39 protein-coding genes (1 of these 39 cut by a window edge) are annotated in these 42,750 nt (G+C 35.1%); 16 read left to right on the top strand and 23 right to left on the bottom strand.

The window, feature by feature from the left end:
* A partial coding sequence (locus tag H8R24_RS06205; protein ID WP_225876777.1) for a transposase occupies positions 1-990 on the top strand: 990 nt, incomplete at its 5' end.
* Between the two features lie 545 nt (positions 991-1,535).
* Here the strand turns inward: H8R24_RS06205 and H8R24_RS06200 are convergent.
* From H8R24_RS06200 to H8R24_RS06160, 9 genes are all read right to left on the bottom strand, one after another.
* Positions 1,536-2,060, bottom strand: a complete 525-nt coding sequence (locus tag H8R24_RS06200) for a helix-turn-helix domain-containing protein (protein WP_187017690.1) — start codon at positions 2,058-2,060, stop codon at positions 1,536-1,538.
* A gap of 113 nt (positions 2,061-2,173) precedes the next feature.
* A complete protein-coding gene (locus H8R24_RS06195; protein ID WP_187017689.1) occupies positions 2,174-3,370 on the bottom strand; it encodes a DUF4861 family protein in 1,197 nt (398 codons plus the stop codon).
* 176 nt (positions 3,371-3,546) lie between these two features.
* Positions 3,547-3,684: a hypothetical protein gene (locus H8R24_RS06190; RefSeq protein WP_187017688.1), complete on the bottom strand. Its 138-nt coding sequence runs from the start codon at positions 3,682-3,684 to the stop codon at positions 3,547-3,549.
* A 50-nt stretch (positions 3,685-3,734) separates the two neighbouring features.
* Positions 3,735-3,998, bottom strand: coding sequence for a hypothetical protein (locus tag H8R24_RS06185; RefSeq protein WP_187017687.1), 264 nt, complete (start codon positions 3,996-3,998; stop codon positions 3,735-3,737).
* Between the two features lie 76 nt (positions 3,999-4,074).
* Entirely contained in the window at positions 4,075-4,344 is a 270-nt protein-coding gene (locus tag H8R24_RS06180; RefSeq protein WP_187017686.1) for a hypothetical protein, read from the bottom strand.
* Positions 4,345-4,614: 270 nt separating this feature from the next.
* Entirely contained in the window at positions 4,615-5,025 is a 411-nt protein-coding gene (locus tag H8R24_RS06175) for a BrxA/BrxB family bacilliredoxin (RefSeq protein ID WP_187017685.1), read from the bottom strand.
* Positions 5,026-5,136: 111 nt separating this feature from the next.
* Complete coding sequence (locus H8R24_RS06170) at positions 5,137-6,285, bottom strand: lycopene cyclase family protein (RefSeq protein WP_187017684.1); 1,149 nt, start codon at positions 6,283-6,285, stop codon at positions 5,137-5,139.
* 35 nt (positions 6,286-6,320) lie between these two features.
* Positions 6,321-6,785, bottom strand: a complete 465-nt coding sequence (locus H8R24_RS06165; protein ID WP_187017683.1) for a thioredoxin family protein — start codon at positions 6,783-6,785, stop codon at positions 6,321-6,323.
* 1,937 nt (positions 6,786-8,722) lie between these two features.
* Complete coding sequence (locus H8R24_RS06160; RefSeq protein WP_187017682.1) at positions 8,723-10,975, bottom strand: TonB-dependent receptor; 2,253 nt, start codon at positions 10,973-10,975, stop codon at positions 8,723-8,725.
* Positions 10,976-11,079: 104 nt separating this feature from the next.
* Between H8R24_RS06160 and H8R24_RS06155 the strand changes: the two genes are divergently transcribed.
* From H8R24_RS06155 to H8R24_RS06145, 3 genes are all read left to right on the top strand, one after another.
* Complete coding sequence (locus tag H8R24_RS06155; RefSeq protein WP_187017681.1) at positions 11,080-12,951, top strand: Nramp family divalent metal transporter; 1,872 nt, start codon at positions 11,080-11,082, stop codon at positions 12,949-12,951.
* Between the two features lie 97 nt (positions 12,952-13,048).
* Positions 13,049-13,702, top strand: a complete 654-nt coding sequence (locus tag H8R24_RS06150; protein ID WP_187017680.1) for a metal-dependent transcriptional regulator — start codon at positions 13,049-13,051, stop codon at positions 13,700-13,702.
* Positions 13,703-13,756: 54 nt separating this feature from the next.
* Complete coding sequence (locus H8R24_RS06145) at positions 13,757-14,422, top strand: hypothetical protein (RefSeq protein WP_187017679.1); 666 nt, start codon at positions 13,757-13,759, stop codon at positions 14,420-14,422.
* A gap of 84 nt (positions 14,423-14,506) precedes the next feature.
* On the opposite strand, the gene H8R24_RS06140 is transcribed toward H8R24_RS06145, so the two are convergent.
* The 3 genes from H8R24_RS06140 to H8R24_RS06130 are packed head-to-tail and all read right to left on the bottom strand — an operon-like array spanning position 14,507 to position 16,979.
* On the bottom strand, positions 14,507-14,632 hold the full coding sequence (locus tag H8R24_RS06140; RefSeq protein ID WP_222617370.1) for a FeoB-associated Cys-rich membrane protein: 126 nt from the start codon (positions 14,630-14,632) through the stop codon (positions 14,507-14,509).
* Between the two features lie 6 nt (positions 14,633-14,638).
* A complete protein-coding gene (gene feoB, locus H8R24_RS06135) occupies positions 14,639-16,738 on the bottom strand; it encodes a ferrous iron transport protein B (protein WP_187017678.1) in 2,100 nt (699 codons plus the stop codon).
* Between the two features lies 1 nt (position 16,739).
* Positions 16,740-16,979, bottom strand: coding sequence for a FeoA family protein (locus H8R24_RS06130; protein WP_187017677.1), 240 nt, complete (start codon positions 16,977-16,979; stop codon positions 16,740-16,742).
* 544 nt (positions 16,980-17,523) lie between these two features.
* On the opposite strand from H8R24_RS06130, the gene H8R24_RS06125 reads away from it, so the two are divergent.
* From H8R24_RS06125 to H8R24_RS06085, 9 genes are all read left to right on the top strand, one after another.
* On the top strand, positions 17,524-17,811 hold the full coding sequence (locus tag H8R24_RS06125) for a hypothetical protein (protein ID WP_187017676.1): 288 nt from the start codon (positions 17,524-17,526) through the stop codon (positions 17,809-17,811).
* Positions 17,812-17,845: 34 nt separating this feature from the next.
* Positions 17,846-18,019, top strand: coding sequence for a hypothetical protein (locus H8R24_RS06120; RefSeq protein ID WP_187017675.1), 174 nt, complete (start codon positions 17,846-17,848; stop codon positions 18,017-18,019).
* A complete protein-coding gene (locus H8R24_RS06115; protein ID WP_187017674.1) occupies positions 18,016-18,684 on the top strand; it encodes a hypothetical protein in 669 nt (222 codons plus the stop codon). The genes H8R24_RS06120 and H8R24_RS06115 overlap by 4 nt, the downstream gene beginning before the upstream one ends.
* Before the next feature lie 679 nt (positions 18,685-19,363).
* Positions 19,364-20,050 carry a phage baseplate assembly protein V gene (locus H8R24_RS06110; RefSeq protein ID WP_222617369.1) on the top strand — a complete coding sequence of 229 codons (687 nt, stop codon included), beginning with the start codon at positions 19,364-19,366 and terminating at the stop codon, positions 20,048-20,050.
* 124 nt (positions 20,051-20,174) lie between these two features.
* A complete protein-coding gene (locus H8R24_RS06105; RefSeq protein WP_187017673.1) occupies positions 20,175-21,293 on the top strand; it encodes a hypothetical protein in 1,119 nt (372 codons plus the stop codon).
* Between the two features lie 19 nt (positions 21,294-21,312).
* Entirely contained in the window at positions 21,313-21,807 is a 495-nt protein-coding gene (locus tag H8R24_RS06100) for a DUF4280 domain-containing protein (RefSeq protein WP_187017672.1), read from the top strand.
* Positions 21,808-21,819: 12 nt separating this feature from the next.
* Positions 21,820-24,783 (top strand): hypothetical protein, encoded by a 2,964-nt coding sequence (locus tag H8R24_RS06095; RefSeq protein ID WP_187017671.1) that lies wholly within the window; start codon positions 21,820-21,822, stop codon positions 24,781-24,783.
* 6 nt (positions 24,784-24,789) lie between these two features.
* Positions 24,790-25,746 (top strand): hypothetical protein, encoded by a 957-nt coding sequence (locus tag H8R24_RS06090; RefSeq protein WP_187017670.1) that lies wholly within the window; start codon positions 24,790-24,792, stop codon positions 25,744-25,746.
* Positions 25,747-25,752: 6 nt separating this feature from the next.
* Entirely contained in the window at positions 25,753-26,619 is an 867-nt protein-coding gene (locus tag H8R24_RS06085; RefSeq protein ID WP_222621507.1) for a hypothetical protein, read from the top strand.
* 94 nt (positions 26,620-26,713) lie between these two features.
* Here the strand turns inward: H8R24_RS06085 and H8R24_RS06080 are convergent, their stop codons facing one another.
* From H8R24_RS06080 to H8R24_RS06070, 3 genes are all read right to left on the bottom strand, one after another.
* On the bottom strand, positions 26,714-27,301 hold the full coding sequence (locus H8R24_RS06080) for a DUF6134 family protein (protein WP_187017668.1): 588 nt from the start codon (positions 27,299-27,301) through the stop codon (positions 26,714-26,716).
* A gap of 80 nt (positions 27,302-27,381) precedes the next feature.
* A complete protein-coding gene (locus H8R24_RS06075) occupies positions 27,382-27,855 on the bottom strand; it encodes a hypothetical protein (RefSeq protein ID WP_187017667.1) in 474 nt (157 codons plus the stop codon).
* 82 nt (positions 27,856-27,937) lie between these two features.
* Complete coding sequence (locus H8R24_RS06070; protein ID WP_187017666.1) at positions 27,938-28,603, bottom strand: SCO family protein; 666 nt, start codon at positions 28,601-28,603, stop codon at positions 27,938-27,940.
* Between the two features lie 139 nt (positions 28,604-28,742).
* Here H8R24_RS06070 and H8R24_RS06065 point away from each other — a divergent pair, with 139 nt between their 5' ends.
* Together H8R24_RS06065 and H8R24_RS06060 are read left to right on the top strand one after the other, a co-directional pair.
* Positions 28,743-30,806, top strand: a complete 2,064-nt coding sequence (locus H8R24_RS06065; protein ID WP_187017665.1) for a M13 family metallopeptidase — start codon at positions 28,743-28,745, stop codon at positions 30,804-30,806.
* Between the two features lie 176 nt (positions 30,807-30,982).
* Entirely contained in the window at positions 30,983-33,046 is a 2,064-nt protein-coding gene (locus tag H8R24_RS06060; protein ID WP_187017664.1) for a M13 family metallopeptidase, read from the top strand.
* 84 nt (positions 33,047-33,130) lie between these two features.
* Here H8R24_RS06060 and H8R24_RS06055 read toward each other — a convergent pair whose 3' ends face one another.
* The 5 genes from H8R24_RS06055 to H8R24_RS06035 form a co-directional block, all read right to left on the bottom strand.
* Positions 33,131-34,075 (bottom strand): DMT family transporter, encoded by a 945-nt coding sequence (locus H8R24_RS06055; protein ID WP_225876776.1) that lies wholly within the window; start codon positions 34,073-34,075, stop codon positions 33,131-33,133.
* A 1-nt stretch (position 34,076) separates the two neighbouring features.
* A complete protein-coding gene (locus H8R24_RS06050) occupies positions 34,077-34,901 on the bottom strand; it encodes an SDR family oxidoreductase (RefSeq protein ID WP_187017663.1) in 825 nt (274 codons plus the stop codon).
* A 155-nt stretch (positions 34,902-35,056) separates the two neighbouring features.
* Entirely contained in the window at positions 35,057-37,474 is a 2,418-nt protein-coding gene (locus H8R24_RS06045) for a M28 family peptidase (protein WP_317172568.1), read from the bottom strand.
* A 25-nt stretch (positions 37,475-37,499) separates the two neighbouring features.
* On the bottom strand, positions 37,500-37,847 hold the full coding sequence (locus H8R24_RS06040) for a hypothetical protein (protein WP_187017662.1): 348 nt from the start codon (positions 37,845-37,847) through the stop codon (positions 37,500-37,502).
* A gap of 3 nt (positions 37,848-37,850) precedes the next feature.
* Complete coding sequence (locus H8R24_RS06035) at positions 37,851-39,374, bottom strand: carbon-nitrogen hydrolase family protein (RefSeq protein ID WP_187017661.1); 1,524 nt, start codon at positions 39,372-39,374, stop codon at positions 37,851-37,853.
* A 189-nt stretch (positions 39,375-39,563) separates the two neighbouring features.
* Between H8R24_RS06035 and H8R24_RS06030 the strand changes: the two genes are divergently transcribed.
* Entirely contained in the window at positions 39,564-39,896 is a 333-nt protein-coding gene (locus tag H8R24_RS06030; RefSeq protein WP_187017660.1) for a single-stranded DNA-binding protein, read from the top strand.
* A 76-nt stretch (positions 39,897-39,972) separates the two neighbouring features.
* Here H8R24_RS06030 and H8R24_RS06025 read toward each other — a convergent pair whose 3' ends face one another.
* The 3 genes from H8R24_RS06025 to H8R24_RS06015 all read right to left on the bottom strand — a co-directional run.
* On the bottom strand, positions 39,973-40,602 hold the full coding sequence (locus tag H8R24_RS06025; protein ID WP_187017659.1) for a chloramphenicol acetyltransferase: 630 nt from the start codon (positions 40,600-40,602) through the stop codon (positions 39,973-39,975).
* Positions 40,603-40,719: 117 nt separating this feature from the next.
* A complete protein-coding gene (locus tag H8R24_RS06020; RefSeq protein ID WP_187017658.1) occupies positions 40,720-41,973 on the bottom strand; it encodes an OmpA family protein in 1,254 nt (417 codons plus the stop codon).
* Between the two features lie 220 nt (positions 41,974-42,193).
* A protein-coding gene (locus H8R24_RS06015; RefSeq protein WP_187017657.1) for an HAD family hydrolase crosses the window boundary here: on the bottom strand, positions 42,194-42,750 show its 3' portion. Its footprint extends 130 nt past the window's final position; the window shows 557 of its 687 coding nt (coding positions 131-687); its start codon lies off the right edge, out of view — the gene reads right to left on this strand; the stop codon is at positions 42,194-42,196.

The following is a 42,750-nucleotide window of genomic DNA, read 5'->3' as shown; positions in this document are numbered from 1 at the left end:
AGTATTCAGATAACTAAAATTCAAGAAAAAATAGAGCGTTTAAAAACTAATAAAATCGGTTATGAAGTTCTGCAAGAAAAACTAAAAGCTAGTGGACAGCCCCAAATAAGCACCACTGATCAAGACGCGCGAGCCCTTTTGGTACAAGGAGTAGTAGTCGAGATAAGTTACAATATCCAAGCAGCAGTTGATAATAAGCACAATTTGGTCGTAGCCACTCATACCATAAATCGTAACGATCTTAACGCTTTAGGAGCTATCGCTTTGGAAGCAAAAGAAAATTTGGGCGTAGAGACTTTCACCGTTTTGGTAGATAAAGGCTATCATAATGGAAGGGAAATTGCCCAATGCATAAACCATAACATCACCACCATTGTAGCTCATCCTACGCCAGGAACAAGTAAAGAAAGCGTCACACAACCAGATTATTTGGTAGCCAAATTCATCTACAATAAAGCCGATGACACTTACACATGTCCCCAAGGAGAAATTTTAAAAACGACGGGAAGATGGCATAAAAAAAGTGGTCGAACAGAACAAAGCGGATATCAATTTAAGAAATACCGAACACCATCTTGCAAAGAATGTCCCGTAAAACATCTTTGTACTGCAAGACCTGCAGGAAGGGAAATAGACCGTAGCGAGTATGCTAGTGCCGTTGAAGAAAATAATAAACGTTATCGGGAAAACCCACAATTGTACCGCACACGGCAAGAAATCAACGAACATATATTTGGAACCATCAAGAGACAATGGGGTTATAATCACACCAATTTGACGGGCCTGGAAAAAGTAAATGGGGAGCATAGTTTAATTATGCTTGTCTACAACATCAAACGCACGATAAATATTCTAGGTGTACCCGATTTAATTGCCAAAATCAAGAACTGGAACACACCCTACAAAGCAAAAACTTGTATTGTCTTTATTACGAACTATTTTAGGCTTTACAAAGACATTATTAAAAATGAGCTACAATTTGCCACCTAAAAAAGAGCTTGTAGTAGAACGATTGTAGTGATGTTTATGAGGATGATTTTAAGTCAAAATAGCGACTAAATGAGGTTTTTTCACAGCCTGACGTTCTAAAACTTTTAAATTTTTCATGATAACTTAATATTAAGGAAGTAACACCCTCATTCTATTTTGTCGGTAATTAATTAAAAACGTTACGATTTTGCGGTATAAAACTTGTTTTTTTGTGAATCGTGCTTGTAAAACTAGAATGTAAAATCAATATAACCCTTTTGCTCCTAATCACATATCATCTAGTACAGTTAAAATTAATAGCAGCAAACTATCGTAATAATTGTAAAGAAAAGTAATGTGGTCCTTTAGTCTCTTCTAGCCCAGATAGTAGTGAAAATCCTTTTTAGCCGCGCTTTTTAGCGGGTAAAAAGATTGTAGCGAATAGCTGGATGAAGCTCCAAAATAAATTAAGGTTTTATAAATTTAAAGATATTGAATAAGTGCTTGTTTTGATATAGCTACATAGTAATAGTCTACTGGCTATCGTGTAAAATATAATTTTCGTACTATAAAGTTGCTACGGACAAGAGTAAACATGGTGTTAAAGTTGTTGCTATAGCTTGTGGTATACCCAGAATAATGAAGGCCATTAGTAAGTCAAGGATGTAGCCACTACCAAATTTTATTATGCGATCTGTGCCAGATAGATTTTGCGTTTTATAGGTAATGAACATAGGGATGAAAAAACTTAAAAGAAAAGCACCTATTTTACTGTTTATGTTGGATTCAGTATCTAAAACCAAATAATTTGTAATGCAAACCAAAATTATATTTAGCACTACTAAGAAAATATTATTTATTGCTGATTCATGTTTCTTTACTTTGAGAGTTGAATATTGTGATTGGAAGTCTTCAATATGAATTTCTATAGCATTACAAACTAAATTCAAAGTTTTACCTCTGGGTTCGTTTTCGTTATTTTCTATTCTTTGAATTGTTCTTAAGTTTACTTTAGATAATTCGGCTAGATCCTCTTGAGACAATCCTCTTGATTTTCTTGTTTCAAATATTTTCTTTGCTATATGATTCATAAGTTTTTTTGTTCAAAATTATCTGTTTTAAAAGCTATTTGATAACGTCTTTCTTGCGGCTTTTTTACGACAATAACTAATTGTATCGTTGTGCGTGCTGTATTCACAAAGAATTAATTGAGTTTATTGTGGTTGGTTTTTGTAGATACTACTTTTTTAAGAACAATTATACAGGGATTTTTAATGCAATTGGCTTTGTTAGCAATGTACTCCTCCCAGTTTTTGGGTGAATGGATGCTTCCAAATTGGTCCCATGCTGCGGCTGTGTAGTAGGTAACTGCATTGCCGAGTTTTGGTTGCATGGTACTCACAAGCTGCTTGTTTTTTATTTTTATCGCTACAATATCCTTGGGTTGTGCCATAAAACCAGTCCCTAGATTTCCTTTGCCATCGCCTAGTGATTCCCAGCTGAAGGAATACCCAAGGTCTTTTTTAATGGTGGTTTGCGAATCATCGCGTTGCACAAAATTGATGGCGTGCAAATACCCTAGAGTCGAAACATCTTGATTGTAACGGCTTTCTATTTTATTGAAATATTGGCCGGCATCTAGTGTTATTCGTTTAGTTTCGACGATGGTTTTATCAAATTCCCAAGCTGTAAATTGCAATTCAAAAACGACTCGTATGGGGCCGTTGGCGATAATTTTATAATTGGAATAAGGTTTTGGGAAATAAATACTATCGTTTTTAAGAAGTCCGGTTCCGCCGCAACCTTGATTTTTGCCTGAGTTATAATGGTCTGCACCATAACCGGTGTCTTTGTGATAGCTTTGACCTGGGGCGTACCATTTGTCTGTTAGAAAATCTGGCAGGCGTTTGCACCAAACATCCATTGCGATGCCGGTTCCTTGTTTATTGGCTCTTTCTTGACCATAAAAACGATAGCCTATTAAGTCGTTTTCCCAAGTAAAATCGTCCATACCTTCTATGATGGAGAGGTGTTTGGCGTATACTCTTGCAGGGCTTTTAGGGTTTTCTGTGATGGGTGTTAATTCGAATTTCTTTTTCTCGTGGGCGGTTAAATTAGTTTGAAATACAATTTCGTCCAGAATTCCATCAGCGTTATAGTCGATGGATTGTGAGGGAAGAATGGTGTTGCTTTTTATTTCCTTTACTTGAATGAATTGGAGTTCCGTATGCGGGAAAGCCTTTTTTATAAGTGTGGCTGTAAGGGTTATTGTTTCGTTGTTTCGCTGTACAGAAACGGGATTTTGAACAACGATAATAACCGACTTTTTAGGAGCTGGTGTTTGTGCTTTTGCAAATTGAAAAGCGACGCAAAGCAGCAATGGTAGTATCGTGTTTTTCATGTTGTTTGTTGTATCGCGATTAAATTATAAAAACTAAAACTCAGAATAAAACTGACTTAAGGCCTTGGCTTTTTATGGTTTCTTATTGTCTTGGGATTTTAGTCGTTTGTTTAAATAATCGGCATTGCATACACTCCAAGGAATCACTACAATAAGAAGCTTAAAGCTTGTTATCTCTATTTTCCGTGAAGGAAATAGCCAATGGCAATAAAGAGTAGTGGCAGCACGATTAAGACAATAAGAATTGCTGTGTAAATATGTAATAGTGTTTTTAATTCTGTATCTGTTTTGGATGCGTATAGTTTTGCTAACATGAGTTTTCGTTTTTGATTTGGTACACAGGTAAATTTTATCGCATTCCTTTTTATTTATTTAACCTTTTGTTGTGAATGATTTCTAAGGATTTGATAGCGCCCACAGGAGATATTTTCACATTTTTATTTCCTTTTTCTACATAAAAATAATTAGAACTGTTTGAGCCAATTAAATATATTTCTTTGGTTTCGTTATCCCCAAAGGTCATTGCATAATCGTAGGTCAATTCATTGTTAGCAATCTTTTTTGCAAGTTTACCACCACTTCCTAAACCTATTCCTATAAAAAAGCTTAACAAACCAAAAGCAAACATCCCTACAAAGACCTTGCTGTAATGTGTTTTTACTTCATCTTCAGTAATGTCTGATAAAGGTTTTTTGGAGCGAAGCTTAGCTTTGACCCCAATTTTTATTGAAGTTTTTAGAAATATATATACTCGTTAAAAAAAGCAAAGAAATAAAGATAAAGAAGCCTATAAGGATAATTGGATTTGAAGTCAAGTCAGCAATTGGACTGATTAAAATATCCATGATGTTTGAATATTTCAAAATATTTATTCCGATTTGGTAATAGTAAATGCTCTCTTTCATTATTCCAAGAACTACTAGGTATATATATCCAAATGGAAGAATTTTTTGTATGATTTCGTTGTATTTCATTTTTTTAAACCGTGTTTTTGTCTTGCATGTAGCGGACTTAGATCATTCAAATAGATACAATTTTTCTGATTAGTAAGGTTCTGTACTAATCCATAAAACAGTTAAAGTTCAAGAGGACGAACTTATTAACTGTGTTTATTAACGGCGAAAAGCAGTGGGATAAATATGTAATAATAGCTCCAAATAAAAAAACCGCAGCTTCACAAGTATAAAATGTGAAGCTGCGGTTAAAATTGTTGCGTGTTTAACGCGATACTTTGCGGCTAAATATTAGCAGTATTCGTTGAATGCGTCTTGTAAGTTCTCAGCGATCATTTCGGCTGGACGACCTTCAATATGGTGACGCTCTAACATATGAACCAATTCTCCGTTTTTGAACAACGCCATACATGGTGATGATGGAGGAAAAGGGAACATATGTTGTCTTGCTGCATCTACTGCATCTTTGTCAACACCTGCAAAAACCGTGATTAAATGATCTGGTTTTTTTGCTCCGTCCAAACTCATTTTTGCTCCTGGACGAGCGTTTCTTGCTGCACAACCACAAACTGAATTCACAACTACTAGTGTAGTTCCTTCAGCTTTTATTGCGTTATCTACTGCCTCAGCACTATGTAAATCTTGAAAACCTGCTACTGTTAATTCAGCTTGCATTGGTTTTACCATTTCTTCTGGATACATATCGTTATATTTTAAATATTAGTTTTGAATGTACAAAGTTACGAAGTTTAAAAAGAACTCCATTATTTGCTCTATAAAGTTTTGTTATTGTTTGATAGTCGCCTTAATTCATTATAATAAATACCGTATCGATCGTATTAATGACCAGATAAAAGGCATTTTAGGACATTTTAAAATTACTTTGACATCTTCGTAAAAGGTGGTTTCTTCATCCAGAAATTTAAAAATCAAAGCGGGACTTCCATTTTTGAACATCGAAGAAAATATCCCTGATCCCTTTTTGTTTTTTCGATCTAAAATATCTAGTAAAAGCAAATCGTACAACCAGAATTTGGTACGTTTATGAAATTTAGTTAAATCATTTTCCTTTTGTAAAAAAGCGATTAATGCTGTTGATTTTTTATCTGATCCTTTAAAGGTGTATCCCGTACTGGCTTTGGTCCATCCACCGGCAGTTCCTATGTTAAGAACGCGTTGGGTATTTTTTTTCCAAAAAGGATAGCAGGTCATCGGGATGCTTCCTTGCTCTTTTTCGGTGATTTCGTAATCAGTGATACCGAGTTTTTCTATGTAATTTTGAATCTCATTTTCGTACTCGCTTTTCGCTAACAAATCATGAGAAAACAAGGTGTATTCCAGCAACGCTTCGGTGGTAGATGTGGGTAGAACATACATAAAACGAGTATTGCCTTTTTGTTCCACAGAGAAATCCATAAAAGTCGCTTGCTCTGGATTGAAAACTGCTTCTTTACTCTTTATAAACCAACCTATAAAGTGCTGTTGTAAAACGGGATATTGGTTTTGGTCCTCTGCTTCGCCTTTTCGATAAATACTGTTGAATAATTTGTCGCCGGTAAAACTTTGGGTTTCGGTGGCAACATATACGTGCGTTTTTAATTCGTTGATATCGGTCACTTTCTCGTTGAGGAAGTGAATGTTTTTTTGTTTCGAAATCAAATCAAATGCTTGGCTGTAAAAATCAGAAGCTTTGATACAATTGTAAGTGTAGGGTGTTAAGTCCAAATCCCGACGAAAATCAATATTAGCAAACAAAGCTAAATCCCATTTTTTAGTTACCGATTGTTCCCAAGTCGAAGGTCCGTCATGCCAGAAACACCAAGTACGATCGTTCTTTTTTTTACTGTCATAATCGATTAATAAAATAGATTTATCGGCAAATTTACCAGATGTTATCATTTTATAAACAGTCATCAATGCTGCTAAACCCGAGCCTGTAAAAATGTAATCGTAGTTTTTCATAAAGGGTGGTCGAAATTTATTCCAAAAATAGGGAATTATTTTTCCTTTTGAAGAATTGAAAGCATTACATTAGTTCGAATAACCGAATGTTGCTGAAAAACAATCGAAGCATCGGTTCCTAAAATTGTTAGCGTAGGATAAACCACTTGATCTTTAATTGTGGCCAAAACTGTAGCCAATTCATGAATCCCAGTATTGGTTCCCGTGGGTTTAAAACTGAAAGTATGATTGTTGAAAGTAATTGCTTCCTTAGTCTCGGCATCAAAAGAAACGAAGTAAAAATTAGTATTCAATTCTGCTATGACTTCTTTGTTTTTAAAACTGCTATTTTCCATTATTTTGCAGTATTTGCACCATGAAGTGTGGATAAAAACCACAATAGGCTTTGGGTTTTGCTTTGATAATTGTTCGGCTTCTTGAAAGGAATAGGCTCTAAGTTGGGCAAAACCGGAAGGAATGGCAAACAAACATAAGCACCAGATCAAAATAATTTTTTTCATAACTAATCTTTTTATTGAAACATATTAAGTGTTGTAGTGCCTAGGGTTCTTGTTATTCGTTAAACCTAATGCAATTATTTTTTTTCACCACATAGATACATAGCCTTTTTTATCTTTAAAGTGTTAGATAGTTATTTCATTATTCACATAAAAATTGACTAGCACTATGTTTTTCTTCTATATTAATGAAATGCCTTTCACTTTAATTTAGATCTATGTTTCTATGTGGTTTTAAATTAAGTGCAATACAACTTAACTTATATCACTTGTATGTCACAAAACTCACTCAATTCGCATCATAAATAAACTTAAAATATTTTTTTACCACATAGAGACATAGCCTCCTTTATCTTTAAAGTGTTAGATAGTTATTTCATTATTCACATAGAAATTGACTAGCACTATGTTTTTCCTCTATTTAATGAAATGCCTTTCACTTCAATTTAGATCTATGTTTCTATATGGTTTTAAATTAAGTGCAATACAACTTAACTTATATCACTTGTATGGTAAAATTAACTATTCAATTAAACTTAAAACAGTTTTTTTTTACCACATAGAGACATAGCCTCTTTTATCTTTAAAGTGTTAGATAGTTTCACATAGAAATTGACTATAACTATGTTTTTTCTCCATTTAATGAAATGTCTTTCACTTCAATTTAGATCTATGTTTCTATGTGGTTTTAAATTAAGTGCAATACAACTTAACTTATATGTCTTATATGGTAAAATTAACTATTCAATTAAACTTAAAACAGTTTTTTTTCACCGCATAGAAACATAGCTTTTTTTGTCTTTAAAGTGTTAGATAGTTATTTCATTATTCACATGGAAATTGACTAGAACTATGTTTTTTCTCCATTTAATGAAATGTTTTTCACTTCAATTTAGATCTATGTTTCTATGTGGTTTTAAATTAAGTGTAATGCAACTAAACTTAGATCACTTGGATGTCGCAAAACTTATTCAATCTACATCATAAATAAACTTAAAACAGTTTTTTTTCACCGCATAGAAACATAGCTTTTTTTGTCTTTAAAGTGTTAGATAGTTATTTCATTAGTCACATAGAAATTGACTAGCACTATGTTTTTCTTCTATATTAATGAAATGCCTTTCACTTCAATTTAGATCTATGTTTCTATGTGGTTTTAAATTAAGTACTATACAACTAAACTTATATCACTTGTATGTCACAAAACTCACTCAATTCACATCATAAATAAACTTAAAATGTTTTTTTTACCACATAGAGACATAGCCTTTTTTATCTTTAAAGCGTTAGATAGTTATTTCATTATTCACATAAAAATTGACTAGCACTATGTTTTTCTTCTATATTAATGAAATGCCTTTCACTTCAAATTATATCTATGTTTCTATGTGGTTTTAAATTAAGTGCAATACAACTTAACTTATATGTCTTATATGGTAAAATTAACTATACAATTAAACTTAAAACAGTTTTTTTTCACCGCATAGAAACATAGCTTTTTTTTGTCTTTAAAGTGTTAGATAGTTATTTCATTATTCACATAGAAATTGACTAGCACTATGTTTTTCCTCTATTTAATGAAATGCCTTTCACTTCAATTTAGATCTATGTTTCTATATGGTTTTAAATTAAGTGCAATACAACTTAAATTATATGTCTTATATGGTAAAATTAACTATTCGCTTAAACTTAAAACAGTTTTTTTTCACCGCATAGAAACATAGCTTTTTTTGTCTTTAAAGTGTTAGATAGTTATTTCATTATTCACATAGAAATTGACTAGCACTATGTTTTTCCTCTATTTAATCAAATAACTTTCACTTCAATCTAGATCTATGTTTCTATGTGGTTTGAATTAAGTGTAATACAACTAAATTTATAGCACTTGTATGTCATAAAACTCACTCAATCCAAATTATAAAATTATATATTGTAAAAAATTACTTCAACGTATAACGTAATCCAATGAAAGTACGAATTCCTTGATTAGGCCCATACACATAACCGGGGTCAAAAGTTAGTGCATACGGATTATCAGGAGTTGCTTGTACATTGCCACTACCGTCAAATTGTACGTTTTTATCAAATGGATCGTTAGCTCTGGCAATGATAAACGGGTTTCCTTTGTTTGGTGTCCAATTTAACAAGTTCTTCACACCGCCATAGATTTCGATATTCTTGAATTTATTGAATGTAAATTGAATGTTTTGAATGCTCCAAGTTGGGGAGTATTCACTACGCGGATCTAAATCTCCCAAAAGTGGCAATCGCATCGGTCCATAAATATTTCCGGTGTAATCAACATCTAGAAATAATTTATTGATTCGGTACGAAATTGCCCAAGTAGCCGAGAATTTTTCGGTCAAAATTTGTTGTGTTGTAACCTCATTTTCTGTTTTGGATACATCCATATAAGTTGCCCCTAGAATCATCTTCAAACCATTGTTGAAAACAAAATCAAGATTGGTACTAATCCCTTTTGTAACAGCATGACCATCTAAGTTTTTGTAGATAATTTGGTTGGGATTGGTATCATAATCCGGGATAATCGAGTTACTAAATCGCGTGTACCAAGCCGTAGTTTCAAGACCGATGAAGTTTCCGTTGCTCGTGTATATTTTTTTGAGGTAGTTCAAGTTCACATTAAAAGAACGTTCTGGTTTCAATTCTTCGAGTACTATGACATCTCTAGATCCAGTTAAAGCGGCGTGCTCTTCGGTAAAAAGATTCACAATTCTAAAACCTGTTCCGGTGTTGAAACGGACGATGTTATTTTCGTTTACTTTCCATTTGTAAGCAAATCTAGGTGTAAAAATATGGCCGTGATTGTCATTGTAATCGTAACGCGCTCCCAGCAATATTTTGTGTTTGTCATTAAAAGCGATTTCGTCTTGAACAAATAAACTCGGAATCCAATTGACATCTTCGTTTACTGTTGCGGTGGTGTTGTCATCGTAATATTGATAACGCATCGCAGTTCCAAAAAGCAAATCGTGCTTATTGATTTTTTTGTCCCAAGTCAGTTGTCCAAAACCAATGCGTTGTTTGGCAAGGAAAGGAACATCTCCATAAACTGAATTTTGATCATGATCTGTATATGAAAAACTGAAACGCATTTTCTCCACCGTAGGCAATTCATAGGCACCTAGCAATTCCCAACGTTTAGTGTAAATACTTTCTCCGTATACTTCATTGCCACCACGATATCCTTTGTTCCATTGCAACTCACCTCCCCAACGGTCTTCATAGAAAAAACGTCCTGCAAGGGATAATAGTTTATTGCTTTTTCGATTGAAATTCCATTTTTGAAAAACCGAAACACGATCTTGTAAAGTCAAATCAGTGAAATTATCATTATTGTTGTCAACAGGATTGCTATAATTAAAGTAATTCACACCCGTTAAAACCGAGGCTGCTTTTCCCACATTCTCTTTAAAGCCTAAGTCTACATTAAGTTCACCCCAATCCGTAATAAAAGAATCTACCGAAAACACGGGCGCATTGGTTGGATTTTTGGTTATAATATTGATCAAGCCTCCCACAGCCTCGCTACCGTAAAGTGAAGAAGCAGGACCTTTTACGATTTCGATGCGTTCCAAAAGTGAATTCGGAATCCCAGACAAACCATAAACGGTAGATAAACCACTAACAATGGGCATTCCATCAATCAACACCAAAGTATAAGGGCCTTCAAGTCCGTTGATATGGATATCTCCCGTATTGCAAATATTACAATTCAGTTGCGGGCGAACACCATTTACATTCTGCAATGCCTCAAAAACATTGGCAGTAGGATTTTTTTTGAAAAAGGTAGGTTTGTATACTTCCACTGGCACAGCACTTTCTAAACGACTAACAGGCTTTAAAGTTCCTGTAATCACTACTTCATCCAGCGTATTATTTTCTCTTAGTTTAAAATCAAGAACGGTTTCTGTGCTATCAATTAATGTGAAATTTCTTTTCTCTGTTCGAAAACCAGTGTATGAAACTGCAATTTCATAATCCCCAGCTATTAAATCTTTTATAAAATAATTTCCATTGGTATCAGTTACTATAGATTTTGATGCTTTTTTTATTAAAATGTTCGCTTGTGGAAGCGGCATACCATCAGCGGTAATTGTTCCTTTTAAGCTTGTTTGCGCAAAGGAAAAGCTTGTCAACAATAGGAAACAAGCTAATTTAAAGGTTTTCAAAATATATTTTTTAGGTTGTAGTTAATTTTAAATTTAGACAAATCTAAAAATTATATTTGATATAACAAAAAAACATAATTATATTTGTCTCAAATAGTTATCAAATGGGTAAGTCGTTAGAAGAGGTAAACCAGTCGGTTTCCACTCAGAATAAGAAGTCGGTTTTTCGTAAAATATTAGCCTTTTTTGGCCCTGCATACTTAATAAGTGTAGGATATATGGACCCTGGAAACTGGGCGACAGACCTTGCTGGGGGTAGCCAATTTGGGTATTCTTTACTTTGGGTTTTATTAATGAGTAACATCATGGCGTTGCTTTTACAAAGTTTAAGTGCACGACTAGGAATTGTAACCCAGCGCGATTTAGCGCAAGCCTCTCGAGAGACCTATTCTCCTTTTATCAATTACATTTTGTATTTCTTAGCCGAAATTGCTATTGCTGCCTGTGATTTAGCAGAGGTTTTGGGTATGGCAATAGGTATTAATTTGTTGTTTGATATTCCGTTGATTGAAGGGGTGATGATTACGGTTCTAGATACCTTTCTATTGCTGTTTTTAATCAATAAAGGGATACGAAAAATGGAAGCCTTTATCATTGCTTTGGTTCTGGTAATTGGAGTTTCGTTTGTATTCGAAATGTTCTTTGCTCAACCTGAGTTAGATAAAGTAATGTTAGGATTAATTCCTACCATGCCTAATGAAACTGCGTTATACATCGCCATTGGTATCATTGGTGCTACCGTGATGCCACACAATTTGTACCTGCATTCCTCTTTGGTGCAAACCAGAAAATTTGATAGAACTACCGCCGGAATCAAACAGGCTTTGAAGTATAATTTTATCGATTCGACTATTGCCTTAAACCTTGCTTTTTTTGTGAACGCCGCCATTTTAATTTTGGCTGCAGCCACGTTTTATAAGGTCGGGATGCATAATGTCGCCGAAATTCAAGATGCTCATAAATTTTTACAACCTTTACTGGGTACAAAATGGGCACCTATATTGTTTGCAGTAGCCTTAATTGCTGCAGGACAAAGTTCGACAATAACAGGAACATTAGCAGGACAAATAATTATGGAAGGCTATTTGAATTTAAGAATCCAACCTTGGGTGCGCCGCATCATTACACGATTAATTGCGATCGTTCCAGCCGTTATTGTGATTACAATTTTTGGCGAAGGCGTAACCGGAAAATTATTAATTTTTAGTCAGGTAATCTTAAGTTTGCAGTTGGGATTTGCCATTATTCCGTTGATTCATTTTGTAAGCGATAAATCAAAAATGAAAGGATTCCACATAGGTAAATGGACACAAATTGCCTCTTGGATTGTGGCTAGTATCATTGTCATTCTGAACGGAAAATTAGTACTTGACGAAATCACAGGCTGGCTTGAAGCGTCAGAGAATCCTATCGTGCTATGGCTTACCGTGGTTCCATTGGCGTTCAGCTTCCTTATTTTGCTGCTGTATATTGTAATCAAACCTTTTATATCGAAATCTAAAGCCGACTTCCAGAACCACTCTCCGCACAATCTGAAGCTGCGTTTTTCAAAATCAGAAAGTTATACCAAGAAAAATATTGCCGTTTCAGTTGATTTTTCTACTGCCGATGAAGTGGCATTAAATAGTGCTTTTGAACTAGGAGGTGAAGCTGCTAATTATACCTTAATTCATATTGTAGAAACCGTGGGAGCCCTCATGTACGGAGAAAACATAGACGATCATGAAACCTTGGTTGACGAAAAACTATTAGAAGAATACAAAGAAATACTCACCGCCAAAGGGTTCAAAGTAACCACTCAGCTTGGCTTTGGAAAACCCAATAAAGTCATTCCAACCATTATAAACGATGGTAATTTTGATATTCTAGTCATGGGAACGCACGGGCATACGGGTTTCAAGGATTTGATTTTTGGAACTACCGTAGATAAATTGAGACATAAAATTTCAATTCCGTTATTAATTATCAAAGAATAGTATTAGGAGCTATTTCCTGCTTTCCGCTATATCTTGCTCTTTTTAAAGAAAAAAGAGCAAGGATGCCGCTGCAATCAGGGCTAAAACAACAAGAACAATGACACTATCCGAAGAAAATTATCTAAAAGCCATATACCATCTCACCGTAGTTTCGAATGCCGATGTGAGCACCAACGCCATTGCCGAAATGATGGAGACCAAAGCCTCATCTGTTACGGACATGCTAAAAAAACTAGCCGAAAAAGACTTGGTTAATTATAAAAAATACCAAGGCGTTTCCTTGACCGAACCGGGCAAACTCGCCGCCAAGATGATCGTACGTAAACACCGTCTATGGGAAGTTTTTTTAGTTGAAAAACTCGATTTTTCTTGGGATGAGGTGCATGACATTGCTGAGCAACTAGAACACATCAAATCAGAGAAATTGATTAATAAACTAGATGACTTCTTAGGCAATCCTACCGAAGATCCTCATGGTGATCCCATCCCAAACGATCAAGGGGAAATTTTTAAAATCGAAAAACAGCTGCTTTCGGAACTTTTAGTACACCAAAAAGGTATTTGCGTAGGCGTAAAAGACACCTCATCAGAGTTTTTAAAGTACTTGGACAAACAAGAAATTGCTTTGGGGTCAAAGATCGAAATTATTGCTAAAGAAACTTTTGACCAATCGGTTAGAATCAACGTTGATGGGAAATCGCTGTCTATTTCCAATAAAATCGCTTCTAATTTATTTGTGAAGATAAATTAGGAAATATCGTCGTATTTTTGTACCTTATAAGTATAAAATAAACAAATAAAAACCATGAAATACAAAATCGCATTTATCGCCTTATTCTCTATTAGTTTTGGGTATTCTCAAAACATAACACCAGTTGCAATAACTCAAGAAATGAGTAAAGGGGCACAGCCGGGTATTACTGTTTTTATAGCAAACGTATCTGAAGATAACGTTGAGGATGCTGTGAAGGATGTAATGAAGCCTTTTAAAGGAAAGAAAACGAAGATCAAAAGATCTGATGAGTTTTTCTTAGATGATGCTACAATTGGTGAAATAAGCTCTAATACGGTGGACATACACCAGATTATCTCAAAAGCAGACAATGGGTACAACTACACCGCTTTTTTTAACTTAGGTGGTTTGTTTCTTGACAATGCTTATGACGCTAGAAAATTTGATTATGCGGCAAACATTGTAAGAGATGTGGCTGTAAAAGCAACTGCTAATGGAATGGAAGAGATTCTAAAATCAGAAAACAAAGTGTTAGACGAACTGGAGAAAGACAAGAAAAACCTAGCTAAGGATTCTGAAAAATTAGAAAAGAACATTAAAAAAGCAAAAGATTTAATTAAAGACAGCGAGCAAGATATTCAAGACAACATCAAGTTGATGGAGAACAAAGCAGTTGAAATCGAGCAACAACGTCAAAAAATCATCAATTTGCAAAATGTAAAATCAGGTTTGAACTAAACTTGTTTTTTTGCAACAGCATAAAAAAAACGCAAAGTAGTATTGAACTGCTTTGCGTTTTTTGTGGGTTATAATTGGCTGTTTTTAATGGCAACCACAATCATCGGTTCCACAGCTTTTATCTGTTTTCTTTTTCTTAAAAAAATACTTTTTAATTAAAAACCCCACTGCTACGGCTAGAATTACAAAGGCTATAATTTCTTGTACCATGATTCTTTATTTTAAAATTTGATAGGCTAATAAAGCCAATAGGTAAGCAAAACCGCTCATGAAAATCAATTGTCCTACAGGCCATTTCCAAGAGTTGGTTTCTTTTTTAGTTATCGCCAGCGTACTCGCGCACTGCAAGGCAAAGGCATAAAACAGTAACAATGAAACTCCTGAGGCAAAATTAAATATTTTATTTCCCGTTTCAGGATTGATTTCGGCGGCCATTTTATTTTTAATAGTATCTTCATTATCCGTTCCGCCCACACTGTAAATAGTGGCAAGTGTACCCACAAATACTTCTCTTGCGGCAAATGAACTGATGATAGCAATTCCTATTTTCCAGTCGTAACCCAACGGCGAAATAGCAGGTTCAATGGCTTTACCCATGATTCCAATATACGAGTTCTCCAATTTATAGGAGGCAATCTTGTTTTCAAGTTCTAGAGCAGGTAAGGCTTTGTTTTCAGCTTTTGACTGGATGATTTGGTCGGCATTTTTAAAGTTTTTACCAGGACCATAAGAAGCCAAGAACCATAAAATAATTGAAATAGCCAAGATTATTTTTCCAGCTCCAAAAACAAACGCTTTGGTTTTCTCGACCACATTAATCGCTACATTTTTAAACATAGGCAATTTGTAATTGGGCATTTCGACCACAAAAAAGGTTTTACCCTTGATTTTCATTACTTTGTTTAAAACATAAGCTGAGAATATCGCCATTCCGAAACCTAATAAATAGAGTAACATCAAGGTTAATCCTTGTAAATTAAAGATTCCAAGAACATATTGATCCGGAATTACAAGCGCAATAATAATAGCGTAAACAGGCAACCTTGCAGAGCAAGTCGTAAAAGGTGTTACTAATATTGTGATTAAGCGTTCTTTCCAGTTCTCGATATTACGTGTGGCCATAATTGCCGGAATAGCACAAGCTGTTCCAGAGATTAAAGGCACCACACTTTTACCGGACAAACCAAATTTTCGCATGATTTTATCCATTAAAAAAACCACACGGCTCATATAGCCACTTTCTTCTAGAATGGAGATAAAAAGGAACAAAAAGGCAATTTGCGGAATAAAAATTAAGATTCCTCCAATGCCAGGAATGATTCCTTGCGAAATCAAATTTGTCAATACGCCTGAAGGTAAGTTTTCGTTAGCCCAACTGCTTAGAGATGCAAAACTGCTGTCAATAAAGTCCATAGGGATTTTGGACCATTCGAAAATAGACTGAAAAATGATAAATAAAATAGCAAAAAATATGACATAACCCCAAACTTTGTGTGTCAAGACACGGTCCAGTTTTGAGCGAAAATCTTTGGCTACTGTAGCATCTACTTTCAAACCTACTTTTAAAGTGTCGTTGATAAACTGATACCTTTTGATGGTTTCTTTTTGCTGTAAGCGTTTTAAGTCAGAATGGGATTTAGTAAACGAGCTGTGAATTTCTTTTCGTTCTAAGTTCAAGAAGTTTACGTCTTGGGTGATAACTAACCATAATTTATACAACAATTGTCCCGGGAAAGCTTTGCGTAAGCTGTCAAAATAATCAGGATCAATTACTGAAGCATTTAGGCAAGGCTCGCTTGAAATGGTTTTGTACGTAACAATTAGTTTTTTTAAGGCATCTATACCAAAACCTTTGCGCGAACTTACTAAAGCAATTTTAGTTTTGAGGTGTTCTTCCAGATACGGAATATCCAGCGAGATCCCTTTGTGTTCCATTCTGTCGGCCATGTTAATGACTAGGATGGTAGGGATTTCAAGGTCTTTTATTTGTGTAAAAAGTAATAAATTACGTTTTAGATTTTCAACATCAGTTACTACAAGGGCAACATCAGGGTATAATTTATCATTTTTGTTCAATAGCAGTTCAATCACTACATTCTCATCAATGGAACTGGCGTTCAAGCTATAGGTTCCCGGTAAATCTAGGATGTTTGCCTTAACATTGTTGGGTAATTTACAAAACCCAATTTTTTTCTCCACCGTAATTCCAGGATAGTTTCCTACTTGTTGGTTCAATCCGGTCAATTGATTAAAAACCGACGTTTTACCTACATTAGGATTCCCTATTAAAGCAACATTAATATTTTGATTAATCATTTTAAAGTTGGATTTTGATCAATTCAACTTCAATTTCGGCAGCAGTTTCAACACGAATGGCTAAATGGGAGCCATTAATATCCAAATACAAGGGATCGCCAAAGGGAGCTATTTGTAACAACTCCACCGTATTGCCCGGCAAACAACCCATTTCAAGTAGTTTTAACGGAATAACATCAATATCAAAATCTTTGATAATGGCTTTCTCTCCTTTTTTAAGTGAATGTATCGTGGTACGCAAGGCTTATTTAGATTGAATTAAGATTGCAAAAATACGGATTATAAAATAAAAACGAATGATATTTATCATTTTTGTAGCATTTATAGACAAATGCACCTGATGTGAATGTTCTTGATATTTGCGGGTGTGGATTGTGATAGAAAATGAATTTAAGCGCTTACGCAAAAAGAGTTGGCGTGGTTTTGATGGTGCAACTATTTGTGGTTATGGTGAGGGATTTTTTTGTTGTATTTAATTGGTAGGCACGGATTCATGTCGCAATGGGATGCTGCTTCTTCTGTCGTTTTATTGTATTATGAAACAAAATGGTATAAAACAATGTCTTATTTTGATTTTATGACATAGAGTTGTCAAGTATTAAAGTGTTGTTTAGTAATGGATTGGATTTTTTACATTATGACTAGCAGTTGTGTATTTGTTATTTTTTTTACCTATTGAAGTAGAATATTTTGAATAATAGTTAAAAAGGTATATTATTGCCAATGATTTTAACAAAATAATGAATTAACCATTTTTAAAACCACAAATCAAAACCAAACCTATTATGAAAAAATTAGTATTAGCTGCCAGTGTTGTATTCCTTATGTTTTCATGTCAAAGTGATGAAACGAATTTAGATGCGACACCTGCTGCTCAGGCCATTTCTGCTAAAAGATCTTGTGCAACGCAAGATATGCTAGAAATACAATTAAAAAACGACCCCACTTTAGCTAAAAAACTACAAGACATGGAGTTAAAGAATGCTAGCGCAATGGCAACAGGTAAAATAATTAATGGTGTGCTAGAAATCCCAGTTGTTTTATCTTTTTTATGCGATAGGATTAGAGCCTAAGTTAGAAGCTATAGACAATTTATATCCATTAGATATGGTAGTACATATTGATAATTTAACATCATACAAATTTTATAAAGCTGTACAAGGAGAAAATTTAGAATTTCATCAAAAAGAGAGAACTCCACAGGATAGAGAACATGCTCCTTTTGATAAAACTGATATTTTAGACAAATTAGAAAATTTTGGATTAAAAATAAAAAAATGAAAACTTACCTATTGATATTCTTCGCTATATTATCTTCATCTTGTAGCAAAACAGACAGCATAAATCATTATCTAAACAAACCAATAACAGAGTTAGAATTAGTTGAAAATGGGTTTTATAAATACTCATATACATACACATATGAAAATGATGAAAATCAAAAAGATAGCCTCAACGGTAAAGTATATAAATATGTATTATACTCAAATGTAAAACCACAGAGACAGGATGATGGGAAACTATATCCAATTCCTTTATTTTCAAACAAAAACAATAGTAAAGAAAATACAGAATATCTAGTAAACGAGTTAGATAATAGAATAATATCTTATCTTTTTATAAATGACACTTTAGAATACAAAAGTATCTTTGTTTATTCTGTGAACAAAAACAAAAAGCATATTGCTAACTTCACATCAAAAGAAAATATTATAAACTACTACAACAGTTTAAAAATCCAAATTAAGCCTCTCATCGACGGAAAAAAGAGTACTAAAGAACATATTACTCTTTTTTTGATTGACAATTATAAAACTCGTATTTATTTTGAAAGGTATCCAGGGGTTGCATATGATATGATTACAAACTATGGCAAGAACAGTACTCCATATATGGATACTATGGCAGGTTGGTATAATGGTTATACTTATGAATTGTCTGAATAAATAAAAAAAATAATATTTATACTATTGATAGTATTTATGGTTTCTTGTTCCAAAGAGGACAAAATAAATCACTACTTAAATAAGAAAGTTGCAGAGAAAGAGTTAGTTGAGAATGGTGTAAGGAGTGTTTTCAGTTCAGGTAATAATTCCTATTATAAATAGAAATTATTATGAAAGCAATTTACAAACTAATTTTATGTATCATCTTAATTTTAACTATTTCAACAATAGGTATAACTTATTGGTATATTTCAAACCATCTATTATCAAATTTATCAGAAGTTAGCTTACCATCAATTATTAATATTTTAATTCAAATTGGTTTGGTTGGCGCACTAATTCCTACTATTTCATTTTTTCTTATCTATAGTGCAGTCAAAATGATAAGTAATAAATTGATACTAACTTTTTTAATAATATCTTTAATTTTATTGGTTATTACAGCAACTTATATGTTTATTTTATATATGACCTTTCATGAGTTCAATAATCCGATACAATTTATACCAAATAATTTGTAAAATAGTCATAGGTGTTTTATACAAAGTTTTCGAAGTTTCTCAGTAAGTAAGGAATGATATAATACTCCCGTTCCCGTACGAACCCTTTCGTGTGGTATGTGATTTAATTCAGACATTCATTTTCCTATAAATGAATCGAGTGAATTTTAATCTCTGTTTTGGTCGTATCATCATTGAGCGGCGACGGTATTACAACGGCTGTTGTTGGGCACAATCAAGGCACGGTTACCCAAGCCGATTTGAGCGTTGGTGCCTATACTACTAATGCCGCAACGGCTGATGAGGTAGCGGATATGGTGGCCTTGCAAACCGCAGCAAGTGATGCAAACAGTGTTTTTTATAGTGGTACGTCGTATTTCCCGTTAGGATTAGGACAAGTATTTACCATCATTAACCAAACAATCGAGCACGAATTAATAGTTATAGAAGCAGAACACCGCTCAGAAGTACACGGGAATTATACCTGTGTGTTCAAAGCCATTCCATCTGATGCAGCAGCACCGCCTTATACCGATGTTTCTTGTTATGCCAAAGCAGACTCGCAACCGGCCAAAGTAATTGACAACAATGACCCCGAAGGATTAGGCCGCGTCAAAGTACAGTTCAACTGGGCAGGAGCAAGCGCAAAAAGCGATTGGATGCGCATGATACAACCACACTCCGGATCTGGAAAAGGATTTTATTTCATTCCCGAGATAGACGAGGAAGTATTAGTAGGATTTGAAGGCAATAATGCGCAAAACCCTTACGTTTTAGGTTCGCAGTACAATGGTAGTGAGTCCAGCGGTTATGCTGATGGCGAAAACAACGTCAAAGCCATATTTCAGGTATATGCTCAGAAGTAATCTATAATAGGAAATAATAAATTTATGGTTAGATAAGTTTATTAATAAGTTAGAAAATATTTACAAATTTGTAGAAAAAACAATTATACTTACATGTTTAAGTAATAAAATTCTTCTTATTAAAATGACCAACTTTCAAGAAATATTTATAGGTAATAATCGCACTTTGCGACACTCAGGTTTTTATGAAACGAGTAAGTATGGATATCAATATAAATATTATGATAATGAAAAATTCATTTCTGAAGTGCATTATGAAGTGGAAATTAGCTGTACTAAGCACAAAGATAGTAATGGTTTTATTTACAAAATCGACAGAAAACAAATCTATATCAATAAGAACGAGCCTGATCTTCTAGTTGAACAATTACTAGACAGATGTGCCAAAGTTATTTTTCCATTAAAACTAGTAGTAACAAAAGAAGGTAAGCTTTCTAAAATCGAAAATCATAATGAAATAGTTGAAAGGTGGCAACAAATAAAGAAGGAAATTGCTAGCTATTACTACAGTAAAGTTTCTTATCAAATATTAAATATCGTGCAGCGAAATATTCTAAATGAAGATATGCTTTTGCAATCTCTCAAAAAAGATTGGTTGTTTCATTTGTATTTCCAAGAACTCTATTCAGAATATTCCATAGGAAAACCTCATATTAACATCTGGGAGTCTCCCATATTTGGTAATAAATTGATAGATTATGAGGTAGAGCATTGTATAGAAGAGTATTACACAGCTACCAATAAAATAATAATTAATGCTAAAGGAACGAGTATTGATCAGAGATCACTCAAAGAAATTTTAGGAGGTTTTAATTTTCCTCAAGCAAAAATGCAAGGAATGCAGTACGACCCTGTAAAGTCCCAAATGGATGTGCAGTACAAGTTATATCAAGAGGATAGATCCATATTTTCAATAAATGCCATGTATAATACTACAATAGATGAGAATAGTAATAGAATTCAGAAAATAACATTGTATAGATTGGTTAATAATGAGAATTATAGACCAAAGGGCATTTATCAAAAGCAAGATCGTAAGTATGTGGGTCAAAATTTCACGCATCAATCTGTTAAAGATGAAACCCCAATACAATCTAGTACAGCTAGAACAGAGCAAAAGCCATCTGAAACATTATATACCCAAGAAAGGAAAACACCTGAATTTTTTGTGGAGGAAATTGTAGGGCATGAAAACAATAGTTTACTTAAAAAATTAGTCACGCTTTTGTTTAAAAAAAAATAAGATAATTTAATAACGAGTTATGGCCGAAAAACATTTTGTTGTACAAGGAGCAACATGTCAATGCAATTTTAGTGTTGAACCAAAAATTGACAAATTAAAAGTTAAAACGCAATCCAAGCATTATGCCAATGACAAAGACAGTAGCGACAAACTAATAGCAACGGATAAAGATATTGGACAAACCTTAGAGAAAAACACTTTTGGTAAATGCAAAAAACAACCCAACGGAAGTGGAGATTTCTTGCCATGCAAAGCTGTTATTACAAAATGGAGTGGTGTCTACGAAAAAGTAACATTATCTAACCAAGGCAAAGTACTGCTTGAAGATAGTAAGGCAACTTGCCCCATGGGAGGTCCTGACTGTATCGTAATAAAAAATCACGGACAGGTTGCAGAAGTTTCAGAAAAAAATGTAAAAAATACAGAACCTGAAACTAATGCACAAATATTTCCAGGTATCGATTTAAGCAACTTGGATAATAATACCAATTATTTAAATATTCCTAATACATAACGATCTCAAATTATGAAAAAACAATTTCATATAATACCAAAAGATAATACAGATCGTTATGAATACGATGCTGTCAATAACAATTTAGTATTACAAACAGCAGGAAAATTTTCTGTAAGTATAAAAGAACTTGACGAGTTATTAAAAAATAAACCAGCTAAACCAAAGCAATTTCAACAACCAACAGACTCTGAGTTTGCTAATTTAACTGCTCGAGAGAAAATAGATTACAATGTAAAGGCAAAGAAACACAGTAAAGAAGTAGAGGACTATGATAGTTTTCAGGAAAAAATAGCGCCCTATCAAAATCTAAACTGGGCTTGGGCCGTAATTGGACATAAATTAGACCCTAATATTGTCAATCATAATAAATCTTTTGCAAAGGGTATTCAAGAAATTGAGAAACACGGGCACATACAATTCCCTTTTCCCAAACTATTAGAAGGAGGAGGTTTATGTTGGTTAGAAGCTTGGCCTGATGGCGAAAAACCGCGTGCAAAATTAGGGTCAGGACTGTTTGTGCAAGCTAAGGGTGCTCCTTCAATAATAAAAACAGTATGGACAGATTTTGATTATAACCCTCTTGATGGCGTGAAAATCGCTTTTATGTCTGAGGTTATTTTACATGTGTACACCACGGGTATGTATGGGCATGACATAGAGGTGCACTTAATCGATAGAGATATATTTGATCCTAATGATGAACTAGAAATTAAGGACAAAAAAAGCTTTACCCGCCAAATAGGTATTGCTAAGGTTGAAGAAAAATTTTTGGATAAAAAAATCACAATAGATACTCTAGTCGAAAGTTCTGCTACTGATGCTAATAACCAAGTAGAGTCAGAAGAATATGTCCAGAAAATAGCAATTCAAGTGCTTATTGATAGCAATTGGAAAGAGAAACACGGCGAACATTTAGAAATTTTCCCAGCTATAAAATCGATCAAAACAGGAACGTATTTTAAAGGTTTTACCAGGAATCGTTTAAATGTTAGTACTGACAAAGACAGCGAAGTACGGCAGGTGGTTGCTGTAATTACTAATAATCCTGTTCTAGTAGGTACCGTCGAAACCAATGTGGCTGATTTTTTACCTTGCCGATTTGATAGTATAAAGCTTGACGATAAAGAGATATTTAATTCAACAAATGTCTATCACAGAAATAAAAAAACGATAGATATAGAAGTAATTGCAGGAAAAAAAGAATCACACACATTAGATTTTGATTTTCAAACCCTAGAATGTGATCACAAACCTAATAAACATACTAATAAAGAGCTTTCGATTTTAGTAATACCAGAAAATTTTAAATTAAAAAAGGGAACTGGTATTGCTCCTGAGCAACCTGTTAAAGAATCATATATCGCTACAACTGTAACATCAACTAAAAATCTTAAGTATGCCGGAGGCGCTAATACAACTGTCAAAGGGGATAATAAAATTGATGAAGGCATAGTCACAGTACAACAAAAGCAAATACAGTTTGACGCTTTTTTTAATTACAATGTTGAAATTAATAGTTACACGCGTTTTTTTGATATAGCAAAATACTTTTGGTTGGGAGACTCTTTTACTAATGGGTCTGAAATTTTAAAAATAAAAGCATTGGCACAAACTTGTGCATTTGACAACATGCCTATTAATATTGCCATTTATCCGGATATTAAATGGAGTATCCTTTTTGGTTTTAATGTTGATAGTGAACAATTAAAATCGCTTCGTCCTAGTTGGGATCAGGACAAGGCAATTAAACGTTTTCAGTGGGACGAAGATAAATTTATTGCAAAACAAGAAGCTAAAATCGAAGCTGCAACCACTGAAGCTGAAAAACAGAAAATAAAAGATGAGCTAAAAGACAGAGAACGAACAAAAGAATTAAATAAGGAAACAAGTAAATTATTTGTTCAAGGTGCTAAGGATCATTACGGTGTGAAAGATGAGGTGAAGAAAAAAAAGGAAGCTAAACCCGAAAAAGGCAAGCTGTCAACTTTACTAGATATCATGAAAGAGGTTGAAATCTCAGTCAAAGCAGAGATATATGGAGGTACTGAACTAGAGCTAACTAGTGATTTTATTAAAAATAATATTGAATTAGAAAAACAGTACGGAGATATACGCAAACAGTTAAAATGGGTAGTTGATTTAATAAAGGGTAAAAATGATACTCCCACAAATCAAGCTGATGGCGACACACAAATTAAACAATTAATAGACAACCGCAAAAAAACAAAGATAAAAGGTCTTGAAAAGGCTCTAGAAAGATCTACACAAGAAGTAGAAATAATTTATCCTAAATTTTCATTAGGTGGAAATTGGCAATTTGAACAAGTAGATGCTGCAAAATATCCTGCATTAGCAGGTAGGTCAGGGTTTGGGTACCAGTTTGCTTTTGTGGCAGCCCCATTAATAGGTATCGATATAAGATGGCATATTTTAGATTTACTTTGCCGCAAGCACCCCATTGCTTATGCTGTATTAGCGGCTGTAAAAACATTAATGGCAGCCTTAGGTGATAATCCTGATGGCGTAAAAGTAGATTTATGGGTAAAAGGACAAATAAGTACTGATATTAAGTATGAAGGAAACCAATTAGCTGGCAGTCAAGAGGCATCCATTAAAGGGGACGCCCACATCACGGCAGGTGTAGATATTTCCATAAAAATAGAAGGAATTAAAACTTCGGGTAAATTTACAGCTGTTGCAGAAGTAGGTATTGGTGCATCAGGTGAAGTAGGTTTTGGTATTACCACTACTTTGGGGGTAGATGATCAAGGTGTATGGAGCCAATCAAGCTTAATTTTTGATGGTCTAAAAATAACTTTTACAGCTGTAATTGCTGGTAAAGTGACAAAAGAAAGAGTAAATAAAGATGGCATTACTGAAGAAGTAGAAATTGTAGGAGGAGAAAGCAAGGTTGAGGTGACCATTACCATGGGTGAAGACAGTTTAGAATCGGATAAATATTATTTTAAATAAAAAATTATGAACAAATACATCCTAAAAATAATAACAGCAGTCGCTGTTTTAATAACATTAAACAGCTGCGGACAAAATACTAAAAAACAAAATACAATGAGCACAAACTATAGAGACACTATAAAGAACAATTATAAAAGCGTAAAAATGTTTGATTACAATCCCACCTATCAAATTCGCTTCGAAAATTATGATTGTTACTTAGAATTCTATATAAATGATGTTTTAGTGGTTTATTTAGGAGGTAAGGGTAAATCTGCAGGGGAACAGCATATAGATTTTCCAGAGTATATCCTTAAGAGTGGAATACAAACGTTTCGAGTTAAAATTTATCCTTTATTAGATAAAAATAAAAAATTCGAAAAATTTGTATCTAGAGAGGCGCAGTTAAAAGTAAGAGTTGTCTATGGCGATTATAGAAGAGAGTTATCAAATTGGGATAATTTTAAAGAAGTCTTTAAAGTGGAATTGCCTAAAATTGAAACCAATGTTCCTTTTTTAGAGTTTAAAAGAGAATTTACTGCTACCGTACCTTATGAGCTAGAAGGCTGGAGCAATGGGGTCGATCTAAGCAAAGAAGATCCTAAAGAATTAGAACAGGAAGTGCTGGAAAGGATGAATGAAATTGCCAGCTTTTATAGAGACAAAGATATAGAAGGATTAGCCAGAGAGCATCACATTAGAGTAAAAGAGTTTGATCAAGCTTACTATTTTAATACAAAAGAAAACTCAGCATCCTGGGAAAGCGAAATAACAGAAGCCCTCAATGAGTCAAAAAGTATTGAAGTTCTCAGTGGTGAAATGAAGTTGATGGCTAACGGAAAATTAGTGACGATTTTAGTGAGTGATGGAGCTTTTAAAAATAAATCTATAATTCGCAGTGATGTAGGCCAATATTACGATTTTTACCCTCAATATTTTTACCGCCCTAGTAAAGGTGCCAAGCTCCAAGTGATTAGATAAAAAAGTATGAAGCCAAATGCTATGATTATACTGTTGTTTAGTGTGCTGCTGTTGCAAAACAGCTGCGCACAAAACACAATGAGCATAAACTATAGAGATAAGATAAAGAACAATTACAAAAATGTAAAAACATACGATTATAATCCAATATACCAAATACGTTTTGAGAATTATGATTGTTACTTAGAGTTCTATATCAATGATGTGTTAGTCGTGTATTTGGGTGGTAAGGGTAAATCTGCGGGAGAACAAACTGTACAAATGCCGCAATACATACTAAAAAGTGGAGTGCAGACGTTTCGAGTTAAAATTTATCCCTTGTTAGACAAGAATAAGAATTTCGAAAAATTTGTTTCCAGAGAAGCTCAATTAAAAGTTAGAATTACTTATCAAGATTACGAAAGGGAAAAAACCAATAATCAAAATGAAGTCTTTAAAGTAGAGTTGCCTAAAATAGAAACCGATGTTCCTTTTTTAGAGTTTAAAAGAGAGTTTACTGCTACCGTACCTTATGAGCTAGAAGGCTGGAGTAACGGGGTCGATCTAAGCAAAGAAGATCCTAAAGAATTAGAACAGGAAGTGCTGGAAAGGATGAATGAAATTGCCAGCTTTTATAAAAACAAAGATATAGAAGGATTAGCCAGAGAATATTATAATAGAGTAAAAGAGGTTGACCAAGCTTACTATTTTAATACAAAAGAACATTCAGCATCCTGGGAAAGTGAAATAACAGAAGCCCTCAATGAATCAAAAAGTGTTGAGGTACTCAGTGGTACAATGAAGTTAATGGCAAACGGAAAACTTGTGCCCCCTCTAGTACTCGTCTGCGACGAGTACCTACTTACTTTTGAAAACAATAGAAAGCGTTTGTAACGCGGTTCGATTAAAAATCACCACAAGGCTCAATATTTACAGTACAAAATAGTAACGGTGATTTTGTAATTCTAATATTGTTTTACTATCAAATTTACCGTCTCAAAGTAAATGTAAAGTCATACAGTAAATGTTTCGTGCTTCCTTGTTCTAAAACTCCGTTTGCGTAGCTGTAAGTTGTTTTTTCATTATTACTTGCGTCGATATAGAGATAATTATTGGGGTCTATGGTTTTTATGGGGCTAAAAACGGCTTCCAGCACATCAAAATAGTGTTCGGTTTTAAGAGGTTTTTCAAAATACAGCTGGCAAGTAACGTATTTAATAGGCTTGTTCCATGTCGTTTTTTTTCCTTTACGGATGATGGTGTACACGCCATTGTTTTCGGTAATAGTGCTGCTGTCATAGAGTGTTGCATTTTTTTCGGATAGGTAGGTGCTTGATTCTAAGATATCGTTTTTAAACACTACTGTACATGTTGTTGTTATGGTTGTTTTTCCTAGAAGGGAAATTGTAGATTTGCTGTTTAATTTATAAGTTGTTTTGTCGCCATCAACATGTTTGCTAGCGGTCAACTCGCCAACATTCATACCGTTTACTGCGATGTCATAAGAGTTTACCAGTTCTTGTGCATGGGCAAATAAACCAAATAATACTAGTGTTATTGTGTAAAACGCCTTCATGAAGTAGGGACTTTTAATTTTAATAATGGGTTCGATTTATGGAGATTACAATTCAATAAATTAGAATTATTTACTAGGCCTTAAGAGAAATGCTCGATGTATATTTTTTCAAGTATAGCAGATGATTCAACGGCTTCTTCTTTGTATAATTGTTCGTGTGCTTCGGCCTTTTTTACGGGCCAAATATGAAAACCGCCTTTTAATTTGTCTTTAAAAACAGTTGCTATTATTTCACGAATTTCAGGACTTAACCTTGATAGATCTTCGGCGTTATTCCATATGCCCCAAATACCATTTTCATCAATATCACCACTGTAAGCTATTTCATGGGTGGCATAGATTTTTGTTTTGCTAATTTTAAAATTATCAAGGTCGTAGGTCCCTATCCATTTAAAAGGGTCAATGTCGTCTATGCCAGTTCCTGCTACTTTGTTGTTTCGAAACGTTAAGTTGGTGCGCATTCTATGTTGTGCAGGCGAATCGTTGTAGCAATAAAACCCTTCCCATTGTCCAGTAGGTAAAAATTTGTGTAATTCAAGATTGTCTGTTTCCATCGTTAAATGTGCTTAATGTTGGTTTTATAAAGGTTTTTCTGCTAATGTTATTTGGGGGCTAAATTGAGAGTATCAATTACGTTTATTCCTTTGATAAAAAGTCAATATCTTCAATTAATTTCTGAATGTCTTCTTTTTTAGTTCCGTCATAAAAACCGCGAACCCTTCTTTTGGTGTCAACCAAAACAAAATTTTCGGTATGGACCATATCGTATAATTGTTCGGGTTTACCCAGTTTTACAGCGAGATACGATTTTCTGGCCATGGTGTAAATTTCTTTTTTATCTCCCGTAACGAGATTCCATTTTTTATCATCAACACCGTATTTTTTGGCGTAAGCCTTTAAAACAGGAACACTGTCAGTCTCAGGAAAAACGGTATGAGAAAGCAACATTACTTTTGGATTATTGGCAATAGCCTTTTGTACATCAAATAGGTTGGCTGTCATTTTTGGGCAGATGGAACCGCAAGTGGTAAAGAAAAAATCGGCTACATAGATTTTGCCTTCGTAGTCTTTTTGAGTGATGGTTTTTCCGTTTTGGTTGGTAAAGGAGAAATCAGCAATAGTATGGTACTTACTAATGTATTGCACGGTGCTGTCTACTAATTCAGGATTAACATCAGACGGATTATAGATGGGTAATGTTTTGCTAGGTTTTAATGCGCCATAAAAAAGATACAAGGTAATGGCCGAAAAGACGATGAAAATACCAATAAAGATGCGGTATTTTTTAAAAATAGATTTCATAAAAATATAATTTATACAAAAATACAAAAAAGTAAACTTTTAAATCTTGATTTAAGGCAGTAGAATTTCGTTTAAAAAATTAACATTTATTAAATCTATTATTAATAGCTTTGTGAGACTAATCTAATATATAAATTACATGAAAATTAATTTCAATAAGCCATTGCTTTTTGTGATTCCTGCAATTATTGGGTTTTCGGATATGAAAGCACAAGTAAAGGAAGTTGCAAAAGAGCCCGGAATCAACACGGCATTCTTTGATTACAAAGTGAGGCCAGCCGATGATTTCTTTCGATTTGTAAACGGAACTTGGTTGGACAAAACCGAAATCCCGTCTGACAGAACTTCGTGGGGAAGTTTTAACGAATTGCTTAAAAAGACTGATGCAGATGCATTGGCAATCTTAAAAGATGCTGCTAAAAATCCAAAATATAAAGCAGATACTGATCAAGGAAAAGCAGTCAACTTGTACAGTACAATGCTGGATACTGTAGCAAGAAACAAACAAGGGATTGCTCCTTTGAAACCGTATTTGGCTAAGATTGAAAAAGTTAAAAACGTAGCCGACTTACAAAAATTACTGATCGAAATGGAGCCTATTGGCGGTATTGGTTTTATCGGTATTGGCGTAGGTGCCGATGATAAAAATAGTACTAAAAATTCATTGTCTGTTGGAGTAGGTAGACTGGGTTTAGCCGATAAGGATTATTACTCTTCGGATGAAAAAGATACTAAAGAAAAAAGAGATAAGTATGAGTTGCATGTGGCTAGAATGCTGCAGTTTCTAGGTCAAACCCCGGCGCAAGCCAAATCGGATGCTGCCAAAGTGTTAGCATTAGAAGTAAAAATGTCTGAGCCTCGTTTAGATCGTGTGCAGCGTAGAGACGGAAGATTGCAATACAACCCAATGACGGTTGCCGATTTACAAAAAATGACACCAGCGATTAACTGGGATGCGTATTTCAAAGGAATTGGATTTACAAAACTAGATTCGGTTATTGTAACGCAACCTAAATACATGCAAGCTTTGCAGACTTTATTGACAGAGAATAATGTTTCGGCTTGGAAAGCATACATGAAGTGGAACTTGATCAACGGAGCGAGCTCGTTGCTATCTACAGATATCGAAAGTGCTAATTTTGATTTCTACGGGAAAACAATGACTGGTGCTATCAAGCAAAGACCTCGTGAAGATAGAGCGTTGCAAACCGTAAATGGAACTATTGGTGAAGCTTTGGGAAAATTGTATGTGGAGAAAAAATTTCCTGCTGCCGCAAAAGAAAAAGCAGAGAAAATGATCAAAAACATCATTGCTGCTTATCAAAACCGAATTTCGAACCTGCCTTGGATGTCGGCTGAAACGAAAACCAAAGCAATCGAAAAGCTGAATAAAATTACCATTAAAATTGGGTATCCGGATCAATGGAAAGATTATTCTCAATTAAGTATTACAAGTGTAGCTGATGGTGGAAGTTATTTTGAAAACATTAAAAATGTATCCAAATGGAATTTTCAAAAAGACATTGACAAGCTAGATAAACCAGTTGATAAATCGGAATGGTACATGTCACCTCAAACCGTGAATGCGTATTACAATCCTTCTTATAATGAAATTGTTTTTCCAGCAGCGATCTTACAAGCCCCTTTTTATAACTATGAGGCAGATGAAGCTGTGAATTATGGTGGTATTGGAGCTGTGATTGGGCATGAGATTTCTCATGGATTTGATGATTCTGGTGCGCGTTACAACGCCGATGGAAACTTAGTAGACTGGTGGACAGCCGATGATTTGACACGGTTTACCGCTTTAGGAACTGCGCTTGCGGATCAATACAGCGCATTAGAACCTTTGCCAGGTGTACATGTTGATGGTAAATTTACCTTGGGTGAAAACATTGGTGACTTAGGTGGTATTAACGCTGCTTATGATGGTTTGCAATTGTACTTGAAAGAAAATGGAACGCCTGCTTTAATTGATGGATTTACTCCAGAGCAACGTTTCTTTATTTCGTGGAGTACAGTATGGAGAACAAAATCACGCGATGAGGCTATAAAAAGCCAAGTGAAAACGGATCCACACTCGCCTGGAATGTATAGAGCGTATGTGCCTTCGCAAAATGTTGATGCTTTTTACAAAGCATTCGATATTAAAAAAGGAGACGGTATGTATATCGAACCAGAGAAAAGAGTTAAAATCTGGTAAGAAATAGTGTAAAAAAACCCCAAATTGTACAATTTGGGTTTTTTTTTATGTTAATTTTTGTAACTTCTATTTAGAACCAGGTACTAATACGACTCTCCTTTATTAATGCTTTTTAAGTAGTAATGAGGAAGATTGTTTACTAATCCAAAAAATATTTTAATTAAATTTTAATTGTTATGAATAAGAATTTAAGAAAACCATTTCTTTTTGCCATTCCTGCCTTGTTTGCCCTTACATCAAGTCAAGCGCAAACAGAAACTCCGGCTAAAGAGCCTGGAATCAATGTCAAGTACATGGACAAAACGGTTAAACCAAGCAACAATTTCTTTCAGTATGTGAATGGAACTTGGTTGAACAATACCGAAATCCCGTCAGACAGAACCCGTTGGGGAAGTTTTGACGAACTAAGACAACGTACTGATGCGGATGCATTGGCGATTTTAAAAGAAGCCGTTAATAATCCGAAGTACAAATCGGATACGGATCAAGGAAAAGCTGTCAACTTGTACAAATCGATCCTAGATACTGTAGGGCGAAACAAGTTAGGGATTGCGCCGTTAAAACCATACTTGAAAAAAATTGATGCGGTTAAAAACGCTAAGGACCTAGAAGCACTTTTAATCGAAATGGAGCCAGTTGGTGGTCTTGGATTTTTTGGTGCTAATGTAGGTGCGGATGCTAAAAATAGTAATCGTAACGTTTTGAGCGTAGGACCTGGTGGCGTAGGATTACCGGATAGAGATTATTATGTTTCTGATGATGCCGATTCAAAAGAAAAAAGAGCTAAGTACGTACTCCATGTTGCTAAAATATTAGGCTTTCTAGGTGAAAAACCTGCTGAAGCAAAAGCACATGCCGAACAAATTCTAGCGCTAGAAATCCAAATGTCAAAGCCTAGATTTGACCGTGTGGAAAGAAGAGACCGCAGAAAATCATACAATCCAATGTCTATTGCCGACTTGCAAAAACTAACGCCATCAATCAATTGGAACAATTATTTTACGAAAATAGGATTTAAAAATGTAGATTCATTGATTGTTTCTCAACCAAAGTATATGACTGCCGTTGAAACAATATTGAAGGAAAATAAAGTAAACGACTGGAAAGCTTACATGCGTTGGTCTTTATTGAACAGAGCATCAAGCCAATTGTCTACTGCTATTGATGAGGCTAGCTTTGATTTTTATGGTAAAACCTTAACTGGGGCTGTAAAACAAAGACCTAGTGACGAAAGAGCTTTGCAGGTAATCAATGGTAGAATAGGGGAAGCTCTAGGGAAATTGTATGTGGAGAAAAAATTTCCAGCTGAAGCCAAAGCTAAAGCTGAGAAAATGATCAAGAATATTTTTGTTGCCTTTGAAAACCGAATCAATAACCTTGCTTGGATGTCACCTGAGACTAAAGTAAGTGCAGTTGAAAAATTACACAAATCTAAAATCAAAATTGGATATCCTGATAAATGGAAAGACTATTCGGCTTTAGTGGTTAAAAGCCCTGAAGAAGGTGGGACTTATTTTGAAAATACAAAATTGATGTCGAAGTGGCGTTTTGACCAAGACCTAGAGGATTTGAATAAACCTGTAGACAAAACAAGATGGGGTATGTCGCCACAAACGGTGAATGCCTATTACAACCCATCGTACAACGAGATTGTGTTTCCAGCAGCTATTTTACAACCGCCTTTTTACAACTACCAAGCGGATGAAGCCGTGAATTATGGTGGAATAGGTGGTGTAATTGGTCATGAAATATCACACGGATTTGATGATTCAGGTTCTCGATACAATGCCGATGGTAATTTAGTAGATTGGTGGACTGCCGAAGATTCTAAACAATTTGCAGCCTTGACAGGTGCTTTGGCGGCTCAATACAGTGCTTTGGAGCCATTACCAGGTACTTTTGTAGATGGTAAGTTTACATTAGGAGAGAATATTGGTGATTTAGGTGGTGTAAGTGCTGCTTATGATGGTTTGCAATTGTACTTGAAAGAAAATGGAAATCCAGGGCTAATTGATGGGTATACGCCAGAGCAACGTTTCTTTATTTCTTGGTCAACTATTTGGCGTTCAAAAGCGCGTGATGAGGCAATTAAGAATCAAGTAAAAACGGATCCACATTCGCCTGGTGAGTACCGTGCTTATGTGCCGTTACAAAACATTGATTATTTCTACAAAGCATTCGATATTCAACCAAACGATGGCATGTACATCGCTCCAGAAAAAAGAGTAAGAATCTGGTAACAAGTAGATTTATATAGAAAACCCCAAGTGATGAGCTTGGGGTTTTTTGTTGGGTCGCTTTTGCGAAAGCAAAAAAAGGATACTTTATATTTTGTTAGCCAAGGCTTGCTTGCGTGTTTTTCTAATAGATCGATTGACCATAAATAAACCAAATAAGGTAATCGCGCCACCTATTGCAATGGCGATGGTTAGTGATTCACCAAAGAGTATTGCGCCAAGTAATACGGCAACAATTGGGTTTACATAAGCATAAATACTGCTAATTTCCGGTGGTAGTTCTTGTAGCATATAGATGTAAGCAATAAAGGAAATGATAGAACCTACAATTACTAAATAAGCAATTGCGTACCATGATGTCATGGGGATCGTATTCATGGTTACGGCCATGCCGGTGGTTTCGGTAATGGTCAAAAGCAACAGGCTAGAAATGAACATTTGCAATCCTAAACTAAAGTATGGGTTAAAAGTCGCTGCTTTCTTTTTGGTATACAAACTTCCAAAAGCCCAAGTAATCGTCGCAATTACAGATAGCATGATTCCAAAACGAAAATCAGCTTGTAAAAAGTCCGAAAGATGTTCGTAGAATATGACACATACCCCACTAAAAGCAATTACTAGTCCTAGAATAGCGAGTTTAGCGAGTTTTTCGCCTCTTAAAAAAGTGATGATTACAATCCATAACGGGAAAATAGCATTCAATATCGCACCCAATCCACTGCTGATGTATTTAACACCCCAAGTACTGAGGCCGTTGCTTAAAGCAAAATTTAAAACACTCAAAATCAAGATCGTTTTCCATTGTTTGCCTTTCGGCCAAGGCGCTTTTTTGAACATAAAATAGCTAATGTACAAGGCGCCACCTATAAATTGGCGAATGCCGGCCAGTTGTAAAGCAGGCATGTGGCGCACACCTTCTTTGGAAGCGATCCAAGTGGTTCCCCAACAAAAACACACAAAAGCCAAAGCTATAATGGGCATGCCAATGGTATTTACTTTATTCGAAAAGGAACTTTGTATTTTCTGTAGCATGCTATAATTGGGGTATTAAAAAGGTGTAATCTAGTTTTTTTATTAGTTTGTCGCTCAAAATCGTTTTGCCAACGGATGGTTTTTCAATTTCAAACGTAGGCGGAACTAGGTTGTATGCGATCGCTTTTTGCGTATAATATTCGGCTCTAGTAGGGTGATAAGGTGTTACTGCATTAAAAGTGTCGCCCCAGTTTGCTGTTGCAATAATTTGTAAGATGATCGCAATGCAATCATCTTGGTGAATCAAGTTAATGGGGGCATCGGGATTAGCAACATTTTCTTTTCCTGCTAGAAAACGCGCTGGTTGACGATCAGCTCCTATCAATCCGCCAAAACGCAGGATGGTAGTTTTAAACTTTTTGTTTGCTAGTAATAATTGCTCTATCGCAAGCAACTGTTTCCCACTTTCGGTAACTGGAATGGGTGCTGTGTTTTCGTCTACAGTAGCATTGGCTTCGCCATAAACGGCTGTTGAACTCACAAATAAAAGCTGTTGTATCGAGGATTGCTCCAAGAATGGCAGCAGGTTTTCTATTTTTTTGACAAAGGAATTTTGATTTGCATCTGAATAATCTTTGTTTTTGCCTCTTAATTTCGGCGGAATAGCGATGATCAAGGTTTCACTACCTTCAAAAAATGCCGAAATATTTTCAGGAGCTTGTTCGCTTTCTAATGCAACTAAGTAAGGCGTGATATCGGCAGCTGCTAAAACAGTAAGCTTTTCAGCCGAAGTTGTTGATCCTTTTATTTTGAAATCTTTTTGTAGTAAGGCTTTCGCCAAAGGTAGTCCGAGCCAACCACAACCTAAAATGCTAATTTGTTTCATTGTAAACGTAAATAGAGTTTACAAAAATACTATAAATCCGAAGCATTTTGGTTACAACCTAGGCCCCTTTTTTGAAATAAAAAACCGCAAGGACGCTATGTGTAAATAGCGAGTTTGCGGCAACTTATAATTGTTGTGTTTGATTCAAAGCTTTTTTAGCCTTCAAAAAAAGAAAAGCTTAGTCGATGCTTAAACTGTCTTTTGGTTTTAAAATAGGCTTGTTGTATGTTGTTCCGGGGGGTGGTTTCGGCTGCCGGAAGCACCGCAACCTTTGGTGTTGGTTTGATTTTTTCTTTAATGATGATGGCATCATTGAGTATAAACGGTGTTGGCATCATCCATGAAGCTCTGGGAGTCATGTTAAATAGTGGATTTGTCATAAGGTCAAACGAACTTTCTAAAAGATGCATATCAAATGCAGCGGACTGGCTAATATTAAATTGCAATTCTAGCGGTTCGTTATTGACCACATAATAGCTAAGTACTTTTTTTCCTTTGCGTTTCAGTATGCTACCTGATTGTTCGAGTTGAACGACTCCATTGGCTTTGAAATCATGGAAGTCAATAGTCTCATTGGCAAATATATCATAACGGTTGACTTTGCGATTCGGGCTGATTTTTATTTTTAAATAGCGTTGATTTCCGCCCAAACTGTCTGTTATGAACTGAATCGTAGGTTTGATTAACGATTTATCAGGAGCGTCAGTGGCAAATGTAAATGCCGAACCATATTTGCTAAACAAAGGATCATTTTTGTACAAGGAAGCGACTTTCGGGTTATCGCCCAAATAAGATTTTGTCCAGTCGTCTAGATTGGTGTCGTAGGTGATCCATTGCGCTTTTTTCGTGTCGGCATCATAAAAATACACTAAGCTATTCGACTTGGCTTTTCCTTTTTCATAACCGGATTCGTAATGCGCTTTTGCAAAAAATCCAAGAGAAAGTATTAAAAAAGCCAGCGCCCATTTAGCTTTCTTTTCGAAAGTGCCAAAAATTGGCAATAGCAAGACAAAAGTAAGCACTGTTAATATGGCGCTGCCAAATAATACTTTTAAACCCAAACCTATAGGAAACATTTGTATAAAAGGCGCGATGATTAACAAAGCGGGAATGCTAAAAAGTAAATTGAGAATGACACTTGAGCGTTGCGTAACAACATAAAAGCCAAAGATAAAAATAGCAAAGTATATTGGTATAATTAAAAATCCTGCACCTTCTAGTTTCAAGGCGATAACTGCATTTATGGCCAGCCATAAAAACAAGGGGGCAACATAGTAGTTCATCCTTGTTTTTTTAATGCAGTTGTTTTGATAAAAGGTAAAACAAATAGCAATGGTTAATAATACAAATGCGGCTATGTAAGCATGACCATTATAGGTAAACCCATTCAGTAGGTCATTGTATTGTGGGTAAGCTAGTAAAAGTCCTTTCCATCCAAAGTAGGTGATTCCTCCAGCACTGATAATCGTGCCTAAAAGCGGTAAGAACCCTTTCATTATCTGTGAAAAAGATAGAATTCTTTTGGCTTTTCCTATGAAAATAAAAAACACAAAAAGTGCTAATGCTCCATATAGCATAGGTAATACCCAGCTAAAAGGGTAGTGAATAAAGCCGTAAGGAATGCTAAAGTAAACCTGGTCATCGTTGACTTGTTGGCTGTCTAAATTGGTGTTTGCAAAATAATGCAATAATGGCATTAAATAACTCCCTTGATGAGCCAAGGTGTTTTGGTCTAAATGATTGCTGTCATCTTGAGCGGTGTGGTAATTGTAATGATCGTCGATAAAGGCAAAATTAAATCCTTGAATTTCCCCTTTTTCTCTAAAAACGGTTAGATCAGTGTCGTTTGGAAGCATTTTATAAATACTATACATCAAGGAGTTGCTTACAGGCATAGGTACACCGGCTGCTGCAAATGCATTTACTAAGCCGGCGTTTCCATGCGTAGTTTCCATTAACATATAGCTGGGTCCTGATGAACCTCTGGCTTCAAAGTTCAAGGCGAGTCCGATCTCCTTCGCCCATTGGTGTTGAGTTACAAATAAGGCAGCTCCGTTTAAACCTAATTCCTCGGCATCCGAAAATAGAATAACAATATCGTTTTTATGAGCTGTTTTGGCGTGTAAAAAAGCACGTACACTTTCTAGAATAGTAGCTACTCCTGATCCCGCATCACTTGCTCCCGTGCTAGAAGAGTGTGGTGCGCTGTCATAATGTGTGAGCAGTAGTAAGGCTTTGCTGTTGTCACTTCCTTTGATTCGTGCTAATATGTTTTTGGATTTAACTAAGTTTCCCCAATCGGTCAGTGTGTATCCTTCTTGAACAGATGTTTGAAGTCCTAGTTTGCGTAGTTCTTGCTGTAAATAGAGTGCAACTTGTTCATGGTTTTTGGACCCTACATAATGCGGTTGCTTTGAAATTGCTTCCACATGAGCAAAAGCTCTTTTGGTAGAAAATTCAGAAAGCGGTTGCGTGCTGTCTGCTGTCCATTGTGGCATCATTGTAAAGAAAAGGACGCATAGGGTAAACAGGATAAATACAATGGATAATAGGGAGGTTAAACCTTTTTTCATATTTCGAATGTGTAAGCTGTGGTATTTAAATGTCTTTTTTGACTAACATGTAGTAGTCATTATCCAAGAGCATATAGCCTTGATCGTACAAAAAGTAATAGGTGTTACCGCTTTTTGTGTGCAATATATTGGTGATGAAATCAAAATCAAAACCCTTACTAAGTAACTTAGCTCGGGTTGTTTTTGATTTTCCATCTGGATTAAGTTCTAATAGAATGCGGTAATTTTTACGCAGTTTATTATTAACGTTGCGCATGAAATTATTATTGTCTTTGTTGATCTTGTTGTTGTACGCATTACGACAACCATCGCTACAGAATTTTTTGTCCTCGCGACCCACAATTTTCTCACTACATTCTAGACAGTTTTTCATGATTTATTTTTTTGTCAAACTATAGAGATCGTGTCTTCTGTCTTTGAGGATTTTCACGCTTCCGTGTTCGTGTAATTCTCTTAAAAGATTAATGTCAACATCAACTATTAAAGTCATCTCTGTATTAGGTGTCGCTTCGGCTTTGATTCCGTTACTAGGAAAAGCAAAATCTGAGGGTGTAAATACAGCTGCCTGTGCGTACTGAATGTCCATGTTGTTTACTTTTGGTAGATTCCCTACACAGCCTGCAATGGCTACATAACATTCGTTTTCAATCGCTCTTGCTTGTGCACAATGTTTGACACGTGTGTAACCGTTTTGAGTATCGGTAAGGAAAGGAACAAATAAAATATTCATACCTTCGTCTGCCATTAATCTTGAAAGCTCTGGGAACTCGACATCGTAACAAATTACAATTCCTATTTTTCCACAATCCGTGTCAAATGTTTGAATAACATCGCCTCCAGTAATTCCCCAATGGAAAACTTCATTAGGAGTAATATGGATCTTGCGATACATTTCATTAGTCCCATCACGTTTGCATAAAAAACCAACATTGTAAACATGTTCATTTTCGATAAAAGGCATACTACCGGTAATAATATTGATGTTATACGAAATTGCAAATTCTTGAAATTTCAATTTTACTGCTTCGGTATGTCGTGCTAGTTCGCGAATCGCTTCTGCTTCTGATAAATGATTGTAATCAGCCATCAACGGAGCGGTAAAAAACTCAGGAAATAATGCAAAATCACTTCCGTAACCCGAAACGGTGTCAATGAAAAATTCCGCTTGATCAAATAACGCTTCGAGATTAGCTAGTGAGCGCATTTGCCATTGGATTAATCCCAATCGAACCACGCTTTTGGTAGTGTTTATTAATTTGGGGCTGTCATCATAGTAAATGTTGTTCCATTCAAGAAGAACAGCATATTCAAGAGACTCTGTGTCTCCTACTAAATAGTTTTGAAGCACACGTACCTCATGGAAGTCGTTACTCAATTGAAAAGACAAAACGGGATCGTAGATCTCTTTTTTCTTTACTTTTTCTATGTAAACTTTAGGTGTGATTTCGTCTTTGTATTTTCCGTAGCTAGGTATTCTACCAGCAAAGATGATTGATTTTAGGTTTAATTGTTCGCACAATTCTTTTCTCACGTCGTATAAACGACGCCCTAAACGCAATCCGCGGTATTTTGGGTTAATAAAAACATCGATTCCGTACACTACTTCTCCGGCTGGATTGTGTGTTGAGAATTCAAAGTTTCCAGTTATTTCTTTGTATGTTTTGGTTTTAAACGCAAAGTCTTCGGTTACTAAAATGGATAAAGCCGAGCCAACCACAATACCGTCAACAACAATAACCAATTGTCCTGCGGGAAATTTATTTAGTAATACTTCTAATTGTTCTTCTTTCCAAAACGATTCAGCCATTTCTGGATAGGACTCAATCATTGATTTTTTTAATTCTTTGTAATCTTCTATTTTTAAATTTCTTAATTCAATAGACTGTATTGTGCTTGGCATATGTGTTTAATTTTTAACAAATATACGAAAAATATTATCCGTTTACAAACGTTTACAAATATTTACAACCGAAAGTAATTGAATACTAACCGAATAAGTTTGGGGTACTGTTTCATCTTTGCACTGTCGAATCAAACAAGGCTCGGCGCAGACTTTATACATAACGATAACTATTAAATTTTACACGCCATGAATGCATTAAGAAACAAAGTACAATTGATTGGACATTTAGGAAACGATCCAGAAATCAAAAACCTTGAAGGAGGAAAAAAATTAGCTCTTTTTACCTTAGCGACTAATGAGTCGTATAAAAACGACAAAGGTGAAAAAGTAGAAGAAACCCAATGGCATCGAGTAAAAGCATGGGGAAAGACTGCTGAAATTATCGAAAAGTATGTAACCAAAGGAAAAGAGATTGCTATCGAAGGAAAATTAACTCACAGGAGTTACGATGACAAGAATGGAGAAAAACGCTATGTTACCGAAGTAGTCGCCTCTGAGTTGCTGTTGCTAGGGAAGTAACGCGTAGCATTATGAAGTAGAAAAAAACCATTCGTTGATGCGAATGGTTTTTTTGTGGGTATCATTTTTACTCTTTTTATTGATTCATAAGGTCTTGAAAGCAATCGATAAATTGGCCTAAATGCAAGCCGTCAATTAAGCCATGATGCACATGAACCGACATCGACATGGTTTTCTTACCGTTTTCGTTGGTGGTCATTTTTCCAAAAGAAACTTTCGGGCAACTATCCGGAAAGCTATAACTTCGGGCATGTGACAATGAAGTGAAGTTAACCCAAGGAATGGCCGAAAAATGAATAACGTCATCTGTTTCAAAGGAACGGGTAAATAGACCCGGGGTTTGTTGAACCCTTGCTATTTCTGTCAAAGCGTTTTCTTTGAAAACAGCAAAGTCAGGACTGTATTCGATTAGTGAAAAGCCAAAAGAATCATCGTCGCGACCAATGGTGGCCGATGCGTTAATTTGGTCGTAAATTAGTATTTGATCGTCTAAAATTCGGTATTTAAATGGGGTGATGGTGTTTATGGCTACAACCGTTTTATGCAGGTAGTAGATAAAAAAAGAAGCGTCTAAGTCCTTAGCTGTTTGGTAGGCTTTGGCGCAGTCGATTTCAACTGTTGCGCCAAAGAATGGTTCTTCAAATTTTCTAAAAAAATGAAAATGTTCTTTTCGAGGCCAATTTTCAATGTCTAAAAATGTTTTCAAAATAAGCTTTTTTATTTTTCAAAAATACATTTTATTAATCGGACGGCAGAAATATTGGAACAAAAAAAAGCCCTAAAAGGATTTCCTTTTAGGGCTTTTTGAATTATGTAGTAGAAATTATTTTACTGTGTAAGTAACTTTTCTAACTAATCTTCTAGCAGATTCTGAGTTTACATCAACTGAGTTATCTTCACCAGCAGCGATCACGTTCAATCTTGAAGCAGCGATGTTAGCTTTAACTAATACGTCTTTTACAGTGTTAGCTCTTTTGTTAGATAATGCGTTGTTGAATGATGTACCACCAATTTCGTCAGCATGACCAGTAATGTCAATTGAAGCAGATGGGTTTTTTCTTAAGTAAGTTAAGATGAAATCAATTCCTTCAGCTGAAACTTCAGTTGGAGTAGATTTGTTGAAATCAAAGTAAGTAGCGATGTAACCACCGTTAATTAAACCTGTGATTAATTCGTTGTTTCCTAATACAGGAGATTTGTCAGCTGGGTTACCGTAGTTTTTAACGATATAGCTTTCAACATCATCAGGAACATTATTATTGTTAGCGTCAACTGATTTACCTTTAGTGTTAACCAAAGCATTTGCAGCAGAGTTAGGCTCTTGATCTAAATAATCAGCAACACCGTCATTGTCAGTATCAACCATTTTAGTTTCAATTGCAGCTACTCTAGATTCGATACCGTCTAAACGATTTCCATCAGAAACCCAGTCAGCATGTTTTTCGTTTTTACCTAAGTAAACAGTTACACCTACAGTTCCGTTAAAAAGGATTCCAGAGAAACCTCTTCCACCTGCAGCGCTTGCAGCATCAAAACTCATGTTTTGAGATGCGTTAAGGATAGTTGTGAAATCACCTGTTAAAGCAATTCTGTTTGTTAATTTGATTTGACCAGTAATACCAGCCATGAAGTTACCAATTTTGTCTTTAGCAGCAGAGTTTTGATCCTCTAATTGAGCTAATCCAAAACCAGCGTGTCCTAATAAACCAATAGTGTTTGTGAAAGATTCAAAGTTCATGATTCTTCCTAAGTTTGCAACTCCTTGTAAATCTACTCTGTAGTATCTTGTATCAAATGGAGCGCTTCCGCTTTTTTCAGTAAAACTGTTGTAACCAAAGTCAGCTTTTACCCCAAACTTATTGTTGAACATGTATCTTACTCCTAGGTCAGCAACAAAAGGACTTGGTGTAGCTGTAGCGTAACCAGCAGTCATTGGACGTTGTGTTTTATTCAAACCACCTGCTAATTCAACAGACCATTTGTTATAATCATTTTTTACGCTCGGTGCATTCTCTGTTTGAGCACTCATTGTTGTAATTGCAGATGCAAAAACAAAACTAAGTATTAATTTTTTCATTTTATTTTTTATTTAAATTCTACGCAAAAATACGATATAATGTTTAATAAGAAATTTCAAACGGTCAATTAGGTGAAAAATCATTTTTATTCTTAATAATTAATGTTTTTTTTATGACATCAATAATTTTAATGGTAATATTTTGAGGAATTTTGTGCTTAGGTGTTAATTTTTTGACCCTGATATTTAATTTTTTGGAAGAATATATTATTTTTTTTGTCTAAATTGTGTTTAAAACATCAGATATTTTAAAATGAGACCTAAAATTAGGGTGTTCTACCTTGTGATCTATTTTTTCGTGCGCCCAAGTAGTGTGAAATGGAATATGAACTGCGTGACCTCCAATCGCTAATACCGGTAAAACATCCGACTTAAGGGAATTGCCAATCATGAAGAATTCGGATGGTTTGATGTCTAAGCGTTTGATTAAATCAAGATAGTCGATTTCTTGCTTGTCTGACATGACTTCGATGTGATGAAAATACTTTCCTAAACCCGATTTGTGTAGCTTTCTACGTTGGTCTAGTAAATCTCCTTTTGTTGCAACAACTAATTTGTATTTACCATATAAGGCCTCTAGTGTTTGTTCGACTCCTTCGAGTAATTCAATTGGCTTTTCGGCCAACTCTTTTCCGAATTGAATTATTTTACTGATTGCTTCTACCGGAATGGTATTATTTGAAATAACCATAGCTGCTTCAATCATCGAAAGAATATAGCCTTTTATTCCGTAGCCATAAGTGGGTAAGTTATTGATTTGCGTTTTGAAAAGCTCTT

It is taken from the genome of Flavobacterium muglaense (genome assembly GCF_014305155.1).
GTDB lineage: Bacteria > Bacteroidota > Bacteroidia > Flavobacteriales > Flavobacteriaceae > Flavobacterium > Flavobacterium muglaense.
This window is presented reverse-complemented; position numbering and strand designations above follow the sequence as displayed.

Coding starts and splice junctions, on each gene's coding strand:
- H8R24_RS06150 (WP_187017680.1), top strand. CDS start 13,049: ATGACACTATCCGAAGAAAATTATCTAAAAGCCATATACCATCTCACC.
- H8R24_RS06065 (WP_187017665.1), top strand. CDS start 28,743: ATGAAAATTAATTTCAATAAGCCATTGCTTTTTGTGATTCCTGCAATT.
- H8R24_RS06125 (WP_187017676.1), top strand. CDS start 17,524: ATGAAAAAATTAGTATTAGCTGCCAGTGTTGTATTCCTTATGTTTTCA.
- H8R24_RS06165 (WP_187017683.1), bottom strand. CDS start 6,785: ATGAAAAAAATTATTTTGATCTGGTGCTTATGTTTGTTTGCCATTCCT.
- H8R24_RS06035 (WP_187017661.1), bottom strand. CDS start 39,374: ATGCCAAGCACAATACAGTCTATTGAATTAAGAAATTTAAAAATAGAA.
- H8R24_RS06020 (WP_187017658.1), bottom strand. CDS start 41,973: ATGAAAAAATTAATACTTAGTTTTGTTTTTGCATCTGCAATTACAACA.
- H8R24_RS06170 (WP_187017684.1), bottom strand. CDS start 6,285: ATGAAAAACTACGATTACATTTTTACAGGCTCGGGTTTAGCAGCATTG.
- H8R24_RS06055 (WP_225876776.1), bottom strand. CDS start 34,075: ATGCTACAGAAAATACAAAGTTCCTTTTCGAATAAAGTAAATACCATT.
- H8R24_RS06105 (WP_187017673.1), top strand. CDS start 20,175: ATGACCAACTTTCAAGAAATATTTATAGGTAATAATCGCACTTTGCGA.
- H8R24_RS06080 (WP_187017668.1), bottom strand. CDS start 27,301: ATGAAGGCGTTTTACACAATAACACTAGTATTATTTGGTTTATTTGCC.
- H8R24_RS06060 (WP_187017664.1), top strand. CDS start 30,983: ATGAATAAGAATTTAAGAAAACCATTTCTTTTTGCCATTCCTGCCTTG.
- H8R24_RS06175 (WP_187017685.1), bottom strand. CDS start 5,025: ATGTATCCAGAAGAAATGGTAAAACCAATGCAAGCTGAATTAACAGTA.
- H8R24_RS06180 (WP_187017686.1), bottom strand. CDS start 4,344: ATGAAATACAACGAAATCATACAAAAAATTCTTCCATTTGGATATATA.
- H8R24_RS06050 (WP_187017663.1), bottom strand. CDS start 34,901: ATGAAACAAATTAGCATTTTAGGTTGTGGTTGGCTCGGACTACCTTTG.
- H8R24_RS06030 (WP_187017660.1), top strand. CDS start 39,564: ATGAATGCATTAAGAAACAAAGTACAATTGATTGGACATTTAGGAAAC.
- H8R24_RS06075 (WP_187017667.1), bottom strand. CDS start 27,855: ATGGAAACAGACAATCTTGAATTACACAAATTTTTACCTACTGGACAA.
- H8R24_RS06145 (WP_187017679.1), top strand. CDS start 13,757: ATGAAATACAAAATCGCATTTATCGCCTTATTCTCTATTAGTTTTGGG.
- H8R24_RS06185 (WP_187017687.1), bottom strand. CDS start 3,998: ATGTTTGCTTTTGGTTTGTTAAGCTTTTTTATAGGAATAGGTTTAGGA.
- H8R24_RS06100 (WP_187017672.1), top strand. CDS start 21,313: ATGGCCGAAAAACATTTTGTTGTACAAGGAGCAACATGTCAATGCAAT.
- feoB (WP_187017678.1), bottom strand. CDS start 16,738: ATGATTAATCAAAATATTAATGTTGCTTTAATAGGGAATCCTAATGTA.
- H8R24_RS06120 (WP_187017675.1), top strand. CDS start 17,846: ATGGTAGTACATATTGATAATTTAACATCATACAAATTTTATAAAGCT.
- H8R24_RS06155 (WP_187017681.1), top strand. CDS start 11,080: ATGGGTAAGTCGTTAGAAGAGGTAAACCAGTCGGTTTCCACTCAGAAT.
- H8R24_RS06090 (WP_187017670.1), top strand. CDS start 24,790: ATGAACAAATACATCCTAAAAATAATAACAGCAGTCGCTGTTTTAATA.
- H8R24_RS06070 (WP_187017666.1), bottom strand. CDS start 28,603: ATGAAATCTATTTTTAAAAAATACCGCATCTTTATTGGTATTTTCATC.
- H8R24_RS06085 (WP_222621507.1), top strand. CDS start 25,753: ATGAAGCCAAATGCTATGATTATACTGTTGTTTAGTGTGCTGCTGTTG.
- H8R24_RS06115 (WP_187017674.1), top strand. CDS start 18,016: ATGAAAACTTACCTATTGATATTCTTCGCTATATTATCTTCATCTTGT.
- H8R24_RS06095 (WP_187017671.1), top strand. CDS start 21,820: ATGAAAAAACAATTTCATATAATACCAAAAGATAATACAGATCGTTAT.
- H8R24_RS06045 (WP_317172568.1), bottom strand. CDS start 37,474: ATGAAAAAAGGTTTAACCTCCCTATTATCCATTGTATTTATCCTGTTT.
- H8R24_RS06140 (WP_222617370.1), bottom strand. CDS start 14,632: ATGGTACAAGAAATTATAGCCTTTGTAATTCTAGCCGTAGCAGTGGGG.
- H8R24_RS06195 (WP_187017689.1), bottom strand. CDS start 3,370: ATGAAAAACACGATACTACCATTGCTGCTTTGCGTCGCTTTTCAATTT.
- H8R24_RS06190 (WP_187017688.1), bottom strand. CDS start 3,684: ATGTTAGCAAAACTATACGCATCCAAAACAGATACAGAATTAAAAACA.
- H8R24_RS06200 (WP_187017690.1), bottom strand. CDS start 2,060: ATGAATCATATAGCAAAGAAAATATTTGAAACAAGAAAATCAAGAGGA.
- H8R24_RS06040 (WP_187017662.1), bottom strand. CDS start 37,847: ATGAAAAACTGTCTAGAATGTAGTGAGAAAATTGTGGGTCGCGAGGAC.